34 protein-coding genes, 1 tRNA gene and 2 pseudogenes are annotated in these 40,817 nt (G+C 63.5%); 7 read left to right on the forward strand and 30 right to left on the reverse strand.

Annotation, left to right across the window (positions count from 1 at the left end):
• The 5 genes from K3F48_RS19915 to K3F48_RS19935 all read right to left on the reverse strand — a co-directional run.
• On the reverse strand, nt 1–743 hold a 743-nt coding region (locus tag K3F48_RS19915), incomplete at its 3' end, for a replication initiator protein A (RefSeq protein WP_222577190.1).
• A 12-nt stretch (nt 744–755) separates the two neighbouring features.
• Nucleotides 756–980 carry a DNA-binding protein gene (locus tag K3F48_RS19920; protein ID WP_255609465.1) on the reverse strand — a complete coding sequence of 75 codons (225 nt, stop codon included), beginning with the start codon at nt 978–980 and terminating at the stop codon, nt 756–758.
• Nucleotides 981–1,210: 230 nt separating this feature from the next.
• Nucleotides 1,211–1,642: a DUF2285 domain-containing protein gene (locus tag K3F48_RS19925; RefSeq protein WP_370631459.1), complete on the reverse strand. Its 432-nt coding sequence runs from the start codon at nt 1,640–1,642 to the stop codon at nt 1,211–1,213.
• Nucleotides 1,643–1,784: 142 nt separating this feature from the next.
• Nucleotides 1,785–1,994, reverse strand: coding sequence for a transcriptional regulator domain-containing protein (locus K3F48_RS19930; protein WP_222577193.1), 210 nt, complete (start codon nt 1,992–1,994; stop codon nt 1,785–1,787).
• A 138-nt stretch (nt 1,995–2,132) separates the two neighbouring features.
• Complete coding sequence (locus K3F48_RS19935; protein ID WP_370631460.1) at nt 2,133–2,396, reverse strand: DNA -binding domain-containing protein; 264 nt, start codon at nt 2,394–2,396, stop codon at nt 2,133–2,135.
• Nucleotides 2,397–2,623: 227 nt separating this feature from the next.
• On the opposite strand from K3F48_RS19935, the gene K3F48_RS19940 reads away from it, so the two are divergent.
• A complete protein-coding gene (locus K3F48_RS19940; protein WP_222577194.1) occupies nt 2,624–2,851 on the forward strand; it encodes a helix-turn-helix domain-containing protein in 228 nt (75 codons plus the stop codon).
• 464 nt (nt 2,852–3,315) lie between these two features.
• Here K3F48_RS19940 and K3F48_RS19945 read toward each other — a convergent pair whose 3' ends face one another.
• The 8 genes from K3F48_RS19945 to K3F48_RS19980 all read right to left on the reverse strand — a co-directional run bounded on the left by K3F48_RS19945 (nt 3,316) and on the right by K3F48_RS19980 (nt 13,975).
• Complete coding sequence (locus K3F48_RS19945; protein ID WP_222577195.1) at nt 3,316–4,248, reverse strand: GIY-YIG nuclease family protein; 933 nt, start codon at nt 4,246–4,248, stop codon at nt 3,316–3,318.
• Nucleotides 4,245–4,997, reverse strand: coding sequence for a M48 family metallopeptidase (locus tag K3F48_RS19950; protein ID WP_222577196.1), 753 nt, complete (start codon nt 4,995–4,997; stop codon nt 4,245–4,247). Before K3F48_RS19950 ends, K3F48_RS19945 begins: the two co-directional genes overlap by 4 nt.
• Nucleotides 4,997–8,092, reverse strand: a complete 3,096-nt coding sequence (locus K3F48_RS19955; protein ID WP_222577197.1) for a type I restriction endonuclease subunit R — start codon at nt 8,090–8,092, stop codon at nt 4,997–4,999. The genes K3F48_RS19950 and K3F48_RS19955 overlap by 1 nt, the downstream gene beginning before the upstream one ends.
• Nucleotides 8,085–9,374 (reverse strand): restriction endonuclease subunit S, encoded by a 1,290-nt coding sequence (locus tag K3F48_RS19960; RefSeq protein ID WP_255609452.1) that lies wholly within the window; start codon nt 9,372–9,374, stop codon nt 8,085–8,087. The genes K3F48_RS19955 and K3F48_RS19960 overlap by 8 nt, the downstream gene beginning before the upstream one ends.
• Nucleotides 9,365–11,842, reverse strand: a complete 2,478-nt coding sequence (locus K3F48_RS19965) for an N-6 DNA methylase (protein ID WP_222577199.1) — start codon at nt 11,840–11,842, stop codon at nt 9,365–9,367. The genes K3F48_RS19960 and K3F48_RS19965 overlap by 10 nt, the downstream gene beginning before the upstream one ends.
• 454 nt (nt 11,843–12,296) lie before the next feature.
• Entirely contained in the window at nt 12,297–12,623 is a 327-nt protein-coding gene (locus tag K3F48_RS19970) for a DUF736 domain-containing protein (protein ID WP_222577200.1), read from the reverse strand.
• Between the two features lie 589 nt (nt 12,624–13,212).
• On the reverse strand, nt 13,213–13,653 hold the full coding sequence (locus K3F48_RS19975; protein ID WP_222577201.1) for a hypothetical protein: 441 nt from the start codon (nt 13,651–13,653) through the stop codon (nt 13,213–13,215).
• 148 nt (nt 13,654–13,801) lie between these two features.
• On the reverse strand, nt 13,802–13,975 hold the full coding sequence (locus K3F48_RS19980) for a hypothetical protein (RefSeq protein ID WP_222577202.1): 174 nt from the start codon (nt 13,973–13,975) through the stop codon (nt 13,802–13,804).
• Nucleotides 13,976–14,283: 308 nt separating this feature from the next.
• Between K3F48_RS19980 and K3F48_RS19985 the strand changes: the two genes are divergently transcribed.
• Nucleotides 14,284–14,493 carry a hypothetical protein gene (locus K3F48_RS19985; protein ID WP_222577203.1) on the forward strand — a complete coding sequence of 70 codons (210 nt, stop codon included), beginning with the start codon at nt 14,284–14,286 and terminating at the stop codon, nt 14,491–14,493.
• Between the two features lie 74 nt (nt 14,494–14,567).
• Here the strand turns inward: K3F48_RS19985 and K3F48_RS19990 are convergent, their stop codons facing one another.
• The 6 genes and pseudogenes from K3F48_RS19990 to K3F48_RS20015 all read right to left on the reverse strand — a co-directional run.
• The gene (locus tag K3F48_RS19990; protein ID WP_222577204.1) at nt 14,568–15,506 is read right to left on the reverse strand and encodes a DUF2493 domain-containing protein; all 939 of its coding nucleotides are present in this window, start codon (nt 15,504–15,506) and stop codon (nt 14,568–14,570) included.
• Between the two features lie 330 nt (nt 15,507–15,836).
• The gene (locus K3F48_RS19995; RefSeq protein WP_222577205.1) at nt 15,837–16,898 is read right to left on the reverse strand and encodes a toprim domain-containing protein; all 1,062 of its coding nucleotides are present in this window, start codon (nt 16,896–16,898) and stop codon (nt 15,837–15,839) included.
• A gap of 1 nt (nt 16,899) precedes the next feature.
• Nucleotides 16,900–21,219, reverse strand: a complete 4,320-nt coding sequence (locus tag K3F48_RS20000; RefSeq protein ID WP_222577206.1) for a strawberry notch-like NTP hydrolase domain-containing protein — start codon at nt 21,217–21,219, stop codon at nt 16,900–16,902.
• A 235-nt stretch (nt 21,220–21,454) separates the two neighbouring features.
• Nucleotides 21,455–23,566: a ParB/RepB/Spo0J family partition protein gene (locus K3F48_RS20005; RefSeq protein ID WP_222577207.1), complete on the reverse strand. Its 2,112-nt coding sequence runs from the start codon at nt 23,564–23,566 to the stop codon at nt 21,455–21,457.
• Nucleotides 23,567–23,739: 173 nt separating this feature from the next.
• Nucleotides 23,740–24,936 carry a DUF932 domain-containing protein gene (locus tag K3F48_RS20010; protein WP_222577208.1) on the reverse strand — a complete coding sequence of 399 codons (1,197 nt, stop codon included), beginning with the start codon at nt 24,934–24,936 and terminating at the stop codon, nt 23,740–23,742.
• A gap of 78 nt (nt 24,937–25,014) precedes the next feature.
• Nucleotides 25,015–25,305 (reverse strand): annotated as a pseudogene (locus tag K3F48_RS20015) (DUF2958 domain-containing protein); the annotation flags it as partial.
• A 145-nt stretch (nt 25,306–25,450) separates the two neighbouring features.
• Here K3F48_RS20015 and K3F48_RS20020 point away from each other — a divergent pair.
• The 3 genes from K3F48_RS20020 to K3F48_RS20030 all read left to right on the forward strand — a co-directional run bounded on the left by K3F48_RS20020 (nt 25,451) and on the right by K3F48_RS20030 (nt 29,902).
• Nucleotides 25,451–25,987: a MerR family transcriptional regulator gene (locus K3F48_RS20020; protein ID WP_222577209.1), complete on the forward strand. Its 537-nt coding sequence runs from the start codon at nt 25,451–25,453 to the stop codon at nt 25,985–25,987.
• 112 nt (nt 25,988–26,099) lie between these two features.
• Nucleotides 26,100–29,198, forward strand: coding sequence for an N-6 DNA methylase (locus K3F48_RS20025; protein WP_222577210.1), 3,099 nt, complete (start codon nt 26,100–26,102; stop codon nt 29,196–29,198).
• Complete coding sequence (locus tag K3F48_RS20030; RefSeq protein ID WP_222577211.1) at nt 29,195–29,902, forward strand: Fis family transcriptional regulator; 708 nt, start codon at nt 29,195–29,197, stop codon at nt 29,900–29,902. The genes K3F48_RS20025 and K3F48_RS20030 overlap by 4 nt, the downstream gene beginning before the upstream one ends.
• Nucleotides 29,903–29,927: 25 nt before the next feature.
• Here the strand turns inward: K3F48_RS20030 and K3F48_RS20035 are convergent, their stop codons facing one another.
• From K3F48_RS20035 to K3F48_RS20045, 3 genes are all read right to left on the reverse strand, one after another.
• Nucleotides 29,928–31,079: a restriction endonuclease gene (locus tag K3F48_RS20035; protein ID WP_222577212.1), complete on the reverse strand. Its 1,152-nt coding sequence runs from the start codon at nt 31,077–31,079 to the stop codon at nt 29,928–29,930.
• A 77-nt stretch (nt 31,080–31,156) separates the two neighbouring features.
• Nucleotides 31,157–32,008: a hypothetical protein gene (locus K3F48_RS20040; protein ID WP_222577213.1), complete on the reverse strand. Its 852-nt coding sequence runs from the start codon at nt 32,006–32,008 to the stop codon at nt 31,157–31,159.
• Nucleotides 32,009–32,014: 6 nt separating this feature from the next.
• The gene (locus K3F48_RS20045; RefSeq protein WP_222577214.1) at nt 32,015–32,788 is read right to left on the reverse strand and encodes a hypothetical protein; all 774 of its coding nucleotides are present in this window, start codon (nt 32,786–32,788) and stop codon (nt 32,015–32,017) included.
• 340 nt (nt 32,789–33,128) lie between these two features.
• Here K3F48_RS20045 and K3F48_RS20050 point away from each other — a divergent pair.
• Nucleotides 33,129–33,491 (forward strand): annotated as a pseudogene (locus K3F48_RS20050) (ArdC-like ssDNA-binding domain-containing protein); the annotation flags it as partial.
• Between the two features lie 283 nt (nt 33,492–33,774).
• Here K3F48_RS20050 and K3F48_RS20055 read toward each other — a convergent pair.
• A tRNA-Gly gene (locus K3F48_RS20055) sits at nt 33,775–33,849 on the reverse strand.
• A gap of 311 nt (nt 33,850–34,160) precedes the next feature.
• Here K3F48_RS20055 and K3F48_RS20060 point away from each other — a divergent pair.
• Nucleotides 34,161–34,682 carry a YqhA family protein gene (locus tag K3F48_RS20060; protein WP_222577215.1) on the forward strand — a complete coding sequence of 174 codons (522 nt, stop codon included), beginning with the start codon at nt 34,161–34,163 and terminating at the stop codon, nt 34,680–34,682.
• Between the two features lie 63 nt (nt 34,683–34,745).
• Here the strand turns inward: K3F48_RS20060 and K3F48_RS20065 are convergent, their stop codons facing one another.
• The 7 genes from K3F48_RS20065 to K3F48_RS20095 form a co-directional block, all read right to left on the reverse strand.
• Nucleotides 34,746–34,916: a hypothetical protein gene (locus K3F48_RS20065; protein WP_222577216.1), complete on the reverse strand. Its 171-nt coding sequence runs from the start codon at nt 34,914–34,916 to the stop codon at nt 34,746–34,748.
• 118 nt (nt 34,917–35,034) lie between these two features.
• Nucleotides 35,035–35,961, reverse strand: coding sequence for an ROK family protein (locus tag K3F48_RS20070; RefSeq protein WP_222577217.1), 927 nt, complete (start codon nt 35,959–35,961; stop codon nt 35,035–35,037).
• A 76-nt stretch (nt 35,962–36,037) separates the two neighbouring features.
• On the reverse strand, nt 36,038–36,787 hold the full coding sequence (locus tag K3F48_RS20075) for a pentapeptide repeat-containing protein (protein WP_222577222.1): 750 nt from the start codon (nt 36,785–36,787) through the stop codon (nt 36,038–36,040).
• A 20-nt stretch (nt 36,788–36,807) separates the two neighbouring features.
• A complete protein-coding gene (locus K3F48_RS20080) occupies nt 36,808–37,608 on the reverse strand; it encodes a hypothetical protein (protein ID WP_222577218.1) in 801 nt (266 codons plus the stop codon).
• 28 nt (nt 37,609–37,636) lie between these two features.
• Nucleotides 37,637–39,355, reverse strand: coding sequence for an OmpA family protein (locus K3F48_RS20085; RefSeq protein WP_255609462.1), 1,719 nt, complete (start codon nt 39,353–39,355; stop codon nt 37,637–37,639).
• A gap of 114 nt (nt 39,356–39,469) precedes the next feature.
• Nucleotides 39,470–39,832 carry a hypothetical protein gene (locus K3F48_RS20090; protein WP_222577219.1) on the reverse strand — a complete coding sequence of 121 codons (363 nt, stop codon included), beginning with the start codon at nt 39,830–39,832 and terminating at the stop codon, nt 39,470–39,472.
• 55 nt (nt 39,833–39,887) lie between these two features.
• Nucleotides 39,888–40,628 carry a sulfite exporter TauE/SafE family protein gene (locus K3F48_RS20095; RefSeq protein ID WP_222577220.1) on the reverse strand — a complete coding sequence of 247 codons (741 nt, stop codon included), beginning with the start codon at nt 40,626–40,628 and terminating at the stop codon, nt 39,888–39,890.
• Nucleotides 40,629–40,817: the final 189 nt, after the last annotated feature.

Consider the following 40,817-nt stretch of genomic DNA (forward strand, 5'->3'; position numbering starts at 1 on the left):
TGGACGATGAGCCGGATGTCGAAGGCGAAACTTCTGAGCGTCGCGAGGCTGCCGGATTTTTGATGCAGATGCGGGATGTCGAAGCTCCAGCCCTGCTTCTGGCGGCCGGCGTGCTTGCGGGCGACGCGATAGAGCCAGCGCTCGACGCCGCCCGTCAGCCGGAAATAGGCAGGATCGATGGCGAGCACGAGCGATCGGTCGATGACGCCGCGGTAGAACCATTCCGGGAGGACGAACTCCATGCCTTCGACGCGGCCGCCGCGCGTCACGCACTCCTCCCATTCGTTGATCCAGGAGAATTGGCTGCGACGCCAATGCTCGCCGTTGCGAATGGTGGTGCAGATAGCGGTCGATTGCAGGCGGGTGAGCGCGCCTTTCAGCAGCTTGTAGTCACGAGCGCCGGTCGCCCGTCCGACCGCCTTGAGGAGTTGATAGGGCGTGAAGCGCAGAAAGCGGGAGGTCGTGAGGCCATGGTTCTCGGCCTCGACGATCTGGCTTGCCGCCCAGATCAGCACGTCGGCGTCCCAGATGGTCGCCATGCCGTGCTCGGGCATGGCGAAGACTTCCACGCGCGCGCCGGCCGCCTCGTAGAGGATCGGCGCCGTGCGCTTCGCCTTGGCGAGCGAGAAGAAGGGCCGCTCCATGAGATCGCGCTGATCGCGCGGCGAAGCGTCCCCCGTCGCGATGACGAAGGGGTGGAGCCGGCTTCGCTCGCTCGAGATGACGGGGAGGTGGCGCGGCATGGCGGCGTCGCCTCAGCGGTGGGAGTTCAGGCGGGCGATGCGCACGCCGGTGTCGAACCGGACGGCGTCGCGCGCTTCGACATATTGCGGATCGGATGTCGAGCGACAGGCGGCCCCATCGGCCCAGGCCTGCAGATCCTCGATCGCATAGACGACGCGCCCGCCGAGCTTGCGGAATGTCGGGCCGGCGCCGTGACAGCGGTATTTTTCGAGCGTGCGCGCGGAGAGGCTGAGCATTCGCGCGGCTTCATGCGTCCGGACGAAGCGCGTGGCGCCCTCGGGTGATTTGTCGCGCAAGAGACGCCTCCGTAGCGGTGAGGTGCGCCGCAGGGACGTCGCGGCGTTTCGAGATCACCGTGGCGGAGAAGAGAAGTGCAGGGGGAGGACGAAGTTTTGGGGCCGATCCGTGTCCCCCCTTCCGCGAGGCGCGCCGGGATGTCCAAGGAGACGGACAATGCGGAAGGTCATCAGCCGCCGCGAAGCAGCCGCTTGTAGCCGCCGTCCATTAGCGCGATGGAATCATGGATGAGACGGTTCGCCTTGCGGCGCGTCGCCGAGCTCTTCCACTCGAGCGCGGGAAGCGCAGCGTCCTCGGCGTCGATCAGGGCCGCGGCGATGTCGCGTGGCCCTGCGCCGCCGAGCCGAAAGTCGAGCGCGTGGAGCAACAGGATGAGACGCGCGCGTCGCTGCGCGGTCAATTGTAGCGCTCGAGGTAGCGGCCCTGCCGCCCCGCCCTGAAGGAGCCGAACGAGTCGGGACGCGCTTTCGAGCCGGATTTCGAGTGACGCGTCGAGCGGCAAAATGATCGCGGGACGGCTCGGCGCGCGTTCGTTCATCCAGAGATGAATCTCGCCTCGGGCGTCGCCGATCACGACCCGCCTGTCCCCCTCGGCGGACATGTCCGCGACGACCTTGCCGAAGGCGGTCGGATCGAAGGTCCCATCCGCCGCGAAGCGGGGCGGCGCCGAAGCGATGATCAGCGTGCCGGGGTCGACCTCAGGGAGCCAGAGCGCTGGCTCCCTTCCTGCCGGAGATTCCGGGTCATGAGCGAAATTGCAACCCCCAGCGACGCGCGAGGCTCGACAGCGCGGTCGTTTCGTCGACGGCGCCGCGTTCAATCCGCCTCAGCGTCTCGCGATAATCCTGGCGATATTTGGGGTTCCGGCGCAGGAATTCGAGCGCGAAACCGGAAGGGGTGAGCTCGTTCAATTGCTTGATGGAATCGGGAGTTTTCCAAAAATTCGTCGGCATGAAGCGCTCCTCGGCTTGGCCTCGTAGCTCGAGCGGCGACTTCGACGATTCCGGAATGGCAGAACCAAAACTAGCCCAAAGGGTTGCATCGCGTGCCGCGAGCGCCCGTGACCTTTTTATGGCAGGCGAGAAGAGAGACTATTGCGCGCGCGTGCCCAAAAGCTGCCGATAGCCGGCCGCGGACATCCATCTCGCTCTGGCCAAATGGCTTTCATGGATGATCTTCGCCCGTTCCGGCTCGCGATCCGGATCGATCCCGAAAATCACCGCGACGACCTCGCGCCAATCGGCGCCTTCTTCGGCCGCGTCCAGCAGTCGCAGGTAGATCGTGAGGTGACGTTCGTCGTAGGCGTTCACGTGCTCGGTGAGAGGCGGACGATCTTCGAAGGCTGGCGTGTTCATTGCGGACCTACCTGTCGCTCTATGCCGGCGAATTCATGGCGAGACAGCAGGATTATATCCCAGGATTGGTTGCAGCTCTATTCCGACGGTGATGCAATCGGCGCATCGCGTTGTTCGGTGGGGCGGAAGACTCACCGGATCGGCGGTAGGCAATTGTAGCATGGCGGCCGACGAATCAGAACGTTCATTCCTGGAATGAACGTTCTTGACTCGGCTTCCATGCCGCCATGGAAATAGAGGAGGTCATAGCTACGAATGTGCGCCGCCTGCGTAACGCCAGGAACTGGACGCAGGAAGCGCTTGCCGAGAAGGCGCAGCTGAGTTCTCGCTATGTCGGTGCGATCGAGCGCGCCAATGTGTCGGCGAGGGTGGGTATTATAGGGCGGATCGCCGATGCTTTCGGCGTAGAGCCCGCCGATCTTCTCAAGCGCAGCAAACCGAGAACCCGTGGTTGAGTTCGGCAAGCGACCCAAGGCTGGGCAGGACCGGCGCAACGTCTATTTGACGCCAAAATTTCCCTTCGCCCATGGTACCGGTGCGCGCGAGACCTCGGCATCGGCGGTGATGAGAGGGTGAGAGGCTGCGATGGCGGGGATTTCTCCCTGCGATGCGGCGAACTCCGCTAGCATGACGGAGCAGCGCGGCGAAAACTCGAAATCGAAGCCGCCGATCTCGCGACTGTGATTGGACCATGCTTCGCCTATTTCGGCGCGCCGCGCCTGGAACAGGCGCTTTAGCTGCCGCTTTGACTTTTCAGGCGGCGAAATTTTCTGAAATTGCGCGTGGTCAACTCTGATTCTGTCCGCTCCTTCTAGGCACCGCTTGTCGACGAAATTCGCTCTTATCGTTCAACGCGGCTTTGGAACGGGCTATGCTGGACTGGACTCTACCCGGCGCGATCAGGCCCGGTTTGCAGCCGCTAGGACGCCGAACCTCCAGCGGTCAGCGCTTTTTCTTCCTGCCATTGATGGTAGGTCAGCTTTGATCCAACAACCTTCCATTCTGAACGCCCGTTGGAATTGCGATCCAGAACCACCGCGGCTGCTGCCGAGGGGCTCTTGAACGCATAGGGCTTGGAGAAGGTATAGAATTTCGCCTCAGGCGTCGCGCCGAGTACTCCTTGTGCAATCAGTTCCTGTTTCAGTTCGCCGTAAGAATTTGTCCCCTGATAGCCGGCGTCCTTGAGGGCTTCGCTTCCCTGAAGGACCACGAATTCACCGTCTTCCTCGACGCCGGTCGCCTTTACGCCGCTCTTGTGACGGATCTCGAACCTTGTCTCGTCTAGCGTCGTTGCTTGCCCAGCCGCTTTGGTCGCTGAAACGGGGCGTGGCTTGAGCAAATCCAGACCGATAACGGGCAGAACAGTCTTCAGGTTTGCGAGGAATGCCTCCATGTTGGCCCGGTCGGCCTCCGGCATTCGCCGCTTGTCGGCGCTAGGCGCCTGGCCGTTGTCCAGGCTGACCCTGCCGGCGTTGATGGCGAGTTCGATCAGTCGCGCTTCGAGATAGCGGACATGGCCTTTGGTCAGGGCCTCATCGCTTGTCGTGATGACAACGGCTGTCTCCCAGAACCCTCGATCCGCGGCACTCTGCGCGATACGATCTCGAACGCTATCGGCTTCGCCGATGTAGGCGCGCATCGAAAGCGCATCCGTCGGGTCGGGACCGAATAGGATGTACACTCCGGTGCGATCGACTTCCGGCCGGGAAAGCAGCTTCGCAAAGGTTGACTGCGTCGCGACAAGAACCGAGCCAGTCCAGCCGTGGATAGAGGCGATGGTCAACCCATTGGGGTTTCCATTGACGAGAAACAGCTGGATTGTGCGCCCGAACGTTTCGACTGGCTGGCTCATGGGCATCCCTTCCGGACTCTCATCCGTTCAGACCGTGAAAGCCAGCTCTCAGCAGACAATGGAAGCTCGTTCAATTCCGAACGTACGACGGACCAATTTGGGTAAAGGCGATCCAAGTGCTGGAAGAACGCCTTGGTATGCTTGGTTTCAATCAGGTGGATCATCTCATGCACAATCACGTATTCGAGCATATCGCGCGGCTTCTTGGTCAGTTCGGTGTTGATTCTGATCGTCCTGCGCTGAGGGTTGCAGCTTCCCCATTTTGTCTTCATCCGCTGCAGGAAGTAGCCGCGAACTTTCACACCGATGCGGGCTTCCCACTTGCGGATCATCTCGGGAATCGCGTCGTGAAGAAGTCCCAGATGCCATTCGTGCATGATGCGCGCTCGCTGGTCCCGGGTGGTTCCTGGCCGCACCTGTAGATGGATCGTCCGGTGATCAACTTTGATCGTCGGCTTCTCGTCTCGCTCGGTCAGCTTCAGGAGATGCCTGCGGCCCCAGAGATAATGGGTTTCGCGCCCGCTGTATTGACGCGGCGCCTCGCGCGCCTGCTTCGCGAAGCGGTCGCGTTGCTGCCTGATCCAGCCAATGCGCGTGATCGCGTAGGCCCTCGCAATGTCTAATCTCGTTGCTGTTGGCGCGACAAGGGTCACGCGCCCGTCAGGCGGATGGACAGACAGATGGACGTTTTTCACGTCCTTCCGCGTCACACTGATCGCGATATCGCCGAGTTGAATGAGTTCAGCCATCAATACCCCGGCTGGTTCTTGATGATTTCGAACATGGCGAGAGTTGCGTCGCGGTCTCGATTGAACAATGGGAACAACACGTTTTTGACCTCCCGCTCCCGGACTGCGTCGCCTTTCCATCCGGCAGGAGCGTACTCGCGAACTGTGCGATCGATTTCCAGCGCCAGCTTCGCCTTTTCGTCGTCATCGGTCGGACAGGTGAAGCTGCTCGCCAGGATCGAAGCCAGATTGTTGAAGATCACCGTGGCCTCTCGGTTTCCATGAAGCGCTGCCGGCACGCCGTCGCTTTGGGTCTTGGCCGCTAGACGCTTGATGAGGTCCTCGGCATTTCGCAAGAACTCTTCATAGGACTCGGCGCTCTCGCGGGTTTGCCTGATCAGATCCTCCAAGAGTCGAGACATCTCATCGTAAAAGCGCGGATCGGTCAGTTGATCACGAATAATCGTTTTCCGAATGTTGTTGATAATGCCCTCAGCGACCGCGTTCTTCGAGAGCTTGCCCTTTTCGTTCAACTGCCTCGCGATGGCGTCGTGTATGCCCGTCTCAATGATCGCCTGCGTCAGGGAAACGCCTGAAAGGCTTCCGAGGGCCTGCGCCGGATCGGCCTGGATGTACGTGTTGAGAAGATGCCGCATATCAGCCTCGTACGGCTTGATATCGAGCTCTTCCCCGGAGTGTTTTTTGATGGCCGCGCGTAGATCTGAGTAAAGTTCCACCTCGCGCAGGATTGCGGCCTGCGCCATCGCATCGTATCCGGCTTCCTCGAGGTTCTGGGCGACCGCCGCATAGGCCCTCACGAAAGACGCGACCGCCTTGTAGAAGGATATTCGAAGCGCCTCCGTCTCGTCGAGCGCGTTCGGATTGGCCACATCGCCGCAGAAGTAGCGAAGATACTGCTCGATTTCCTTCGGGGGTGGCACCTGATCGCAGAGGTAATGCAAGGCCTCCCGGGCAGCGTCGAGACGGGCCTTGCCTTCTTCCAGCCAGCCCTTGATCTCGACGTTATTGTCGCCGCCGCTGCCCTGATCGATATCGAGTTCATCCGAGCTGTAGACCGCGATGGCGTGCTGGACGTTCCCAAAAAGCTCCTTGAAATCGACGATGTGACCAAAGATCTTGTCGTCGCCGTCGATCCGGTTGGTCCGGCAAATCGCCTGGAACAGCGTGTGATCACGCAGCTTGTCGTCGAGATAGATGTAGGTGCAGCTCGGCGCATCGAAGCCCGTGAGCAGCTTCGAAACGACGATCAGGAGCTTTGTGTTCGCCGGCTCCTCGATGAAGCGGCGCTTGATCTCGGTTTCGTAGGCGGTCGTGCTCTGGCCGCTCTTGAGGACGAACTTGGTGTAGGTGTCGAATTTGTAGCGCTCGTCGCTGTTGGCCGGTTCCCTTGAGATCGCATTGTGGTTCGGCTCGAAGGACGTGACGATCCCGACATGCGGGCCGAGCCGGGTGTTCTGGAACTCGCGGAAATACTCGCATGCGTCGCGGATCGAAGAGGCCACCAGAATGGCGGTCCCGCGGTCGTCGCTTAGGCGCGGTTTCAGATCGAAGTCCTGGACGATCTCGGCCACGATTCGCCGCTTGCGTTCGGTCGCGCTGAGCAATTCCTCCATGGTCGCCCAACGCTTCCGAAGCACGGCCTTCTGGAAGTTGTTCAGCCCCTTGGTCTTCTTCTCGAACCAGGCATCGATGGCGGTCGGGTTCGTCATGCGCTGAGGCACGTCGCGCGCTTCGTATTTCAGATCGAGGACGACCTTGTCGCGCACGGCCTCCTGGAACTTGTAAGTGTGGATATAGGTGCCGAAGACCTCGCGGGTCGTCTTGCTGTCCTTCTGAAACAGCGGCGTGCCGGTGAAGCCGACGAAGATCGCGCCTTCGAGCCAGCGCTTCATCTGCTTGTTCATGTCGCCGCTCTGGGTGCGGTGGCATTCGTCGACAAACACGTAGAAGCGACCGGTCACCCGCGGCGGCGGGCCGGAAAGGTCGGTGGAATCGAACTTGTGAATCAGTGCGCAGATCAGCCGCGGCGACGGCGTCCCCAGCCAGCTGACGAACTCGTCGCGGCGAGTGACGCGGGGCGACGGCGCCTCCGACCCGAGCACGCCCGCGTTGCGCATCACGCCTGCGATCTGCTTATCGAGTTCGTCGCGGTCGGTGACGATCAGCACCCGCGCATCGGGCTCGCGTTCCAGAATCCATTTGGCGAGCAACACCATGAGGATGCTCTTGCCCGAGCCTTGCGTGTGCCAGATCACGCCGCCCTCGTGCCGGGCCAGGCGTTCCTGCGCCAGCTTCAGGCCGGTGAACTGGTGATGCCGCGGCACCTTTTTGATGCCGGCGTCGAAGATCACGAAGTTGCGGATCAGATCGAGTAGCCGCTCCTTGTGCAGAAGTTGGCCCATCGGCCGGTCAAGAAGCGCGCCAGCAGGGAGTTCGCCTTCGGGCGGGTTTTCATCGCGCCATTCGACAAACAGGGTTTCGGGCGTGCCGATGGTGCCATAGCGTAGGCCCTGCGCATCGCTGGCCGCCAGCAGAAGCTGGGCGGTGGCGAAAAACGGTGCGTTGAAAATCTCGTCCTGATTGGAAATCAACTGGCGGACGCCATCGCCGATCTCGACCGCGGCGCGCTTCAATTCGGTCACCGCGACAGCGAGCCCGTTGAGATAGACGACGAGATCGGGGCGCCGCTCGTGCCCGCCCTTCAACGTCACTTCTTCGGCCAGGGCGAAGTCGTTGGCGTCGGCGTTTTCCCAATCGATCAGGTGCACCTTTTTGAAGGGCGCGCTGACGGAGGTTTGCACATCTACGCCATAGCGCAGCAGCGTGTAGGTCTTGAGGTTCGCCTGATAAAGCGTCGTGCCGGTGACCTCGATCGCCTGCATCAAACGGGTGAGCGCCGCATCGATCTCCGGCTTGGAATAGCCGCGGGCGGTGAGGTTGGCGCGCAGAAGTTCCGGCTCGACGCAGCGGTTGCCCGGCCGGCCCGACCAATCGCCGAGCTCCCGATAGCCGAGGCCGTCCGCAGCTTTTGCTTTGGTGATGAAGGCGGCGAGACGATTTTGCGTGACGCGTTCGCTGCGTGGGCGGTCAGGCATGCGCAGCCTCCTTCGTGTGCGGCGCCTCATCGCGCCGAACCGGCAAGCGCACGCGCCCAGTGAGCAGCGCCTGCATCATCGCCTGCTTGAGCGCGAGGGTCTTGTCGAAGCGGGTTTCAAGGGCGGAGATTTCGGCGTCCATATCCGAGAGCACGCCTGCAATAGCGGCTTGTTCGTTCTCGTCTGGTACGCTGATCTCTATCGCGGCAAGCGCCAGCGCCCCGATATGGACCACGGCGTCGCCCTGGCCCTTGTTGGCCTTCTGACGCACCACGTGCGGCGTGTTCAAGAGGTAGCCTAGAAATACTGGATCGCCGCTGGTCGGGCGCAGGATAATGATATCGCCGCCAGCATAAGCTTCAACATCATGGGCGAGCGCGACACACTTCCCAATCTCTTCCTTCGTCTCACCAGAAGCGGCGAAAAGTATATCGCCGCGCTGAATCCGCGTCGCACTGTGAGCCACGGCGCGCGAGATGTACGAGGCAAAGTGACGAACAACGTTTTGGTGCGTTGTGTAGATTTCCCCATACCGAACGCAAGGGATGTCTCCCGACTGCGCTTCGTCGCGGCGCACACCGCTACCCTTCATAAACCGACCAAGTGCTCCCAGCCGCTTCTCCTGCCACGGGGCGGTAAAGCCCGGCAGGCGGGTCTGGCCGGTGAGCAGGCGTTGCATCGCGCCTTGCCGCAGATCGCGCTTCTTGGCGATCAGGTGAGACAGCGCTGAGGTCAGATCCTCGATCTCTGACAACGCACAGGCGATCTCCTTTCGCTCCGCCTGAGAGGAAGGCATTGCAATTGCGAACTTCCGAACGGCAGAAATTGAAAATTCAAGACGGGTGGTGCCTACAACTGCATCGTTTATTCTACGTTGAGTGTGGTTGCCCTCAAGTTGACACATAACGAAACGCGGGTATTCCTCGTTCTTGATGCGCAGACGGGCGATTTCTCGGGCAATGTTTCCCTCGAAATGGTCCGGAACTATGCCTACTCGCCCAATGGTACCCTTCACTGAAAGCAGGACATCACCGGCACAAATCCTACTTCCCGCAAACCTCGCTTCTATAGATCTTGCTGATCTTGGGAGTGGTGCTGACGATATCTCCTTTATGAACTTTATTGGAACGATTGGAATCCCGCTTGGCGTGTCTGAGCCAATTTGCACGACACCATACCTAATGGGAGCTCTTGGATCGGTGATACTTTCGAGCGTCACGACCAGCCAATCCTCTGGGATTACGCCAATCGCGGTTGTCTTGTATCCGGGCCTCAGTGCCATGTGGCCCCCATCGCCTTAAGGTGACTGGCGACACGCGCGGCCAACAAATCGACCTTTTCCTCCAGCTTCGGCAGCGGCTTCTCGTAGCGCTCGGCCAGCTCACGCACGCGCGTCGTCAGGGACTGCGCCACGCGCGCGACTTCGCCGCCGACCCGCTCATCGATTGTAGCCAGCCATTTGTCGGCCACGACGAGGGTCTTCACCTCGTCGTCCGTGAGCGCGGCGTAGCGGGCGTGAACCTTGGCGAAAAGCTTTTCCTCCGCCGCCTTGCGCTTCTTCTTGGTCTCGTCGAAATTGTCGATCAGCGCCTGATAGGCGAGCAGAGCTTCTCGCTCGTCGGCCAGATCGGCGTCGCGCCCGATCTCCTTCAGCCGCGCTTTGATCGCCTTGGCCGTGATCTTCTGCTTCTCGCCTTCGCCTTCGATCACCTCGGCGAGCAGCCCGTCCTCGCCCGCACCTTCTTCAAGCTTCTCGGCCATCTTCTGTTCGAGTTCGGCCATGCGCGCGTCAAGCGCATTGATCACTAACTGATCTGCCGCGAAGTAGCGGGCGATGATCAGGCGCGACGGCGCCAGATCGGACGTGAAGCGGCGCTTACCGACCTGGTAATCGCCGGGCTCGGGCCAGACCAGCTTGCCCTCCTTGTTCTTGCGCTTGATGATTTCGCGTGGACGCACGCCTGCCGCCCAGCCGACGGCAGCAATCAGATACGCGTCGTCCTGCATCGACTCGGCCCAGTAGTCCATCAGGTGCTGATAGACGTCGTAAGGGTCGACGAGCGGTGCCTTGCGGAAGACTTCGAGCAAGTCCTCCGATAGAGCCTCGATGAATTCCTTCGGGTGTCCGCCGGGACCGAAGGCTCGCGCCGCGGCTTCCGTCCGCGCGCGCCAGGCGGCGAAGGTGTCGCCAGCGGCCTTGGTGAAAGCCTGAAACTCGGGATGGCCTTCGATCGTGGGCTTCACCTCGCCGACCGGCAACGTGAGCGACAGATATCCCAAGCGCAGATCGGCGAAGAGCTTGCCGCGAAGGGAGGGCATAACCTTCCACCACGCCGAAAGCGCCTCGATATCACGAGCCGGAATGCCGCCGTTCAAATGGGCGTCGATATCGTGGATGTCCTCGGCTTCGGAACTGTCGATATAGCGCGGCAGGTTGAGGTTATAGGCGTTCTTCGGGTCCGCGATCTCGTCATGGGGAACCATACGGGCGTAGCCGGGCACGTCGACGACGCGCGCAAAGGTATCGACGATGCGATGGATGTCCTGCTCGCGCAGCCGGTTCTTCGGGCCGTCCTTGCGGAAGCCCTTCGAGGCGTCAATCATGAACACGCCGCGCCGGGTGGCGGCGTTCTCTTTGTCGAGCACGACGATGCAGGCGGGAATGCCCGTGCCATAGAAGAGGTTCGGCGGCAGGCCGATGATGCCTTTCAGATAGCCGGACTTGACCAGCGCCTCGCGGATCTCGGCCTCGGCGTTTCCACGGAACAGCACGCCATGCGGCAGGATGCAGGCTGCCTTGCCGGTGCTCTTCATCGAGCGGATGATATGGAGCAGATAAGCGTAATCGCCCTGCTTGCGGGGCGGTGCGCCCCAGCTGAAACGCGCGTGCGGGTCGCGCGCAGTATCGATGCCGTTCGACCACGCCTTGTCCGAAAAGGGCGGATTGGCAACCACGTAGTCGTATGTGCGGAGTCGGTCACCATCGAGGAATTTCGGGCTGGCGAGCGTGTTACCGGCGATAATCTTCGCGGTCGGAAAGTCGTGCAGGATCATATTCATACGGGCGAGACCGGCCGTGGTCACGTCCTTTTCCTGACCCTCGAGCGTTATGCGCTTTCCTGCCTCGGCAGCCACCTTCAGCAACAACGATCCCGAGCCACATGTGGGGTCGTAGGCGGTCGTGCCCGCGACCGTGTTCTTCGGCGAGATGCCGATCACCTTAGCAATGATGCGGCTGACTTCCGACGGGGTGTAGAACTGGCCCTTGCTCTTGCCGCTCTCCGTCGCGAAATGCCGCATCAGATATTCATAGGCATCGCCCAGAATGTCGTCATGATCGGCCCGGTTCTTGGAGAAATCGAGATCTGGGCTTTCAAAGATCGCCACGAGGTTCGTGAGACGCTCGATGCGATCATTGCCGTCCCCGAGTTTGTTCGGGTCGTTGAAATCAGGAAAATCTGTGCGCGCTAAGCTTTCGTTGCTGTCGACCAGGGGCTGAATGATCTGCGTGTTGATCAGATCCCCGATGTTCGGATTGCCCTTGAGGGCGATCATGTCGTCGAAGCTGGTGCCTGGCGGGATTGTGATTGGCGGCGCTAGATCGTCACTCTTTGCGTACTTGTCGGAAACATATTTGATGAACAGCATGAAAAGGACGTAGTCCTTATACTGGCTAGCATCCATTCCGCCGCGCAACTCATCGCACGACGCCCAAAGAGACGAATAGAGATCCGACTTTTTTACTGCCATGCGTCGCTTCCCGAGCTGAACTGCGATATCTGCGACTTCAAAAAGCGCGATTCGCCGTCCCCATTTTTGACCACCATAAACGGCGACGCCGACGACGCGAAGGGGCGGCCAGTGTTGTGCAGCATTTTCTAGGCCGCGCGTTTGCTGCGCCCGGTCGCTTGCACTTCTCTCGCGCGGCTGGATCGTGTTTCTGAATGGCCCGAAATAACGGACACGGCGTGGACACAAGGGAAAGCCCCTTTGGCGAGAGCTAAATCGAACGTCGCATAAGCAATTGAATATCTTATAGTTTTGTTGCGAGAGCCAGATGTGAGCTAACTACCTTCAGGTTATGAGCCTAACGATCGCCAGCTGGGTCGTTTTTTCGCGTTCGCGGATCGTGGCCCTACCCGGAAAGCGATGCTCGGAATTTGCAGGGGGAGCGCCCCGCCGGGAAGGCGGGGCGCAGTGCCGCTCAGTCGCCGTTGCGGCGGCTCGGGCGGGACCAGATCAGGCTGTAGCCTTCGCCGCTCTCGTCGTCGAAGAGATTGGCGAAGATCGGGGCGTTGAAGCTCGGATCGTCGAGCTTGACGCCGAGATAATCGCGACCCTCATTGGAGCGCTTGGACCAGGCGGCTCCGATCTCCACTCGGCCCACGAAGACGCGGTGGCTGGGCGCATTGTCACCGGAGCGGCTGGTTTCGGGGACGATGCGAACGTTCTTCGCCTGGACGGAAAGGGTGATGATTTCGCCGGTGAACTCGTTGTTGCCGGTCTTCTTGAAGGTGCCGATGGTCGCCATTTTGAATTCTCCTCGATCTGAATTTCCGAGCCCGCCAGTGCGGCCTCGATGGCGATCGAAGGGCCGGAGGCGATCGGCGCGGCATCGCTCGCGACCGCAGCGTCAGCGGAGGATGGCGCAAGAGCGACTTTGTTGTTTCGCGAGGAATGGCGGCGCAGCCGTCAGGGGAAGAAAGTCGATCGGCGCCATTGCCGCATAGGCGATCGAGGCGCAGCCGGCCTTCGGCCAGATTCGCCCATCAAAGAGGCCGTTATGGAGCGCTTGGCCTGAAGGGATCGGGGCGAATTCGGCGACGGCATGCGACCGCAAAGATTCGGCGACGAGTGCCGACGATGATGACGATCCTCTGTCCGGCTTCAAAATTTCGTCATCGTCGCTTCCGAGCCGCTTATCGCGATGCCTCCCACCCCGCTGATTATCGGACGCCGTGAGATCGCTCTCGCCGAAGGATTGCTCCGAGGAGCATCACAATTTCGACCGCCTCGCCACGAAGATTCGAACTCGCCGCCGTAATAGCCGCCGTGTGTCACGACGATGAATTCGGAGAGATGCAGATCGACATGCGCCCACAGGAGCGGCTGCAACGGCGTCAGGCCCGCGCGAGACGCGCTTGTTCCCGCCCCGGCGGGGCGGTTCCGGCGATGCGGATCAAAGCGGTGACGCCGACCGCGACCGCGCCGACGAACGAAAAGATCATCTGCCATGTCGCGGACGGCATAGCCATCTGGGCAATACCGTGCGTGGCGTAATAGCCGGCGATCGTCGCCGGCGCAGCGTAGACGAGCACGATGGCGAGCCGGAGCCATGTCCAGGGAACGAAGGCGAGCGCCAGTTGCCCGACGCCAAACGTCACACCTGCGGCGATGACGCCAATGACGGCGCCGCCGAGCCAGCCGGCGCCCGTGTGAAAAGCCCAGGCGCCAACCGTCAGGCCGGCATAGAAAGGGAGCGCGAACACCGCGAACGTGAACAGCAGCCAGCAGAAAAAGCCGATGCCGGCGATGACGAATAGAGGTCCGAAGATGATCATAGCGGAGGTCTCCGTGAGACAAAGGTCTGACGAGCGCGCCTTCCACCACCACCACGGCGCGGCAGCGAGTCTAGCCGGAAAGATGAGAGAGGGCGAGCGAAAATCCCCGCAGGATTTTCGCCGCTCACAGTCGCAGCTTTCACTTCCTTCATCGCTGGAAGGGATCAAATTCATGTACGATGAAGGCGGGATCGCCGTCGTATTCGGTCGACGGCATGACGCCGTAGTCACCCGCGCCGTCATGGAAGACGACGACGCAGATCATGAGGGTGTTCGCGAGGTCCCAACCACGAGCGTGGGCGAAGGTGAGGTTTCGAGACATCGATCGGCTCCTGTTCTGAGGCGGGGGCCATCCCCGCGCGACAGGCGCCCGATGTGTCCGGCCGATGGCCGCGATCACCGCGCAGGTGAAGCCAAAGCGGCGGCACGCTCGCGTAGCCGACCCCTTGTGGGTTGATGGCGTCAGGCCATCGGTCGGATAGAGGATCAGCGCCGATCAGAGCGGGGTGGCGCTCGCCGACAGGAGTCGATTGCTTCGAAATCATTGACCCCGGTGGTGGATTGCTCGAACCTCCTCTATTGTCGGCCGACGACAGCGCATGTGCGGAGCGAGCGGGTCAGGATGCCGGCATGGCGGAGTTCACGGGGCATGACCTTCATCTTATGAAGAAGGCGCTCGTCATCGCGGCGCTGGCGATCGAGGGGCCGCCGGGGCCGTTTCAGTCCGCCTCGCATTTCAGCGACAAGAAGGCGTTGCTCGATGAGATCATAGAGAACGATACGGAATTGGCGCATGACGCGCGCGCGGCGAGGATCGCCGTGATCGGCGCGCCAGACTGAAATAAGCCTTTACGGAGAGGCGGCGACACGCTTTTGCGTTTCGACGCATTTCCGGCTCTGAGGGTCGGCGGCGCTCACGCGCCGCCTGCTCCGAAACGCCAAACCGGAATACCGAGCTTGCGAGCCTTGTCGGCGAGGTTTTCCTGGATGCCGGTTCCGGGAAAGACGATGACGCCGATCGGCAGGATTTCCAGCATCGCGTCGTTGCGCTTGAAGGGCGCGGCCTTCGCGTGCTTGGTCCAGTCGGGCTTGAAGGCGATCTGCGGAACCTTGCGGTGATCGGCCCAGCGGGCGGCGATTCGTTCGGCGCCTTTCGGACTGCCGCCATGCAGCAGCACCATGTCCGGATGCTTGGCGTGGACCTGGTCGAGCTTCGCCCAGATCAGGCGATGGTCGTTGAAGTCGAGGCCGCCGGTGACGGCGATCTTCGGACCGGCGGGCAACAGCACCTCGTTGTCGGAGCGCTTCTTCGCGGCGAGGAAGTCCCGGCTGTCGATCATCGCCGAGGTGAGATTGCGGTGATTGACCATCGATCCGCCGCGCGGTCGCCAGGATGATCCGGTGTGACGCTCGTAATGCTCGGCGGCCTGATCGCGCATCAGCTCGAATGCGTCCCGGCGCTCGAGGAGAGTCTGCCCTTCGGCGGCGAGCCGCTCCAGCTCGACGGATTTCACCTCGCCGCCATCCTGCTCGCGCTGCGAGCGGCGTTGCGCCTGCTCATTGTCGTCGAGTTCGCGCTCGATCCGCTCCACGGCGCGGTGAAAGAGATTGACGGTCGACCAGAGCAGGTCGCCGAGATCCGGTTCGAGGCGCGTATCCTGCAATGCCGCGATCAGCGCGTCGAAGATATCGGCGACGGCTCCCGAGACGATGCGCCCTTCCGGCAATGGCCTCGGATCGGGTTCGTCCTGAAAGGGGCGATAGCCATAGAGCTGGAGTTCCTGGAGGATATGGTCGGTCGGGGATGACGCGTGCGGCGGCTCGTGGCGGTCATCGTCGCGATCGGTGATCATGGCGCTTCCTTTCGTCGGATCGACCGCGCCCATCGCGGCCTTCATGGCGACGAAAGCGGCAGGCGGAACGGACCTGCACCCGCGGCGAAGCGAAGGGCCGGAGCACAGCGGAGGACGGCGAAGGCCGGCTATTTTGTCTCGCGATGGAAAGCGGCCGCGGGCCGCGCCGGAAAATAGCCGGCCGCAGCCGTTGCCGATCCGAGCCGCCTGCCGATCGATCGCCCTCTGAAGAAGGCCGTGGGGGCGGACCTCTCCGACAATTCAGGAAGCGTCATCATTCATCGTGACGTGAAGCCGCCGGCAGGGAGCGTCAACCCCTGCAGCCCGAGCCTATGCCGCCAGCTCCATGAAGCGCGCGACGTCCTGCGGGGCGATCTGCACACGTACGGCGGCCCGAAGCGCATCGAGCCCGAGCAGCCGCAGATCTTCGTTGAAGTCGCCGAGCGCCGGAGACAACACAATCGCCTCGATCCCGAGCTGCCGAGCCCGGTCGATCAACGCCGTCACCGCGCCGTCGCCGGCCGGATCGTCGTCTCGCGCGATGTAGAGTCTGCGCAATGTGTCGGAGAAGAGGATGGCGGAGAGATGCGCCGCCGACAGAGCCGCGGCCATCGGCATGGTGGGAAGCGCCGATCGCAGCGACAGAACGGTTTCGACGCCTTCGCCCGCCGCCATGACCTCGCCTGACACGCCGAAGCGGACCGCATGGCCGTTGAGATCGCCCATCGCCCGCCTCGGAGTTTCGATCGGCGCCTTTCCGAGCGTCGTCTCAGAGAAGCCGCGAGGATCGAGCCATGTGCGATGCACGCCGGTCAGGCGCCCGTCGAGGTCCGTGACGGAGGCGATCATCGCCGGCCAGATTTCGGTCGCGGAATGCTCGTCTGGCCGGTGATAGCAGCGGGGATGAAATCGGAGCGATGCGGTTTCGTGCAAAGCCGTAATGCCGCGATTGTGCAGATACGCTTCTGCGAGAGTCCCGGAAATCGGCTGCGACATAGCGAAAAGCCGTCTTGCCGACTCCCGCGAGTTGGCAGATGTTGAAGGTGATTTCGTCCTCTTCTTCATCGGCTCCGGCTCAGGGCGCGATAGTCTCAGGAACGAGCGCGCCTCATCGACAGTGTCCTTGAAATCGGCGAAGCCGCAACTCTCCTGGATGACGTCGAGCAGATCGCCATGTTCGCCGGTGGCGGCATCGGTCCATTTGCCGGCGGCGCCCTTGCCGCTCTTCGTCCCGATCAGTCGGACGAACATGGAGCGGCCGGGTGTGTTGTGAACATCGCCCACCAGCCAATAGCGGCCATCGCGATGTCCATTGTGAAGATAATGACGGCACACCGCCTCGGCCTGAAGGCCGAGACGCTGCGCGAGATCGGAGGCGTCATGACAGGCCATGTCACGCGGCCTCCTTTTCGCTGACGCGATGGAGCGGATAGCGCTCCATCAGCGTCGCGAGCACCGCAGGTCCGCTCGCGTCGACGGGCACGAACATGCGCAGCTTCCAGGAGATGATCTCGTGGAATAGCCCATAGGCAGAGAGACGCTCGCGCATCGCGTCGGTGAAACCCGACAGCTCGATGCGGTGCGCGCCCATGACGCGAACGCGGCGAAGCTGGAGATCCTCGGCGAGGTGGATTACGGCGCGGCCATCCGTCAGGGCGGCGAATGCATCCTCTGCGGAGAGATCGGCGCCAGCTGTGAGCGCTCCAGCGACCCAGGCAGGCGTGACCCGGCGGCCGATGATGCGCTCGCCGTCGTCGGTCTGAAGGCGGTAGACCCGTGTCGAATCCTTCGGGAGGCGTTTCCATATCGGCAGTAGCAGGCCCGCGACGATATGGATCGTGCTGTCGGAAAATTCCGGCACTGTAGCGACCTCGGCGCTCCACGCGGCGGCGAAAGCGCGCCCATCGGCCTCGGTCCAATTGCTTTCCTCCATCACCTTCAGCGACGCATAATGCTGCTCCATCGGCCGGACGAGGCGCACGCGCCGCTCGATCTCGCCATCATCGAGCATCAGCGACGGCGCAGGCAGTTGGATCGCCGATCGGCCCGAGCGCTCGTTGACGAGTGGCACAGCGTGCCGATCGGCGAGAAGATCGAGCGCCCGGTCGAGCGTCAGGGGATGATTGCGCTCGCGCTGCGTGATCGTCAGAAGGCGCGTCTCCGCCCCGGTGCCGAGATGGACGTAAATGGTCCGGCGATCGGTGACGAGGAAACTCTCGGCCCGCAGAGTTTCCAACCCGACGTCATAGACGCCGGCAACGATGGCGCCTTCGACCTTGGCGTTCAGCAATTGCTCGAACGCTGTGAACAGCACGCCCTGGAGTTCGATGGTCAGCGCCAGCAATCGATTGAGGAAGGTCGTGATCGGCGGCAGGTCGTCCTTGATCCCATTCGAATCCGTCAGCGACAGTCCGGTCGCCTCTTCGAAGGTCTGCAAAGAGCAGCCCTCGATCTTGCCGCGGACGAGCAGCAGATAGAGCTGGCGTAGCGCGCCGCGCGCATAATGGCTTTCGAGATTGTCTTCTGGACGGAACAGGCCCTGGCCGCCCGTTTGACGCTGCCCGCGCGTGATCGCGCCGAGCGTGTCGAGCCGGCGCGCGATCGTCGAGAGAAAGCGCTTCTCCGCCTTCACATCGGTCGCGATCGGCCGAAATAGCGGCGGCTGTGCCTGATTGGTGCGATTGGTGCGACCGAGGCCCTGGATGGCCGTGTCGGCCTTCCATCCGGGCTCGAGCAGATAATGGACGCGGAGCCGCTGGTTCCGGGCCGAGAGCTCCGCATGATAGCTGCGCCCGGTGCCGCCAGCGTCGGAAAAAACCAGGATGCGCTTCAGATCATCCATGAAGGCGGCGGTTTCGGCGAGATTGGCCGAGCCGGCGCGGCTTTCGACGGCGAGGCGGTCGCCCCTACGCACGATGCGCCGCGAGCGCCCCGTCACCTCGGCGACCGCATCGGTCCCGAAGCGCTGGACGATCTGGTCGAGCGCACCAGGAACCGGAGCCAGGGAAGCGAGCTTTTCGATCAGCGCAGTCCGACGGGCGACCGCCTCGCGGCTCTCGACCGGCTGGCCGTCGCGAAAGACTGGTCGGGACGACAGATTGCCTTCGCTGTCGGTGAAAGGCTCATAAAGCTGCACCGGGAATGAATGGGCGAGATAGTCGAGCACATATTCGCGCGGCGTGATGTCGACATGGACGTCGTTCCACTCCTCGGTGGGAATTTCCGAGAGGCGTCGCTCCATCAAAGCTTCGCCGGTCGAGACGATCTGGACGACGGCGGCGTGGCCTTCCTCCAAATCGCGTTCGATCGAGCGGATCAGCGTCGGCGTCTTCATGCTCGTCAGCAGATGGCCGAAGAAACGTTGCTTTGCAGATTCGAAGGCCGATCGTGCGGCGGCTTTGGCCTGCCGGTTGAGCGTGCCGGTCGCGCCGGTGACGTTCGCCGCCTGCATGGCGGCATCGAGATTATTGTGAATGACGGCGAAGGCTTCGGCGTATGAATCGTAGATGCGGATTTGCTCCGGCGTCAGCCGATGTTCGACCAGCTCGTATTCGACACCCTCATAGCTGAGCGAGCGGGCTGTATAGAGGCCGAGCGCGCGAAGGTCGCGGGCGAGCACCTCCATCGCTGCAACGCCGCCGGCTTCGATCGCCTCCACGAATTCGGCGCGCGTCGCGAAAGGAAAATCCTCGCCGCCCCAGAGGCCGAGGCGCTGGGCGTAAGCGAGATTATGGACCGTGGTGGCGCCGGTCGCCGAAACATAGACGATGCGCGTATTCGGCAGGGCGTGCTGGAGGCGAAGTCCTGCGCGCCCCTGCAGCGAGGCGGCCTGGTCGCCGCGTTCGCCCTTGCCGCCGGCGGCGTTCTGCATGGCGTGGCTCTCGTCGAAGATGATCACCCCGTCGAAATCGGGGCCCAACCATTCGACGATCTGCCGCACGCGGGAAGCCTTCTCGCCGCGCTCGTCGGACCGCAGCGTAGCGTAGGTTAAAAATAGGATACCTTCCTGCAGCGAAATCGGCTTGCCCTGCGGGAAGCGCGAGAGCGGCGTGACGAGCAGGCGCTCCATGCCGAGCGCCGACCAGTCGCGCTGCGCATCTTCGAGCAGCTTGTCGGATTTGGAGATCCACAGCGCCCTCCGGCGGCCCTGCATCCAATTGTCGAGGATGATCCCGGCCGATTGGCGGCCCTTGCCGGCGCCGGTGCCGTCGCCCAGCATGAAGCCGCGGCGGAAGCGAACGGCATTCTCCGCACCGTCGCGCGCCGCGGCGACGACGTCGAAGGTCTGGTCGACCGTCCACGAGCCGGCGAGAAACGCCGAATGGGCTTCGCCGGCGTAGATCACTGTTTCGAGCTGGGCGTCGGACAAAAGTCCGTCCGAGACGATGTTCGCCGGCAGCCGCGGCCGATAGCTGGGCTTCGGCGGCGCAACCGAGGCCATGGCGGCGGATTGCACCAGCTTGTTGGGATGCGGCTGAGAGCCGGGAATACGGATCGACTGCAATCCGTATTCTTCATAGATCGCATCCGTCAGCCGAGCGCCTTCTGATGGCGTCCAGTCGACGATCTCATAGGTGAGCGCGGCGCTCTCGGGCGCGCCGGGGAGCGTCTCTCGGCGAACCGGAGCGTTTCGAACGGAAACGGCTGGCGCCGTGCGCGGCCGCGGACCGCAGGCCGGCGCCGGCAAGGCGACCGGCAGGCGCGGCGGCGCCAGCTCACCAATCCAGGCGAGGAGTGTCGCGACATCGGGCGCGATGCCGGGCGACGCCGAAACGACGGTCGGGTCCTCCGCCGGCAGTTTGTCAATGATGGTCAGTCGCGTCTCGATCGATGTGCCGTGCTTGGCGTAGACGGCGCCGTCTATCGCGGCGGAAAAGGCGACACGGCCACGCCGCTGAAGGCCGATGAAGGCGTCTCGCCAAGCAGGCGCGTCGGGCGCGAAGTTCGCGCCGGTGATCGCGACGAGGCGGCCGCCGTCGGCCAATCGCGCCAGAGCGGAGGCGATGTGACGATGAGCGGCATCCGCCATGCGGCCGGAGACATTCGCCATGGCTGAGAACGGCGGGTTCATCACCACGACGGAAGGAACGATTGCCGGATCGAGATGATCGTCGATCTGCGCCGCGTCGAAGCGAGTGACCGGAGCGAAGGGAAAAAGAAGAGAGAGAAGCTCCGCACGGGTTTCGGCGAGCTCATTGAGAATGACCGATGCGCCGACCGTCTCAGCGAGAACGGCGAGCAGTCCCGTGCCGGCCGAGGGTTCGAGGACTCGGTCAGAGGGCGAAGTCGCCGCAGCGGCGAGAACAGCGAGGCCGAGCGGGATCGGCGTCGAGAATTGCTGGAAAGTCTCGCTTTCCTCCGATCGGCGCGTATGCGTCGGCAAGAGGTCTGCGATCTTCGACAGCATCGGAAGGACGGCCGCCGGAGAGCCGGCTTTGCGGAGAAGCGCCTTTCCGTATCTGCGCAGGAAAAGGACTGTCGCCGCCTCGCAGGCGTCATAGCCCATTTTCCAGTCCCAGGCGCCGGAGGCGTCCGACGCGCCGAAAGCGGATTCCATCGCTGCGCGCAGGATTGCGGCGTCGACGCGGCGGCCCTGTTCGAGATGAGGAAGGAGACGGCGAGCCGCATCGGCGATCGCGGAGCCGGCAGAAGCGTGACAAGCGAGAGTCGACGTAGCCGCGTCGGCGGCCGCGAGAGCAGACATTTTGAACATGGGAGAGGTCTCGGGAGAGCGGGAGAGCACGAGCCGACTGGCGCTTTCTCTCGGACCCGCCGGCTCGCCTCCCTTCCGGCCGGACTCTTCCTCTCACCGCGATTCCGACGACTCGTGGGAGAGCACGGTTATTCGGAATGGCGTGAGGCGAGGCCACAGGCGCTCGATGATGGAATTCTCGATCGCGGGCATGAAAAATGGCGGAGCGCATTTCAACGCTCCGCCGAACGACCATTCAGCCGCAATCGGAATCGGCGCTCTCGGCTGCTTCATCGTCCGAGAGAAATTCGGGCAACTCTTCGGATTCGTCGGCTGCTTCGCCAGCCGCAAGCTCTGCCTGCACACCGTCGTCGACTCGCAAAGGCTCCGGCAGCCAGCCGGAGTCGGCGAGCAGGCGTTCGGCTTCGACCGCCATCTCGCCCTTTTTCAGATGTTCGATGAGCTGAATAGCCCGTTCTCCCTTGGCCTCGCGGACGGCGTCCAGGATCCGTCGCTTCGGCACGCGACCGAGATAATTGTCGACGGTCGGCTTCCAACCGGCGTCGACCATGTTCAAGCCGACCGCTCGAGCGAGTCGGTCGGCATTCTTCAGGCGCTGCTGCACCGAATGCGCGGTGAGCGCGCCGCCGCCGTAGCGGTCCGCCTTCTCATGGAGGGCATTGACGCCATGGCTGACGCAATGCGCGAGCAGTGCGAGGCGATGCGCGTCGTCGAGGCCGACGAGCCAATCCCAGAGCTCCTGGTCGTCTCTGGGAATGCTCGATTTCCACGCGTCCTGCCGCTCCGTGATCGCGTGTGAGCTGGCGCTGTTCTTCAGATCCGTGGGCTGGATCGGAAAGGCGATCTGACGCAAGGAAATTTCCAAGCCGGAGGTCGAAGTCGACGCGTAATGGAAGGTGTCCGCGACGAGCTTGTGCAGGAGCGCCGTCATGGCGACACGCGGATTATTCGCGACGGCGTTCTGCAACGCCAATGTTCTGTGCGCGGTCAGCTCGATCATCAGCCGCTCGGGCAATGGCGTGAGCGCATCGGCTTCATCTTCCTCCGAGTCGACCGGGCGTCCTTCGATGGTGATGACGGGCTGCTGTGTGGTCGGAGCAATCGCTGGTGAGAATTCATCTGCGCCCGCGTCATCGTTCGTGCTTTTCTCATGAGCGGGCGGCTCGTCCTCGGGCCGCACATAGCCGCGATCGACAGAGAGAAGGCCTTCGGCGTCGATGCTGACGAATGCTCCAGCGCGCGCGACGTCGCCCGGGTCGAAGCTCCGCGGTCGATTTTGCAGCTCGGCGAGCGCCGTTTCGATCTCGCCCAGGCGCCGGTCGACATCCTCCGGCAGTTCGTCGACTTTTTCATATTCGGTCTCCAGGCTCTCATGTTCGGCCTCGAGCGAATCGATCGTCGCCTGTTCGTCGTCGGTCAACTCGGTGGACGCGCCGACGAGTTCTCTCAGCCTATTCGTATGTCCGAATGGAAACGAGACCGCGATCTCGATCCATTTCCAGCCTTCCGCGGCGACGGATTCGGCCGCCACCTTCAACTTCTCGATGACGAGGCTGTCGAGCAGCGCGACATTTTCCAGCCAGCCGCCGTCGTCGTGCTGGAACAGGTCACGCATGACGATGCCTCCTGCCGCTTCATAGGCGTCGAGGCCGACGAAGACGGCTCGCCGATCGGCGGCGCGCACGGCTTTTTCTGTCAGCATGCGACGGATCTGGTAAGGTTCCTTCGACCATGACTTTTCCAGCGCCGCCCAGACCTGCTCCTGGCGAGCATGGTCCGACGAGACGGTGAATGCCATCAGCTGCTCCAGCGACATTCCGTCTTCGGCATAGATGTCGAGGAGCTTCTCCGACACAGTGGTCAGCCGCAGGCGCTGCTTCACGACATTGACGCCGATGAAGAAGGCCGCGGCGATGTCCTCCTCGGATTTGCCCTTGGCCCGCATCGCCTGAAAGGCGCGGAACTGATCGAGCGGATGCAGCGGCGCACGCTGGAGATTCTCGGCGAGCGAGTCGTCTTCTGCGAGGATGTCGCTCGCGGGATCCCGGACGACGCAGGGGACGGGCGCCGTTTTGGCGAGCCGCTTCTGTTTGACCAAAAGCTCGAGCGCTCGATAACGTCGGCCGCCCGCGGGAATCTCGAACATGCCGGTCTCGGCGCCATCGGCGTCGAGCACGGGCCGCACGTTCAGACTCTGAAGCAGCGTGCGCCGTGCGATGTCCTCCGCGAGCTCCTCGATTGAGACGCCGGCCTTCACGCGCCGGACATTCGCCTGGGAGAGGACGAGCTTGTTGAAAGGGATGTCGCGCGAGGACGACAGTGTGATCTTCTGAGCAGCAGTGGCCATCGGGATAAACTCCATGACGGGCGGCCGAAAGCCTCTCTCTCGGCTCGCAACCCGTCACGAAGGACGGCGCCGCCCTCTGCCTCTGAGGACGACGCCGTGGGAACGAGGATCAGATGATGCGGAAATGCACGAAGCCGGAGATACGGATTTCCGCGTCTCCGGCTTTCCGGAATTCAGGCTGCGCGATCGAGGAGCTTCTTGGCGCGCGCCTCCATATCGAGACGGGCGTCCTGATGGGTCTTGTTCCGCGCGACGGCGGTGATGCCCTGCACGAAATCGAAGATGCTCTCGGGCTTGCGGCCTTCCTCGGCCAACACCGTCTCGATGATCTTCGCCGTCTCCTTCTTGGAAAAGCCGCGCCGTCGCAGGAACTCGTCGCGGTCCTCGTCGGTGCGCGCGACGATCTTTTCCCGCGCCGCCTTGACGCCGTTCACGAATGGCATGGGCGAGGAATCGGCGAAGCGGGTCAGCGCCGGGGCGGCCTCATGCGCGAAGCGTGAGGCGGCGTATTTCGAGTGGCGGATGGTGATCTCCTCGAAATCCTCGACGCCCCATAAATTCCTATTTTGACATACCGCGCGGAGATAGAAGCTCGCCATGCCGAGCGTCTTTGCGCCGACTTCGGAATTCCAGCAGTAGAACCCGCGGAAATAAAGATCGGGCGATCCATCCGGCAGTCGACCGGCTTCGATCGGATTGAGATCGTCCACGAGAAAGAGAAAAACATCGCGGTCCGATGCGTAGAGGGTCGTGGTGTCCTGGGTGATATCGACGTGCGGATGGTAGACGCCGGTCGACCAGTCGAGCACGCCCGGCACCTTCCACCGCGTATCGCCTGTGCCGTTTCCCGCGATGCGCTGCACCGCCTCGACGAGTTCGTGATCATAGATGCGGCCATAGTCCGGGCCGGTGACGGCGCGTAGCTCAACGCGACCATCCTCGATCTCCAGCGTCTTGACCTGTTCGGCGCGATTGGAGGTCAAACCGTATTGCAGGTTGATGCCAGCGAGCGGCGCCGGGAGCTGGCGGAGGTAGGCGGCCGGCGCGCCGACCAGGCTCGCGAGCTGACCGAAGCTCCAATGCGTCGGCGCGATCGGCGCGTCCGAGCCGGGCAATGTCAGAGTGAGGCGCTCCGCGTTACCGCGGTCGGCCTCCACCCGGATCGCCGCGCTCTCCACCGTCCGGGTCCGGCTGCTATCGGTCCGGCCGCGCACGGCGGCGAAGAGGTCCGATAGGGACAGGTAGCGCTCGTCGGCCGGCCGCGAGAACCATTCCGAGGACACGCGGCCGATTCGCTCTCCTCGGCTCACGTCCACCTTGTAACCGCCGGCGCGATCGCGAACGGCATCCAAAACCTGCACTTGGGTCATGGGTCATCTCCGCGACGGGCGCCGCAGGCCTTTCCTCCGGCTCAACCCGTCACGGCAAAGCCAATCCGCGCTCTCACTCTAAAGGGGTGAGAGCATGCGCTGCGCTTCTCGGATACTGCCGGTTTGACGTGCAGCATCTGCCCACACCGAGATCGGGAACATTCCCTCGAAGAGGAGGTCACGTTCGATCCCGAGGCCGAGCGGCAGGCGGACCGCCATCATTTCGGCGAGGCTAAACGAGCCGAGTTCCGGCTCGCCGAGGTCGGCGAGGCCGAACAATGTGTCGCCATCCGCGTCGAGTTCGGTGGCAAGCCAGACGCCTTTGCCGAGCGGGTTGAAGAATTTGACGACCGGGACGTGGTCGTCGTCACCTCGATCAGATCAGGGTGAGGACCTCGAATTTTCGGTAGCGCACAGCCAAACTGTTCAAGCAGACCTTGATCGACTCGGAGGGAAGGGTTTGATAGCCATTTCTTAAAAGATCGGGTAGGTTACCCGACCTGAGGGAGCGACTTTGCGCTACGTCACAACGCCTCATGCCTGCCAGCTCACCGGTCTTTCTACCGAAAAGCTTCGGGAATGGACGAGCCGTCGCGCCTTGATTCCAGCCGACGTGAAGCCCAGACGGAAGGGATCTCCGGCCAAGTACACGTGGCAAACCATCCTGATTCTAAGGCTCGCAGTGACCCTGCGGGAGCAATTTCATATCGAACTCCAGGCTCATAAGAGCCTTTTCAACAGCCTGCGACGGGAGCTGCGCACCAAGTCGTTTATCGCCCTCTGCGGACAGAACTTGGCCCTCCTCGGCGGCGACCGATGGACATTCGTGGAGGACGCAGCCGGTCACCTTCCGGCCGACGACGTCTTGCTCCTTCGCCTACGCGCTCACCTGGATGTGTTGTCGGCAGGCTTCGCCTTGCCCAGTCCGGCTACGGTTTCCGGCCAATTCGATCTATTCCCGGTCCAGGCCGTCGCTGGCCCGCCAGTCAAACAAGTGCGGCGGCGAGCCCCGAGCAAGCTGACCGTGCCGGCACGGAGGCGTTCGGCATGAGGCGCGTAATTGACCGGGACAACCCGGCTTGCTCGCCCACAGATCGCTTCATCGTCGGGGGAGTTCATGATATGTTCTCATTACTGGGGCGTGAGTATCGGAAGGGACCAGCGTGACAATTTCGCCCCTGCAGAACTGGCTTGAAAGGCTCGGCTATGCCGCCGAGCCCGCCGTGCTGCATCGCCGGGGTGACGACGTCCCGGAAGTTCACCCCTATGCACTGGAAATCAAGTCGCTCCTGAAGCCGGATGGGTTGATTCGCGCCCAAGCCGTATTCGAGGTGGAGGGCGTGCCGACGGTGGTCTTTGTCGGCGACAAGGACGAGCCGCTCACCGCCGCCGCCTTGGACGAGATACGTAAGCGGATCTGGAATCAGAATCTCGCCACGGTGGTGATCGAGATCAAGGGCGAGACGGCAGTTGCCGTGCCGGCCCGAAAACTCCGCAACGCGGAGGAAACGCTGACGTTCGGCGCAGCGCGTCCCGACGGGCCATTCTCGGCGTTCGACATCGCTTCAGCCAATCTCTCCCGCCGCGCACCCAAATGGTTCGACATCAAAGCGCGCGTCGACCGCAAGTTGCTCGTCAATCTCTCCAGCGCCGTACTCAAGCTGTCGAGGGTCGGGTTCCGGGCAGCCATAGAGGCGTCGCTGCGGCGACGTCACGCCGAGTTGCTGATGGGGCAGGTGCTCTTCATCTCATATCTCGAACATCGCGACATCGTCGGCGCGACCTATCGCCAGAGGCGTGAAGTCGGTCAACTCCATGCTCTGGTCGCTCGCGCCAACCGCAATGGGGTTCGCAGCCTCATCGATGCGCTCCGTCAGGATTTCAACGGCGACTTCTTAGGGGACGATCGGCATAATCCCTGGGCGGCGTTGAACACGGAGGGGTTCGCGCTGCTCGATCAATTCCTGCGCCGGACCGACATGACGACCGGGCAGGGCGATTTTTGGAATTACGATTTCAGCTATATCCCGGTTGAACTGCTGTCTGGCCTCTACGAATCTTTCCTGTCTCCAGACCAGAAGGCAAAAGACGGCGCTTACTACACGCCGCGTCATCTCGCGATGCTGGCGGTTGATCAAGCGTTCGTCACCTCGGCTGATCCTCTCTCCGAGACAATCTTCGACGGAGCCTGCGGATCCGGAATTCTGCTTACCACGGCCTACCGGCGTCTCATCGCGCTGTCGGAGGCGCGCGGCGGCCGCCAACTCAGTTTCAGGCAGCGTCGAGAGCTTCTGATCAATCGCATATTCGGCGCCGACATCAATCTGATGGCTTGCCGCGTCACGGCCTTCAGCCTCTATCTGTCGTTGCTGGAAGGTCTCAACCCCGCTGATATCATGGAGGCGCAGGAGCGCGAAAACGAGAAGCTGCCATCGCTCGACGGCAGCAATCTGCGCCATGGCCCCACGGCAGACTTCTTCGGACCCAAGCACGGCTTTGCGGACAAGCGCTTCTCTCTCATTATCTCCAATCCGCCGTGGTCGGAGCCCGAAGGCGAAGACGTCACGTCCGCCGACGTTTGGGCGGAGCGGGCCGGCGCCCCATTCGTTCGACGCCAGATCGCCGGCGCCTATGCCCTGAGAGCGATCGACTTCCTGGCCGAGCAGGGGCGCGTCTGCCTCATCCTGCCGATTGGACAATTTTTGGGACCGTCCAGCGCATCGTTCGTCGCGCGCCTGTTCAGCTTGTTCCGACCGGCGCGTCTCATCAACTTCGGCGATCTTCAAGGATTGCTGTTTCCGACGGCCGAGAACACCTGCCATGTGTTCCTCGGGCAACGCCGAAGCGTCGAGGCGCAGATTCCATTTGGCGAGACTTTCGACTACTGCGTGCCGAAGGCGGACATGAGTCTGGCCTTTGGCCGGCTCACCATGCAGTCGGCCGATCGGCACGTTTTGCAAACCCGCTCCGTCGCCCAGGATCCGCAGCTTCTCGTCACGCTGATGTGGGGCGATGCCAACGATATGACTCTGTGGACGCGCCTGACGGCGCGCGGAACGTTCAGCGACTTCTGGAAAAGGCCGCAACCATTCCGGCGATGGGTCAATCGCAAAGGCATTCATCTTAACGACAAGAGCCGCACCGCGGTCAGCGCCGGCCGGTTGCGCAAGATGCGGTTCGTGCCCGTACCCGCGCTCAGCGCGGGGTCGCCCGTGCTGCATCCCGATCTCTTGAAGCCGTGGCCGCGGGCGCAGACGACTGTCGTTGGTCTCAACGACGAGGTGATGGCGGTTTTCGACGGTCCCCGCGTGCTCTTCCCGGACGGGTTCTCGAAACTCGAACATACGGTCCGCGCAGTATATTACGATGGCCCGGCCACCTTCACGCATAGCATCGGCGTCATTTCCGGATCGACCCAGGATGCGGCGCTGCTCCAGTTCGCCGCGGTCTATCTGCGATCCAAGCTCGCCCGTTACTTCCTCATGATGCGCGGCTGGAAGATGCTCTGCGAACGCAACGGCGTCCATCTGTCCGATGTCGAAACCTTCCCGTTCTTTGACATCGAAGCGGCGCCCGATCCGAAGGCGGCTAAAGCGGCGCTCGCAAGGGTCGGCACCTATATGCAAGAGCTATCCGATTTGCCGGAACTCGATCAACGCCGTCGCTACGGCGAAATCCAGAATGCCCTCGACAAGGCCATCTTCAAGTATTTTGGCCTGAACGAGAGCGAGCAGGCGCTGGTTCGCGAAACCGTCGACATCCTGATGCCTTCGATCCGGCCACGAAGCTTCAAAAGTCTCGACACGCCGGCCCAAGCCACCGCTCATCTGGAGGATTTTCGGACATACGGCGAGGCGCTGGCTGCCTCCTTGACCTCTTGGCGCGAACGGACCGGTGGCGGTGGCCGGTTTCACGTCGCCGTTGTGGCCAGTGATCCGGCTCGCCAAGGCCCGTCGGGAATCGTTCGGGTGAGCTACGCCAAAGAGACAACCGCGCCGGCCACTTCCAGCGCTCAGCTCAATGACGATCTGGTCCTGACGACGCTCGCTCAACTTCGCGCAGCGGGGCTGATGGCGATTTCATCGGGCGATGCCCTTCAACTTATCCCCGATGCACATGTTTGGACTGACGGGGCGCTCTATCTGGTGCGCCCATTGTCTCGACGCAGTTGGACCGTGCGGCAGGCGCTTCGCGATGCGGAGCACATCGTACGGTCTGTTCAGAGCCGGCTGTCGCCCGCGATCCGCCCGGAGGTCGCGTGATAACCGGACAAGATTGGCTTTCTGCCTTCCCGATCCGCCCTGCAACCGACGCAGTCGATGCCCTGCGGGAGAGCTGGCGAATACTCGCCGCACAACCGAGAGCCCATTTCCATCCGGGAATGAAAGAGCCCACCCTCACCAAGGCTCTCAAGGCCTATGTCGAAAACGTCACTGCTCGGGAGCGCGGCTTGCTTGGTATGTGGGCCGCCGAAGGCGTCCTTCACAACATCGATTTGGAAACAGCAAAGCTCACCCAGGAACGCCGCACGGACATCGTCTATGGATGGAATGACGATACTCGTCGCATCGAACTGGTATTCGAATTCAAGAAAGTAGGCCGGCAGAAGAGTCATCGCACCCATTACCTGCGCGAGAAGGGGCTAGGTCGTTTTGTCACCGGCATCTACAGCCGCCGACAAGCAGTTGCGGCGATGGTCGGCATCCTGATCGATACGGAGGACGAGGTGGTCCCGCCGCTGCGCGACGCGCTTGCCGATGCGAGCCTTGTCGCGGAACTGAAGATCCGGCCAACCGCGGCGGGCAGTTCCTACGAGCGACCTTCAGTATTATTTTCAACCGCAGACTTCGACACGGAACACGAACGCGACCCCGATCTGGCGCCGAGCCACGGCACCATTCGCGTCGCCCATTTCTTTCTGGCTTTCGGCTATCCCACCAGCACCAAGAAGCCAGCAAAGTCTTGAGCCGAAGGTTTCGCCCTCTCGACGATCAATCAGCGAGGTTGAAAGACGCCGGTCGTCCGTTCCAGCGCCTATATCCCTTCGATCCGTCCCAATAGGACACCGTCCCATCGATAATATTGCGCTTCACGCGCCAGACGGTGTCGGCATTTTGCATCGCGAGGGCAGTTTGGTCGAATACCGGCACTTCAAAGCCAGCCTGCCCGTAGCCGTCGTGGGATACAATCTGCTTCGGCAGCGCCATCAACAGGGCAGCATGCTTTGTCTCCTTGATGACAAGCGCGAAACTGTTCACCGTCGTGTTGTAGCCGTAGGTCGCGTGAACGACGCGATGGTCTGCAACTCGGGATACGTCAGCGACAATGCGGCTGACGTGAGGTTTTGACACCAGAAGGGATTTGTCTGCGATGATTCCGGCCGATGCGGTTTCGCACCACGTGGCGACGTCCCGTGATGCGGCTAACGCCATTGCGCCGGACGTCCTTGCGGCGAACCGCTTTGCCACCGGCTCATAGGCAGACGTCGTCACGAAAAGAGTTTTTTGTGCGCCCTCGACCGCCGCAATGCCATACAACGCCGCGACCGCATCCAGTTGGATCTTTCGATGCGGGGCGTATTTCTTTGCCTGGACCAACGTGAGAAGATCGCCGATCGGATCGCGTTGCAGCAGCCGGATATCAACGCCGCCATCCCCTCGGCCTGGTCCCAGCTCCGAGTGAAAGCCCTGATTCTGGAAAATACGATGCAGCAGGATTTCAAACTCGCGCCAGTCGAGACGGTGAAGATCGTCCGGACGCTGCGCGAAGTGCGCGTACATTTCCTCGTAGACGTCATCGCAGTCGGGTTGGATAAGCGAGCAGACCCACCGCCAATGAAAATATGAATCGAATGCAGACGAGAGGTGCGGATCAGTCGCAAAAAAGGCGACGCTGCTTCCGTCCTGATTTTCGCATTCAAAACCCAGGCTGTGAACGAGTGCATGAAACTCGTCGTACGATCCGTCATCGTCGGAGAAGCCGTTGAACAGCGAATGCAGCGGGCCATCGAAACAAAGCAATGACACGATGGCGGGAGAGCCCGGCTCGCCATCGCTGTGTTCTTCGTAGGTCTGGAAGCCACAATCAAACCAGAGATCTTTGGTCCGCGCCCAGTGCTCGATCGCGGCCTGCAATGCGGACATTTTCGCGATGAGTTCGTGGTCGCTATACGCTTGCATGAGTCAAATATCACCGTACGAGAGCTTTGCGGTATTCACCATCACGACGTACGCCCGCTCAGGCGCGCGTGCTCTCCGATGAGAAAGGTGATGTAACTTCGGATCAGGTTGCAGTAGAGGCGGGCTTCGTTGATGTGCAGCGCGAGACCGTCGCGCAGATCGACGCCGTGGCGAACCCCGCCGCCAGTTGGTGAGGACAGATAGCCATGCAGCGTCATCATCCATCGCAGGATCTGATCCTGATGACCGCCGCGTCCGCGTGATTTCAGTTCGCCGATGATCTTGTTGAAATATCGCCCCTGGATGGATCCATCAAGAATGTCCTCGCTTCGGAATGCGGTCGAAACCGTCTCGAGCAGCCATAGGACTTCCTGCACCGCCTGCCGGCCCTTTCCTTCGGCGAGGGCTCTTTCCGACGCCTGAAGTGCGGTGTCGATCAGGGTTCGGGCCTGGGCATCAAGGGAAGGGGCCTGCTCCGGAACCGCGATTGGGATGTGCGTCCGCGTCGCAACTAGGTTCGGCGGATCGATCTGATAGCCCACGCCGCGATCGGTCAGGATGCGGTTGATGCGGGCGCCGTCGGGGAGGGCCATTTCGGGGGCGCGCTGCTGCAATTGCTCGCAAGCAGCGTAAAAGGCGTTGATGAACAAAGGTGCGTTCGCGGCGGCCTCGTCCATTGCGCGTTCGAGATCGCTCGCCGCCCAACTCGCATCGCTGCTTGATTGATAGGGTAGCCCGGCCGCGGCGGAGAAAGCCGACTTAAAGTGCTCACGGACGGCTTTTCGCGACCCTTGGCCACTGATGCGGTTGATCAGGTCGAGAAAGTCGCCGACGACGCCGGGTTCGATCGGCCCGGGGCTATCAAACCGCCATTGGTTGTTGAATCTCAGCATCGGTGGTCAGCCCTGCGTGTTCAGCGGCTCGGATTCGTCGAATTCCACGAGTCCCTCTGTGATCATGAGCTTCACAGCGCGATTGAGCGCTGCGCGCTCGCGGTCGGTAAAGGCATGGTCCGGATATCTCTCGTCGTAATCGAGGCTCAATTCCTCGATCAGACGGATGATCATGTAGATATGAAGTGCAAAAGAGCGGCGCGCGAGGCCGGTATCGGTCTCGGGAAAGTAACGGGTCTTGGCAGTCGGCCCCGGAAGATTTTCCATTGGACCGTCCCAAGCCGTCGCGGTTTCGACGATGTCGTGCCGCGCCACATGCGCCGCGGCCGTGAGATCGCCATAGAGCCGGCGCAGGGATTTCTCAAGCGAGGTCACGTTGGGAGAACCGTGGGGCTTGCGCCGGCCTTCGCGTACCGCCTTGAGCTGCGCGAGGATTTCCATCTCTTGTCGCAACAGTGCATGAGCCTGCAGATAGCGCGCCTCTTCAATGGCGCTCTCGCAGGCGTTCAGCCCGATGACAAATCCGGCGAAGAGTGCGTTGCGCTCTTCCGACGTGGCCGTAATCGGTGTCACCACGCCGTTGGTGCGCAGCAATCCGGCGCCCAGCACCCCCGCCACGAGAAGATGGGCGTCAATGAGTTGGCCGTAAGCCTGCTTGGCCTTCACTCTGGCCCGATCGCCAAACATTTTCTGAACACCGTAAAGCATAGCCGCCGGATGAATCAGCGCCCGCTTGTGCTCTTCAAGTGACTCATCATCGTCGTCCGCCTTCGCCGGCATGTTTTGCGCCCGTTGTCATTGTCCTGGTCGGACCGACAATAGATGATTTTGGGGGGATTCGGCGGAAAGTGGCAGCCAAAGGCTCTATACGAAATGGGATCGGGCGTCGCCCTTTGGGCCGGGCTGTTGGCTACGCCAAAGCCCCGCTTGCCGCGGGTCTTCGCCCCCCGGACTTCCATCCCTGACGCCAGAATCGCTGATTATCGTTGATTGAAGTGCGTATCACTTGGCGGCGGCGTCTGCCGCAGCATCGCGGCTGAGAGGGAGAGTGAGGGCTGGACTTCCGTGACGGGTTGAGGGCTGGGAGAGAGGCTTCCGGCGCCCGTCGCGGAGAACCGCGATGTCCAGGCATGACCGCACTGCGCGCGCCGGCCACGACCGGGCGAGCCTTTACACTGAAATCACCGACAAGATCATCGCCGAGCTGGAGGCCGGCCGCGTCCCCTGGGTGCAGCCGTGGGGGACGGCAGCGGCGAATGCGACGATCGCCATACCGCGCAACGCCGCGACGCAGCGTCGATATTCGGGGATCAATATACTGATCCTTTGGGGCGCCGTGATCGAGCAGGGCTTTACGGGCCAGAGCTGGCTCACCTTCCGGCAGGCGCTGGGCCTGGGCGGTCATGTCCGGAAGGGCGAACACGGCACGACTGTTGTCTATGCCGATCGCTTCTCGGACGAGCATCGTCGCCGGCTTGCCCGGCACCGTGAGCGAGCGCGACTTTCATCTTAGCGTATCGCGCGACATTCTGAATGACGGAACCTGCGAGGTCGCGATGGTTTTTAGAAGAGCGGGCGGGCGGCGGGCGGGGGTGTACCCAGGTGCCCCTTGAGAGCGGCCGAGGGTTCTGAACGCGAGACGATGCAGTGACTGGGATGGGAGATGGGGATCGACGTCGTGGACACCATGTGGACACCAAGCCAAATAAGCGAAGGGCCGCCTTTCGGCGGCCCGTTCATAACGCTCTAATTTTCTTGAGTGATTTTGGAGCGGGCGAAGGGATTCGAACCCTCGACCCCAACCTTGGCAAGGTTGTGCTCTACCCCTGAGCTACACCCGCATCCGCGGCCGCGCTCCTTGGCTCGACCGTGCGCCCTTATGCCGTAAACGAAACGCCATTGCAACAGTCTTCCTTCGCCGCCTGGGGCCGCCGCGTCTTTGCAGCGAAGCCCCCGCGGTGACCCGCCATGGGACGTTGTGAAAGAACGCCCGCCGCAATTGCCGGGCTATGGTCGGCCCGTGGTTCCGACTAGAAAAGAGGGTGTGAAACGCCCCGTCCGGCGTTCGCCCCGATTCGCCGCCGAGCGCCTTGCGCGCAGGCGCTGTTTTCGTGTAGCGAGCTTCGCTCACGCCTCTAGCAAAGACGCGACCATGCTCAAGCGTTTGTTCGAATCCTTCCTGTTCCTGTCGCGATGGCTGCTCGCGCCCTTCTTCCTGATGCTGGTCGCCGGGCTGATCGAGCTGCTGCTCAAGGCCGGCTCGCATCTCTGGGACGCGACGATTCGGCTCTTCTCCTCTTCCGAAGCCAATATGACGCTGCTCGTGCTCGATCTCATCGACACGACGCTCACCGGCGCGCTGGTGGTCATCGTCATGCTGTCGGTCTATGAGAATTTCGTCTCGAAGGTCGACGCCAAGGCCCATGCCGGATGGCCGAGCTGGATGGGCGAGATCGACTTTTCCGAGCTGAAGCTGAAGCTGCTGTCGACGATCGTCGCCATTTCGGCGATCAAGCTGCTCGAAGCCTTCATGGATGTGGAGCATATGGGCGACCGCGATCTGCTGTTTCTCGTCGGCATCCATCTCACCTTCGTCCTGTCGACGCTCGCTTTCGCGCTCTCCGAGCGCCTGTCCGGCCACCGCGCCGTCGATGCGGACCAGGACGGGCATTGAAATGGCGCCCGGAAGCGTCGGGCGGCGACGGCCGCGCGCCTCGTCGACCGATGCGCTCCGACGTCAATGCTGCGGCAGAGCGGTCCGCATCTCGTCGCAGGCGCGCAATTGCTCCTGCGTCGCGGACCAATAGGAGAGCTGGCAGAGAGACTGATAGCGGCTGGCCACGAAGAACGACCACGTCTCATAGCCGAGAATAGCGGCGATCGCCGCCAGCAGCAGGCCCCTGCTCATGAGCTCCTCCGCAAGCGCTTCGCAGCGCGCGCCATCCTCGCTCGGAGCCGCCGGGCGGTCAATCATCGTTCCGGCTGCATCGTTCCGGCTGCATCGTCCCGGCCTGCGGCGATTCGGCCTATCCGCTCGCGTCCGCGCCGCCCCAGAGCCAGGCCGCGCCGCGCACGCCGCTCGCATCCCCATGGCGGTTGCGCAGGATCTTCGTGTCGATGGCGTCCGAGAACGCCTGGCGCTCGACGCGCTCGAACAGCCCGTCATAGATGCGGTCGATATTGGAGACGCCGCCGCCGAGCACGATCACATCCGGGTCGAGGAGATTGACGATCGCCGCGAGCGCGCGGGAGAGCCGGTCGCGATAGACGTCGAGACAGTCGAGCGCCGCGGCCTCGCCGGCGGCGGCGCGCGCGGCGATCTCTTCGCCCTCGGCTCGCTCGCCGCTGCGCATTCCATAGTCATGGGCGAGGGCCGGGCCGGACAGAAAGGTTTCGACGCAGCCGTAATGGCCGCAATAGCAGAGCCGGCCGGGAAATTCGGCCGGCGTCATCCAGGGCAAGGGCGTATGCCCCCATTCGCCGGCGACCTTGTTGACGCCCTGCAGCACCTTGCCGTCGACGACGACGCCGCCGCCGACGCCCGTGCCGAGGATGACGCCGAACACGACGCGCCCGCCCGCCCCGGCGCCGTCCACGGCCTCGGACAGCGCGAAGCAATTGGCGTCGTTCTCGATGCGTACCGGCCGGCCGAGCAGAGCTGCGAGGTCCTTGTCCAGCGGCTTGCCGTTGAGCCCGGTGGTGTTGGAATTTTTCACGAGGCCGGTGCGCGGCGAGATCACGCCCGGCGTGCCGAGGCCGACCGTGCCGCGCCCGCCGAGCTCGCTTTCGATATCCCGCACGAGCGCGGCGATCGCCTGCAGGATCGCCACATAATCATGCGCGGGCGTCGGCGCGCGGCGGCGCGCCAGCGTCTCGCCGCGCGCGTCCATGGCGACGGCCTCGATCTTGGTTCCGCCGAGATCGACGCCGATACGGAAGGGCGCCTGTGTCATCGCCCTTCGTCATCTAGAGCGCGTTCCGTTCGAACGAAATCGTTCGAGCGATCATAATTCGTTCTGGCGCGTCGCTTCACCGGAGCCGCGCGCGGTCGAGATCGAGCGCGCCCTTCAGATCTCCCACGGCGCTCTTGTCGATCTGCGCCGAATCGAGGGAGAGCCCTTCGGTCACGGCGCCGACGAAGCGCGCGCCGGCGAGATCCGCCCCGGCGGCGTCGGCGTCCTTCAGCGAAGCGCCGGAGAAATCGGCGCCGGCGGCGCGGGCGAAGCGCAGATCGGCGCGCGAGAGATCGGCACCGTCGAAGCGGGCGCCTTCGAGCTTCGCAGAACGCAGCACGGCGCGCATCAGTCCCATGGACTGGTTTTTCATATCGGCCGACAGATCGGCCTTTTGAAAAACGGCGCCGGCGAGGTCGGCGCCGGTCATGTCGGCGGCGAGGCGGCTCTCGGAGAAATCCGCCTTCGCGGCCTTCGCCCGCTGCATCTGCGCCGCGAACACATGCGCGCCGCGCAGCGAGGCGCCGGAGAGATCGGCCTCGAGCAGCCAGGCCTGATCGAGAATGGCCCCGTCGAGCTTGGCGCCGGCGAGCTTCGTCTTGATCAGCCGCGCCGCGCGCAGATTGGCGCCGGCGAGGTCCAGGCCGGAGAGATCCAGGCCGTTGAGGCTCTTCGCGGAGAGATCGAGCCGCGCGCCGGCCGCGATCTTCGCCTCGATGTCCGCGCGCGAAAGCTCCGCCTGCGAATAGGCGGGCTGCGCGAGATCGACATTGCGCAGCATGTCCTGCGCCGGCGCCGACGCGGGGATGGCGAGGGCGATGGCCATGGCGGCGGCCCAGCGAAGCCTCACGGCGCGTCTCCCCTCTTCGGCTCCTGCCCCGGCCCATGAGCGGCGTCGGCGAGCTCTTTCGCCTGGGCGACCCAGCGTCCCCGCTCGAGGCGGCCGGGAATGGCGAAGGCCGCGCTCACCCATTTCACATTTTCCGGCGTCCAGGCGGCGATCTGGTCGAAATGATAGACGCCGAGCGCATGCAGCTTCTCGACGCTCTTCGGGCCGACGCCCTTGATTTTTGCGAGATCGTCGGGCGTTCCGCCGCGCGGGCCGGGCAAGCCGGGAGGCTGCGCGCCGGGATGCTTTTTCGGAGCCTCCGCCGGCGCGGCCGAGGGCTTCGGTCCGGCAGGCGGCTCCGCCTTCGCCGCCGCGGCGGGCTGCAGATGCGGCGCAGCCGCTGCGGAAGCCGCGGCTGGAGGGGCCGCCTCGGCTTCCGGCGCGCGCGGGGCCTGCGGCGGCTCGGGCGCGGGCTTCGGCGCGCCTCTCACGACGACATGGGGCGGCTTCTTCTTCGCCGGCGCGGCGGGAAAGGCCGCGGCGGCCAGGAGCCGCGCGGCGCCGCCGACCGGGAGAGCGAGGGCGTAGGCGCCCGCGAACAGCAGGCCGAGGTCGAAATACAGTCCCGCGCGCCCGGGAATGATCTGCAGATTGGACAGAAAAAAGCCGGCGAGCAGCAGCAGCGCCGAGGTCACGACGACGCCGTGGCCGGAGAATTGGGCGTCCCGGGCGCTGTTGAAGGCCAAGAGGCCGACGACGAGGCCGAGGGCGGCCGCCCCGGCCAGCCATTCCCAGGATGCGGCGAGCAGATAGAGCATGCGCGTTCTCCTTCTCCGCGGGGGCCGCTCACTCGACCATGAATTCAATGCGCCGATGCGGCGCGTCGCCTCCCGCGGCCGCGCCGCTCGACGCCCGCAGCCGCCCCGCCGCGACTCCCGCCGCAATGAGGTAGTCGCGCAGCGTCTCGGCGCGACGTCGCGCGATCGTCTGGTTCTCCTCCGCCGAGCCCGCCCCATCGAAATAGCCGATGATCTCCAGGACGGCGCTCGGGCTGCGCAGCAGCGCGAAGCCGAGCGCGTCGGCGATCGGCAGCGAGTCCTCGGCGAGGGCCGTATGGTCGGCGCTGAAGGAAAAGCCGGGAGCGACGGTCTTTGCGACCGTCGCGCGGAGCTCGGCCGGGGTGATCGGGTCCGCCGGCGAGGCGACGCCGACCAGAGCCGAGGCCTCGAAGCCCTCTGGCGTCTCGCTGGCGAGGCGCGTCTTTATGTCCGCCGCCGCGGGCGCGGTGTAGGCGGCTCCTTCGATCGCGATGCGCCGGTCCGAAATCGCCGCCGCGCCCGTGCGCAGCCGCGCCACCGCGCGCAGCGCGGCCTCCGCCGCCTTTGCGAAGCCGGCGGGCGCGCCGGCCGCGAGGTCGACCCCGGCGGCGATCTCGCCGCCGAAGCGCCGCCGCGCCGAGGCCACGAGGCGGGCGCGCGTCGCGTCGTCGGGCGCATAGCCGGAGAGGGCGAGCGTTTCGTCCTGCTTGCGGGCGGTGAGCACATAGGGCGATGCGACGCCCGCCGCGATCTTCGTTTCCCCGAGCGCAAAGCCCTTCGGGAGAGCGGCGCGCAAGCCCGCTTCCACCGCGGCCGGCGCGACATTCGGCTTGCCCGAGCCCTCGATGGACAGGCTGGCGTCGGCGAGCGCCGCCTTGCCGCTGTCGAGGCCGGCGAGGGCGCCGAGGGCGAGCCGTGCGGCGGCGGCGAATTCGGCCGGGGCGCCGCTCGCCACCCGGCTCTGATCGGCGACCGTCCCGGCGCCGGCCAGGGCGGCGGCTTCGCTCGCCAGCGCCGCGCGAATCGCCGGCGTCGGCGCATAGCCGAACAAGGACAGGGACGCCCCGCTCTTGACCGCGCTCCAGACGAAGGGCGTGACGCCCGGCGGCGTGACGTCGACCGCCTTCGCCTCGATCCCGGCCGGAGGCGAATCCAGCGCCGCCAGCGCGCGATCATAGGCGTCGAAGCTCGCCGGCGCTCCCGTCGCCGTCAGCGACGCGCCCGAAAAAGCGACCTTGCCGTCGCCGAGCGCGTCGAGCACGCCGACCGCATAGCTCGCCAGCGCGGCGAAATTCGCCGGCGCGCCGCGGGCGAGAACGGCCTCGTCCGCGATCTCGAAGCCTTTGCCCGCCGCGGCGGCGCGGATGCGCTCGCGCTCTCCCGGCGGCTCATGGCCGGCGAGCACGAGCGTCTTGCCCCGGCGCTCAACCGAGAAGGCGAAAGGCCGGGCGAGAGCTGGAGGCGCCGTCTTGTCGAGGACGGATCGGACGCCATCCTGCCGTTCGATCGCGCCGACAATCAGCTCGACGGCCTCCGGCAGCAGGGCCGTTCCGGAGAGCGTGACGTCGCGGCCCTCGATGGCGAGGGCGGCGTCGGCGAGCGCCTGCGGCGTCTGGGCGCGCGCGAGGCTCGAGCGGGCGCGGCCCGCGATGTCGGCTTCGATCTTCTCGCCGATCATCGTCGCGGCGACCGCGAACAGGATGGCCAGCGGCGGCAGGCCGATCCACCATTTGCCCGGCTGCATCATCGCTTACGACTCCCTCGGGGCGAGAATCATTACGTATGGACGCAATGTTCTAGCAGCCTGCGGGGGCGAGACCAACTCGCGCGACACACCGAGCATGTCGCGGCTGGCGGATGGTCAGGGTTTTTTCTTGCCGCCCTGCTCGCCGGCAGCCGGACGCTGGGACGGATAGAGATCGATGGCCTTCTCGTGGGTCCAATAGCAGTCGAGCCCGCCCGAAGGGCGCACGCACCACAGCGGTCCGTCACGCTGGTCGACCAGAAGCTGCTGATCGCGCACGAGCTGCACGCATTCGCCGGCGGAGAGCCTGGCCTTGAAATAGGCGGCGTCCTCCTTGGCGGTCTTGTCGTTGATGGGCTTGAAGGCGCGTTTGATGTCGGCCGGATCGCGGCAGGCGAGCACGGCTCCGCGCGCCACCGCGGCCTGCGCGGCGGGGGCGAGGCCGAGCGAGACGGCGAAGGCGATGAGAAGAGCGCGCATAAGCAGTTTCTTAGCCGACATTCGCGCGATTTTCCAGCCAGAGGCCGCGCTTCTCTCACGGCGCCCGCTGGAACAGGCCGATGGTGAGCAGCACGCCGACGATGACGACGACGAGGCGCAGACGGTTCTCGGGAATGCGGTGCAGGAGCTTGGCGCCGGCGACGCCGCCGATCGTCGCTCCCGCCGCGGTGACGAGCGCCTGAGACCAGTGAAGATCCGGCGAGAACAGGAATATGGCGACGGCCGAGGCGTTCATCACCCCCGCCAGCACATTTTTGGTGGCGCTGGCGACGCGCACATTCTGGCCGGCCATGGTCAGCGCCGCGACCATCAGAAAGCCGATGCCGCCGCCGAAATAGCCGCCATAGACGGAAATCAGGAATTGCGCGAGGCCGGCGGCAGGGGCGGAAAGATGCGCCTGCGCCTCGCCGGGCCGGCGAAAAAAGCTCCCATAAGTGAAGACCACGGTGGCGAACAGCACCAGCCAGGGCACGAGCTTGGCGAAAAAGGCCGGCGGCGTCACCAGCAGAATGGCGGCGCCGACCGCGCCGCCGACGATGCTGATGGCGAACAGCGCCCGCATGGACAGCCCGCCGGCGCCGGACGAGAGGCCGCGGCCCGCCCAGCCCGTCGCCACCTGCGCCGGAAACAGAGCGACGCAAGAGGTGATATTGGCGGCGCGCGCATCCATTCCGGTCAGCATCAGCGTCGGCAGGGTGAGAAAAGAGCCGCCGCCGGCGAGCGCGTTTTGCGCGCCGGCCCACATGGCGACGAAAAAGAGCAGGATCAGCAGCATCGCCCGGCTATCCCAGCTCGAGCGGCTAAAATCAAGCTCGGGGCGCTCGAGGACAGGGCTTCGAATCCAGGTTAACAAATTCTGTGCAACCGCGTCATGCCCGCGCTTGTCGCACGGCTGTCCGGTTCAAGATAGGCATAGTATTATTTCGTATTGGCGTGGGTCCGGCTTGTTATTCGGCGTCGGCGC

It is taken from the genome of Methylosinus sp. Sm6 (assembly GCF_019802345.1).
Lineage (GTDB): Bacteria > Pseudomonadota > Alphaproteobacteria > Rhizobiales > Beijerinckiaceae > Methylosinus.

Coding starts and splice junctions, on each gene's coding strand:
- K3F48_RS19920 (WP_255609465.1), bottom strand. CDS start 980: ATGCTCAGCCTCTCCGCGCGCACGCTCGAAAAATACCGCTGTCACGGC.
- K3F48_RS19925 (WP_370631459.1), bottom strand. CDS start 1,642: ATGTCCGCCGAGGGGGACAGGCGGGTCGTGATCGGCGACGCCCGAGGC.
- K3F48_RS19930 (WP_222577193.1), bottom strand. CDS start 1,994: ATGCCGACGAATTTTTGGAAAACTCCCGATTCCATCAAGCAATTGAAC.
- K3F48_RS19935 (WP_370631460.1), bottom strand. CDS start 2,396: ATGAACACGCCAGCCTTCGAAGATCGTCCGCCTCTCACCGAGCACGTG.
- K3F48_RS19940 (WP_222577194.1), top strand. CDS start 2,624: ATGGAAATAGAGGAGGTCATAGCTACGAATGTGCGCCGCCTGCGTAAC.
- K3F48_RS19945 (WP_222577195.1), bottom strand. CDS start 4,248: ATGAGCCAGCCAGTCGAAACGTTCGGGCGCACAATCCAGCTGTTTCTC.
- K3F48_RS19950 (WP_222577196.1), bottom strand. CDS start 4,997: ATGGCTGAACTCATTCAACTCGGCGATATCGCGATCAGTGTGACGCGG.
- K3F48_RS19955 (WP_222577197.1), bottom strand. CDS start 8,092: ATGCCTGACCGCCCACGCAGCGAACGCGTCACGCAAAATCGTCTCGCC.
- K3F48_RS19960 (WP_255609452.1), bottom strand. CDS start 9,374: ATGGCACTGAGGCCCGGATACAAGACAACCGCGATTGGCGTAATCCCA.
- K3F48_RS19965 (WP_222577199.1), bottom strand. CDS start 11,842: ATGGCAGTAAAAAAGTCGGATCTCTATTCGTCTCTTTGGGCGTCGTGC.
- K3F48_RS19970 (WP_222577200.1), bottom strand. CDS start 12,623: ATGGCGACCATCGGCACCTTCAAGAAGACCGGCAACAACGAGTTCACC.
- K3F48_RS19975 (WP_222577201.1), bottom strand. CDS start 13,653: ATGATCATCTTCGGACCTCTATTCGTCATCGCCGGCATCGGCTTTTTC.
- K3F48_RS19980 (WP_222577202.1), bottom strand. CDS start 13,975: ATGTCTCGAAACCTCACCTTCGCCCACGCTCGTGGTTGGGACCTCGCG.
- K3F48_RS19985 (WP_222577203.1), top strand. CDS start 14,284: ATGGCGGAGTTCACGGGGCATGACCTTCATCTTATGAAGAAGGCGCTC.
- K3F48_RS19990 (WP_222577204.1), bottom strand. CDS start 15,506: ATGATCACCGATCGCGACGATGACCGCCACGAGCCGCCGCACGCGTCA.
- K3F48_RS19995 (WP_222577205.1), bottom strand. CDS start 16,898: ATGGCCTGTCATGACGCCTCCGATCTCGCGCAGCGTCTCGGCCTTCAG.
- K3F48_RS20000 (WP_222577206.1), bottom strand. CDS start 21,219: ATGTTCAAAATGTCTGCTCTCGCGGCCGCCGACGCGGCTACGTCGACT.
- K3F48_RS20005 (WP_222577207.1), bottom strand. CDS start 23,566: ATGGCCACTGCTGCTCAGAAGATCACACTGTCGTCCTCGCGCGACATC.
- K3F48_RS20010 (WP_222577208.1), bottom strand. CDS start 24,936: ATGACCCAAGTGCAGGTTTTGGATGCCGTTCGCGATCGCGCCGGCGGT.
- K3F48_RS20035 (WP_222577212.1), bottom strand. CDS start 31,079: ATGTCCGCATTGCAGGCCGCGATCGAGCACTGGGCGCGGACCAAAGAT.
- K3F48_RS20040 (WP_222577213.1), bottom strand. CDS start 32,008: ATGCTGAGATTCAACAACCAATGGCGGTTTGATAGCCCCGGGCCGATC.
- K3F48_RS20045 (WP_222577214.1), bottom strand. CDS start 32,788: ATGCCGGCGAAGGCGGACGACGATGATGAGTCACTTGAAGAGCACAAG.
- K3F48_RS20060 (WP_222577215.1), top strand. CDS start 34,161: ATGCTCAAGCGTTTGTTCGAATCCTTCCTGTTCCTGTCGCGATGGCTG.
- K3F48_RS20065 (WP_222577216.1), bottom strand. CDS start 34,916: ATGAGCAGGGGCCTGCTGCTGGCGGCGATCGCCGCTATTCTCGGCTAT.
- K3F48_RS20070 (WP_222577217.1), bottom strand. CDS start 35,961: ATGACACAGGCGCCCTTCCGTATCGGCGTCGATCTCGGCGGAACCAAG.
- K3F48_RS20075 (WP_222577222.1), bottom strand. CDS start 36,787: ATGGCCATCGCCCTCGCCATCCCCGCGTCGGCGCCGGCGCAGGACATG.
- K3F48_RS20080 (WP_222577218.1), bottom strand. CDS start 37,608: ATGCTCTATCTGCTCGCCGCATCCTGGGAATGGCTGGCCGGGGCGGCC.
- K3F48_RS20085 (WP_255609462.1), bottom strand. CDS start 39,355: ATGATGCAGCCGGGCAAATGGTGGATCGGCCTGCCGCCGCTGGCCATC.
- K3F48_RS20090 (WP_222577219.1), bottom strand. CDS start 39,832: ATGCGCGCTCTTCTCATCGCCTTCGCCGTCTCGCTCGGCCTCGCCCCC.
- K3F48_RS20095 (WP_222577220.1), bottom strand. CDS start 40,628: ATGCTGCTGATCCTGCTCTTTTTCGTCGCCATGTGGGCCGGCGCGCAA.